The sequence below is a fragment of the Pseudomonas taiwanensis DSM 21245 genome (assembly GCF_000425785.1).
In the GTDB taxonomy this organism is placed as follows: Bacteria; Pseudomonadota; Gammaproteobacteria; order Pseudomonadales; family Pseudomonadaceae; genus Aquipseudomonas; species Aquipseudomonas taiwanensis.
Genome location: NZ_AUEC01000037.1, coordinates 1 through 49,662 on the forward strand (window position 1 = coordinate 1; position 49,662 = coordinate 49,662).

The 49,662-nt window shown below is 59.1% G+C and carries 75 protein-coding genes and 1 pseudogene (1 of these 76 only partly in view); 53 read left to right on the top strand and 23 right to left on the bottom strand.

The features are described from left to right. The coding region (locus H620_RS0116330) for a phiTE_072 family protein (protein ID WP_027907156.1) at positions 1 to 253 on the bottom strand (253 nt) is incomplete at its 3' end. Between the two features lie 79 nt (positions 254 to 332). On the opposite strand from H620_RS0116330, the gene H620_RS25815 reads away from it, so the two are divergent. Beyond that, positions 333 to 593: a hypothetical protein gene (locus tag H620_RS25815; RefSeq protein ID WP_049818797.1), complete on the top strand. Its 261-nt coding sequence runs from the start codon at positions 333 to 335 to the stop codon at positions 591 to 593. 3 nt (positions 594 to 596) lie between these two features. Here H620_RS25815 and H620_RS0116340 read toward each other — a convergent pair whose 3' ends face one another. The 10 genes from H620_RS0116340 to H620_RS0116390 all read right to left on the bottom strand — a co-directional run bounded on the left by H620_RS0116340 (position 597) and on the right by H620_RS0116390 (position 4,788). Then, entirely contained in the window at positions 597 to 902 is a 306-nt protein-coding gene (locus H620_RS0116340) for a hypothetical protein (RefSeq protein ID WP_027907652.1), read from the bottom strand. 41 nt (positions 903 to 943) lie between these two features. Continuing rightward, positions 944 to 1,138, bottom strand: coding sequence for a hypothetical protein (locus H620_RS25820; protein WP_049818798.1), 195 nt, complete (start codon positions 1,136 to 1,138; stop codon positions 944 to 946). Positions 1,139 to 1,141: 3 nt separating this feature from the next. Beyond that, entirely contained in the window at positions 1,142 to 1,654 is a 513-nt protein-coding gene (locus H620_RS0116350; RefSeq protein ID WP_027907653.1) for a hypothetical protein, read from the bottom strand. A gap of 7 nt (positions 1,655 to 1,661) precedes the next feature. Further along, positions 1,662 to 2,225: a siphovirus Gp157 family protein gene (locus tag H620_RS0116355; protein ID WP_027907654.1), complete on the bottom strand. Its 564-nt coding sequence runs from the start codon at positions 2,223 to 2,225 to the stop codon at positions 1,662 to 1,664. Further along, positions 2,222 to 2,953, bottom strand: coding sequence for a Rad52/Rad22 family DNA repair protein (locus tag H620_RS0116360; protein ID WP_023379878.1), 732 nt, complete (start codon positions 2,951 to 2,953; stop codon positions 2,222 to 2,224). Before H620_RS0116360 ends, H620_RS0116355 begins: the two co-directional genes overlap by 4 nt. A 284-nt stretch (positions 2,954 to 3,237) precedes the next feature. After that, positions 3,238 to 3,453 carry a hypothetical protein gene (locus H620_RS0116370; RefSeq protein WP_027907655.1) on the bottom strand — a complete coding sequence of 72 codons (216 nt, stop codon included), beginning with the start codon at positions 3,451 to 3,453 and terminating at the stop codon, positions 3,238 to 3,240. Continuing rightward, positions 3,450 to 3,653: a hypothetical protein gene (locus tag H620_RS0116375; RefSeq protein WP_027907656.1), complete on the bottom strand. Its 204-nt coding sequence runs from the start codon at positions 3,651 to 3,653 to the stop codon at positions 3,450 to 3,452. The genes H620_RS0116370 and H620_RS0116375 overlap by 4 nt, the downstream gene beginning before the upstream one ends. After that, positions 3,650 to 4,066 carry a hypothetical protein gene (locus H620_RS0116380; RefSeq protein ID WP_027907657.1) on the bottom strand — a complete coding sequence of 139 codons (417 nt, stop codon included), beginning with the start codon at positions 4,064 to 4,066 and terminating at the stop codon, positions 3,650 to 3,652. The genes H620_RS0116375 and H620_RS0116380 overlap by 4 nt, the downstream gene beginning before the upstream one ends. Positions 4,067 to 4,259: 193 nt before the next feature. Next, positions 4,260 to 4,424 carry a hypothetical protein gene (locus H620_RS26960; protein WP_155950787.1) on the bottom strand — a complete coding sequence of 55 codons (165 nt, stop codon included), beginning with the start codon at positions 4,422 to 4,424 and terminating at the stop codon, positions 4,260 to 4,262. 157 nt (positions 4,425 to 4,581) lie between these two features. Beyond that, positions 4,582 to 4,788: a hypothetical protein gene (locus H620_RS0116390; protein WP_027907658.1), complete on the bottom strand. Its 207-nt coding sequence runs from the start codon at positions 4,786 to 4,788 to the stop codon at positions 4,582 to 4,584. 785 nt (positions 4,789 to 5,573) lie between these two features. Here H620_RS0116390 and H620_RS0116395 point away from each other — a divergent pair. Continuing rightward, on the top strand, positions 5,574 to 5,900 hold the full coding sequence (locus H620_RS0116395) for a DUF1654 domain-containing protein (protein ID WP_027907659.1): 327 nt from the start codon (positions 5,574 to 5,576) through the stop codon (positions 5,898 to 5,900). Positions 5,901 to 5,951: 51 nt separating this feature from the next. Here the strand turns inward: H620_RS0116395 and H620_RS0116400 are convergent, their stop codons facing one another. Then, on the bottom strand, positions 5,952 to 6,458 hold the full coding sequence (locus H620_RS0116400; protein WP_027907660.1) for a hypothetical protein: 507 nt from the start codon (positions 6,456 to 6,458) through the stop codon (positions 5,952 to 5,954). Between the two features lie 166 nt (positions 6,459 to 6,624). On the opposite strand from H620_RS0116400, the gene H620_RS0116405 reads away from it, so the two are divergent. After that, complete coding sequence (locus tag H620_RS0116405; RefSeq protein WP_027907661.1) at positions 6,625 to 7,113, top strand: SHOCT domain-containing protein; 489 nt, start codon at positions 6,625 to 6,627, stop codon at positions 7,111 to 7,113. Between the two features lie 60 nt (positions 7,114 to 7,173). On the opposite strand, the gene H620_RS26560 is transcribed toward H620_RS0116405, so the two are convergent. The 4 genes from H620_RS26560 to H620_RS0116420 all read right to left on the bottom strand — a co-directional run bounded on the left by H620_RS26560 (position 7,174) and on the right by H620_RS0116420 (position 9,968). Continuing rightward, on the bottom strand, positions 7,174 to 7,650 hold the full coding sequence (locus tag H620_RS26560; protein ID WP_081669706.1) for a DUF4411 family protein: 477 nt from the start codon (positions 7,648 to 7,650) through the stop codon (positions 7,174 to 7,176). Next, on the bottom strand, positions 7,637 to 8,782 hold the full coding sequence (locus H620_RS0116410; protein ID WP_027907662.1) for a helix-turn-helix domain-containing protein: 1,146 nt from the start codon (positions 8,780 to 8,782) through the stop codon (positions 7,637 to 7,639). Before H620_RS0116410 ends, H620_RS26560 begins: the two co-directional genes overlap by 14 nt. Before the next feature lie 155 nt (positions 8,783 to 8,937). Continuing rightward, the gene (locus H620_RS0116415; protein WP_027907663.1) at positions 8,938 to 9,159 is read right to left on the bottom strand and encodes a hypothetical protein; all 222 of its coding nucleotides are present in this window, start codon (positions 9,157 to 9,159) and stop codon (positions 8,938 to 8,940) included. 2 nt (positions 9,160 to 9,161) lie between these two features. Further along, a complete protein-coding gene (locus tag H620_RS0116420; protein WP_027907664.1) occupies positions 9,162 to 9,968 on the bottom strand; it encodes an XRE family transcriptional regulator in 807 nt (268 codons plus the stop codon). A gap of 103 nt (positions 9,969 to 10,071) precedes the next feature. Here H620_RS0116420 and H620_RS0116425 point away from each other — a divergent pair, with 103 nt between their 5' ends. The 13 genes from H620_RS0116425 to H620_RS0116485 all read left to right on the top strand — a co-directional run bounded on the left by H620_RS0116425 (position 10,072) and on the right by H620_RS0116485 (position 16,819). Continuing rightward, positions 10,072 to 10,287: a helix-turn-helix transcriptional regulator gene (locus H620_RS0116425; RefSeq protein WP_009397152.1), complete on the top strand. Its 216-nt coding sequence runs from the start codon at positions 10,072 to 10,074 to the stop codon at positions 10,285 to 10,287. 30 nt (positions 10,288 to 10,317) lie between these two features. Then, positions 10,318 to 10,506, top strand: coding sequence for a hypothetical protein (locus tag H620_RS0116430; RefSeq protein WP_027907665.1), 189 nt, complete (start codon positions 10,318 to 10,320; stop codon positions 10,504 to 10,506). A gap of 19 nt (positions 10,507 to 10,525) precedes the next feature. Further along, entirely contained in the window at positions 10,526 to 10,705 is a 180-nt protein-coding gene (locus tag H620_RS0116435; protein WP_027907666.1) for a ribbon-helix-helix domain-containing protein, read from the top strand. A 167-nt stretch (positions 10,706 to 10,872) separates the two neighbouring features. Continuing rightward, positions 10,873 to 11,601, top strand: a complete 729-nt coding sequence (locus H620_RS0116440) for a Rha family transcriptional regulator (protein ID WP_081669707.1) — start codon at positions 10,873 to 10,875, stop codon at positions 11,599 to 11,601. After that, on the top strand, positions 11,601 to 12,380 hold the full coding sequence (locus tag H620_RS0116445) for a hypothetical protein (RefSeq protein ID WP_027907668.1): 780 nt from the start codon (positions 11,601 to 11,603) through the stop codon (positions 12,378 to 12,380). The genes H620_RS0116440 and H620_RS0116445 overlap by 1 nt, the downstream gene beginning before the upstream one ends. Then, positions 12,377 to 13,138, top strand: a complete 762-nt coding sequence (locus H620_RS0116450; protein WP_027907669.1) for a replication protein P — start codon at positions 12,377 to 12,379, stop codon at positions 13,136 to 13,138. Before H620_RS0116445 ends, H620_RS0116450 begins: the two co-directional genes overlap by 4 nt. 132 nt (positions 13,139 to 13,270) lie before the next feature. Next, a complete protein-coding gene (locus tag H620_RS0116455; RefSeq protein WP_027907670.1) occupies positions 13,271 to 13,669 on the top strand; it encodes a recombination protein NinB in 399 nt (132 codons plus the stop codon). 202 nt (positions 13,670 to 13,871) lie between these two features. Further along, positions 13,872 to 14,477: a recombination protein NinG gene (locus H620_RS0116460; RefSeq protein ID WP_027907671.1), complete on the top strand. Its 606-nt coding sequence runs from the start codon at positions 13,872 to 13,874 to the stop codon at positions 14,475 to 14,477. Then, positions 14,474 to 14,605: a hypothetical protein gene (locus H620_RS27600; protein ID WP_280513043.1), complete on the top strand. Its 132-nt coding sequence runs from the start codon at positions 14,474 to 14,476 to the stop codon at positions 14,603 to 14,605. Before H620_RS0116460 ends, H620_RS27600 begins: the two co-directional genes overlap by 4 nt. Beyond that, positions 14,596 to 15,186, top strand: a complete 591-nt coding sequence (locus H620_RS0116470; RefSeq protein ID WP_027907672.1) for a hypothetical protein — start codon at positions 14,596 to 14,598, stop codon at positions 15,184 to 15,186. Before H620_RS27600 ends, H620_RS0116470 begins: the two co-directional genes overlap by 10 nt. Positions 15,187 to 15,668: 482 nt before the next feature. After that, the gene (locus H620_RS0116475) at positions 15,669 to 16,103 is read left to right on the top strand and encodes a hypothetical protein (RefSeq protein WP_027907673.1); all 435 of its coding nucleotides are present in this window, start codon (positions 15,669 to 15,671) and stop codon (positions 16,101 to 16,103) included. Positions 16,104 to 16,238: 135 nt separating this feature from the next. After that, entirely contained in the window at positions 16,239 to 16,550 is a 312-nt protein-coding gene (locus tag H620_RS0116480; protein ID WP_027907674.1) for a hypothetical protein, read from the top strand. Beyond that, the gene (locus H620_RS0116485) at positions 16,550 to 16,819 is read left to right on the top strand and encodes a hypothetical protein (protein WP_027907675.1); all 270 of its coding nucleotides are present in this window, start codon (positions 16,550 to 16,552) and stop codon (positions 16,817 to 16,819) included. Before H620_RS0116480 ends, H620_RS0116485 begins: the two co-directional genes overlap by 1 nt. Before the next feature lie 37 nt (positions 16,820 to 16,856). On the opposite strand, the gene H620_RS27470 is transcribed toward H620_RS0116485, so the two are convergent. Further along, positions 16,857 to 17,093 carry a hypothetical protein gene (locus H620_RS27470; protein WP_027907676.1) on the bottom strand — a complete coding sequence of 79 codons (237 nt, stop codon included), beginning with the start codon at positions 17,091 to 17,093 and terminating at the stop codon, positions 16,857 to 16,859. A 59-nt stretch (positions 17,094 to 17,152) separates the two neighbouring features. Between H620_RS27470 and H620_RS0116495 the strand changes: the two genes are divergently transcribed. From H620_RS0116495 to H620_RS27605, 22 genes are all read left to right on the top strand, one after another. Beyond that, positions 17,153 to 17,368, top strand: a complete 216-nt coding sequence (locus tag H620_RS0116495) for a hypothetical protein (protein ID WP_027907677.1) — start codon at positions 17,153 to 17,155, stop codon at positions 17,366 to 17,368. A 20-nt stretch (positions 17,369 to 17,388) separates the two neighbouring features. Then, positions 17,389 to 18,000, top strand: coding sequence for a putative metallopeptidase (locus tag H620_RS0116500; protein ID WP_027907678.1), 612 nt, complete (start codon positions 17,389 to 17,391; stop codon positions 17,998 to 18,000). A gap of 31 nt (positions 18,001 to 18,031) precedes the next feature. Continuing rightward, complete coding sequence (locus H620_RS0116505) at positions 18,032 to 18,508, top strand: DUF2280 domain-containing protein (protein WP_027907679.1); 477 nt, start codon at positions 18,032 to 18,034, stop codon at positions 18,506 to 18,508. Beyond that, complete coding sequence (locus H620_RS0116510; protein WP_027907680.1) at positions 18,483 to 19,811, top strand: phage terminase large subunit family protein; 1,329 nt, start codon at positions 18,483 to 18,485, stop codon at positions 19,809 to 19,811. The genes H620_RS0116505 and H620_RS0116510 overlap by 26 nt, the downstream gene beginning before the upstream one ends. Next, positions 19,811 to 21,262, top strand: coding sequence for a DUF4055 domain-containing protein (locus H620_RS0116515; protein WP_027907681.1), 1,452 nt, complete (start codon positions 19,811 to 19,813; stop codon positions 21,260 to 21,262). The genes H620_RS0116510 and H620_RS0116515 overlap by 1 nt, the downstream gene beginning before the upstream one ends. After that, positions 21,189 to 22,283: a minor capsid protein gene (locus tag H620_RS0116520; protein ID WP_049818803.1), complete on the top strand. Its 1,095-nt coding sequence runs from the start codon at positions 21,189 to 21,191 to the stop codon at positions 22,281 to 22,283. Before H620_RS0116515 ends, H620_RS0116520 begins: the two co-directional genes overlap by 74 nt. 48 nt (positions 22,284 to 22,331) lie before the next feature. Next, the gene (locus H620_RS0116525; RefSeq protein WP_027907683.1) at positions 22,332 to 22,991 is read left to right on the top strand and encodes a hypothetical protein; all 660 of its coding nucleotides are present in this window, start codon (positions 22,332 to 22,334) and stop codon (positions 22,989 to 22,991) included. Between the two features lie 69 nt (positions 22,992 to 23,060). Continuing rightward, positions 23,061 to 23,834: a hypothetical protein gene (locus tag H620_RS0116530; protein WP_027907684.1), complete on the top strand. Its 774-nt coding sequence runs from the start codon at positions 23,061 to 23,063 to the stop codon at positions 23,832 to 23,834. 3 nt (positions 23,835 to 23,837) lie between these two features. Next, positions 23,838 to 24,815 carry a major capsid protein gene (locus H620_RS0116535; protein ID WP_027907685.1) on the top strand — a complete coding sequence of 326 codons (978 nt, stop codon included), beginning with the start codon at positions 23,838 to 23,840 and terminating at the stop codon, positions 24,813 to 24,815. Between the two features lie 46 nt (positions 24,816 to 24,861). Beyond that, on the top strand, positions 24,862 to 25,299 hold the full coding sequence (locus H620_RS0116540) for a hypothetical protein (protein WP_027907686.1): 438 nt from the start codon (positions 24,862 to 24,864) through the stop codon (positions 25,297 to 25,299). 3 nt (positions 25,300 to 25,302) lie between these two features. Then, positions 25,303 to 25,680 carry a hypothetical protein gene (locus H620_RS0116545; RefSeq protein ID WP_027907687.1) on the top strand — a complete coding sequence of 126 codons (378 nt, stop codon included), beginning with the start codon at positions 25,303 to 25,305 and terminating at the stop codon, positions 25,678 to 25,680. 3 nt (positions 25,681 to 25,683) lie between these two features. Then, positions 25,684 to 26,076: a hypothetical protein gene (locus H620_RS0116550; protein WP_027907688.1), complete on the top strand. Its 393-nt coding sequence runs from the start codon at positions 25,684 to 25,686 to the stop codon at positions 26,074 to 26,076. A 1-nt stretch (position 26,077) separates the two neighbouring features. Next, positions 26,078 to 26,752 carry a hypothetical protein gene (locus H620_RS0116555; protein ID WP_027907689.1) on the top strand — a complete coding sequence of 225 codons (675 nt, stop codon included), beginning with the start codon at positions 26,078 to 26,080 and terminating at the stop codon, positions 26,750 to 26,752. Further along, positions 26,749 to 27,177: a phage tail terminator-like protein gene (locus H620_RS0116560; RefSeq protein ID WP_027907690.1), complete on the top strand. Its 429-nt coding sequence runs from the start codon at positions 26,749 to 26,751 to the stop codon at positions 27,175 to 27,177. The genes H620_RS0116555 and H620_RS0116560 overlap by 4 nt, the downstream gene beginning before the upstream one ends. Positions 27,178 to 27,216: 39 nt before the next feature. After that, on the top strand, positions 27,217 to 27,876 hold the full coding sequence (locus H620_RS0116565) for a phage tail protein (RefSeq protein ID WP_027907691.1): 660 nt from the start codon (positions 27,217 to 27,219) through the stop codon (positions 27,874 to 27,876). Positions 27,877 to 27,885: 9 nt separating this feature from the next. Further along, positions 27,886 to 28,269, top strand: a complete 384-nt coding sequence (locus H620_RS0116570; RefSeq protein ID WP_027907692.1) for a phage tail assembly chaperone — start codon at positions 27,886 to 27,888, stop codon at positions 28,267 to 28,269. A 62-nt stretch (positions 28,270 to 28,331) separates the two neighbouring features. After that, positions 28,332 to 28,583: a DUF1799 domain-containing protein gene (locus H620_RS0116575; protein ID WP_049818804.1), complete on the top strand. Its 252-nt coding sequence runs from the start codon at positions 28,332 to 28,334 to the stop codon at positions 28,581 to 28,583. Positions 28,584 to 28,586: 3 nt separating this feature from the next. Then, a complete protein-coding gene (locus tag H620_RS0116580; RefSeq protein ID WP_027907693.1) occupies positions 28,587 to 32,006 on the top strand; it encodes a phage tail tape measure protein in 3,420 nt (1,139 codons plus the stop codon). After that, on the top strand, positions 32,006 to 32,344 hold the full coding sequence (locus tag H620_RS0116585) for a phage tail protein (protein WP_027907694.1): 339 nt from the start codon (positions 32,006 to 32,008) through the stop codon (positions 32,342 to 32,344). The genes H620_RS0116580 and H620_RS0116585 overlap by 1 nt, the downstream gene beginning before the upstream one ends. A gap of 9 nt (positions 32,345 to 32,353) precedes the next feature. Further along, entirely contained in the window at positions 32,354 to 33,103 is a 750-nt protein-coding gene (locus H620_RS0116590) for a phage minor tail protein L (protein ID WP_027907695.1), read from the top strand. Positions 33,104 to 33,105: 2 nt separating this feature from the next. After that, on the top strand, positions 33,106 to 33,861 hold the full coding sequence (locus H620_RS0116595; RefSeq protein WP_027907696.1) for a C40 family peptidase: 756 nt from the start codon (positions 33,106 to 33,108) through the stop codon (positions 33,859 to 33,861). A 25-nt stretch (positions 33,862 to 33,886) separates the two neighbouring features. Further along, complete coding sequence (locus H620_RS27605; protein ID WP_280513044.1) at positions 33,887 to 34,012, top strand: hypothetical protein; 126 nt, start codon at positions 33,887 to 33,889, stop codon at positions 34,010 to 34,012. Here the strand turns inward: H620_RS27605 and H620_RS0116605 are convergent, their stop codons facing one another. Together H620_RS0116605 and H620_RS0116610 are read right to left on the bottom strand one after the other, a co-directional pair. After that, the gene (locus tag H620_RS0116605; protein ID WP_027907697.1) at positions 34,013 to 34,261 is read right to left on the bottom strand and encodes a hypothetical protein; all 249 of its coding nucleotides are present in this window, start codon (positions 34,259 to 34,261) and stop codon (positions 34,013 to 34,015) included. Positions 34,262 to 34,413: 152 nt separating this feature from the next. Beyond that, positions 34,414 to 35,067 carry a BRCT domain-containing protein gene (locus H620_RS0116610; RefSeq protein WP_027907698.1) on the bottom strand — a complete coding sequence of 218 codons (654 nt, stop codon included), beginning with the start codon at positions 35,065 to 35,067 and terminating at the stop codon, positions 34,414 to 34,416. 205 nt (positions 35,068 to 35,272) lie between these two features. Between H620_RS0116610 and H620_RS0116615 the strand changes: the two genes are divergently transcribed. Beyond that, positions 35,273 to 35,455 (top strand): hypothetical protein, encoded by a 183-nt coding sequence (locus H620_RS0116615; RefSeq protein WP_027907699.1) that lies wholly within the window; start codon positions 35,273 to 35,275, stop codon positions 35,453 to 35,455. Positions 35,456 to 35,514: 59 nt separating this feature from the next. On the opposite strand, the gene H620_RS0116620 is transcribed toward H620_RS0116615, so the two are convergent. Further along, positions 35,515 to 35,721 carry a hypothetical protein gene (locus H620_RS0116620; protein WP_027907700.1) on the bottom strand — a complete coding sequence of 69 codons (207 nt, stop codon included), beginning with the start codon at positions 35,719 to 35,721 and terminating at the stop codon, positions 35,515 to 35,517. Positions 35,722 to 35,853: 132 nt separating this feature from the next. Here H620_RS0116620 and H620_RS0116625 point away from each other — a divergent pair, with 132 nt between their 5' ends. The 10 genes from H620_RS0116625 (at position 35,854) to H620_RS26575 (ending at position 44,494) form a co-directional block, all read left to right on the top strand. Next, a complete protein-coding gene (locus tag H620_RS0116625) occupies positions 35,854 to 36,201 on the top strand; it encodes a hypothetical protein (RefSeq protein ID WP_027907701.1) in 348 nt (115 codons plus the stop codon). Between the two features lie 57 nt (positions 36,202 to 36,258). After that, the gene (locus tag H620_RS0116630) at positions 36,259 to 36,837 is read left to right on the top strand and encodes a tail assembly protein (protein ID WP_027907702.1); all 579 of its coding nucleotides are present in this window, start codon (positions 36,259 to 36,261) and stop codon (positions 36,835 to 36,837) included. A gap of 308 nt (positions 36,838 to 37,145) precedes the next feature. Continuing rightward, positions 37,146 to 37,352 carry a membrane protein insertion efficiency factor YidD gene (gene yidD / locus H620_RS26570; protein ID WP_081669709.1) on the top strand — a complete coding sequence of 69 codons (207 nt, stop codon included), beginning with the start codon at positions 37,146 to 37,148 and terminating at the stop codon, positions 37,350 to 37,352. A gap of 41 nt (positions 37,353 to 37,393) precedes the next feature. After that, entirely contained in the window at positions 37,394 to 40,861 is a 3,468-nt protein-coding gene (locus tag H620_RS25825) for a TipJ family phage tail tip protein (RefSeq protein ID WP_049818800.1), read from the top strand. Then, positions 40,858 to 41,172, top strand: coding sequence for a hypothetical protein (locus H620_RS0116650; RefSeq protein WP_023381820.1), 315 nt, complete (start codon positions 40,858 to 40,860; stop codon positions 41,170 to 41,172). The genes H620_RS25825 and H620_RS0116650 overlap by 4 nt, the downstream gene beginning before the upstream one ends. Then, positions 41,173 to 42,048, top strand: coding sequence for a hypothetical protein (locus tag H620_RS0116655; RefSeq protein ID WP_027907704.1), 876 nt, complete (start codon positions 41,173 to 41,175; stop codon positions 42,046 to 42,048). Between the two features lie 15 nt (positions 42,049 to 42,063). After that, positions 42,064 to 42,858 carry a hypothetical protein gene (locus H620_RS0116660; RefSeq protein WP_027907705.1) on the top strand — a complete coding sequence of 265 codons (795 nt, stop codon included), beginning with the start codon at positions 42,064 to 42,066 and terminating at the stop codon, positions 42,856 to 42,858. Then, positions 42,858 to 43,451 (top strand): tail fiber assembly protein, encoded by a 594-nt coding sequence (locus H620_RS0116670; protein WP_244880963.1) that lies wholly within the window; start codon positions 42,858 to 42,860, stop codon positions 43,449 to 43,451. Before H620_RS0116660 ends, H620_RS0116670 begins: the two co-directional genes overlap by 1 nt. A 57-nt stretch (positions 43,452 to 43,508) precedes the next feature. Further along, the gene (locus tag H620_RS0116675; RefSeq protein ID WP_027907706.1) at positions 43,509 to 43,955 is read left to right on the top strand and encodes a structural protein P5; all 447 of its coding nucleotides are present in this window, start codon (positions 43,509 to 43,511) and stop codon (positions 43,953 to 43,955) included. Then, positions 43,952 to 44,494, top strand: coding sequence for a DUF2514 domain-containing protein (locus H620_RS26575; protein ID WP_081669710.1), 543 nt, complete (start codon positions 43,952 to 43,954; stop codon positions 44,492 to 44,494). Before H620_RS0116675 ends, H620_RS26575 begins: the two co-directional genes overlap by 4 nt. Before the next feature lie 93 nt (positions 44,495 to 44,587). Here H620_RS26575 and H620_RS26580 read toward each other — a convergent pair whose 3' ends face one another. After that, positions 44,588 to 45,358, bottom strand: coding sequence for a fimbrial protein (locus H620_RS26580; RefSeq protein WP_162144456.1), 771 nt, complete (start codon positions 45,356 to 45,358; stop codon positions 44,588 to 44,590). A gap of 757 nt (positions 45,359 to 46,115) precedes the next feature. Between H620_RS26580 and H620_RS26585 the strand changes: the two are divergent. Beyond that, positions 46,116 to 46,268 (top strand): annotated as a pseudogene (locus H620_RS26585) (DUF2514 family protein); the annotation flags it as partial. Between the two features lie 63 nt (positions 46,269 to 46,331). Here H620_RS26585 and H620_RS26965 read toward each other — a convergent pair. Beyond that, positions 46,332 to 47,219, bottom strand: coding sequence for a fimbrial protein (locus H620_RS26965; protein ID WP_155950788.1), 888 nt, complete (start codon positions 47,217 to 47,219; stop codon positions 46,332 to 46,334). A 389-nt stretch (positions 47,220 to 47,608) separates the two neighbouring features. Here H620_RS26965 and H620_RS0116690 point away from each other — a divergent pair, with 389 nt between their 5' ends. From H620_RS0116690 to H620_RS0116700, 3 genes are all read left to right on the top strand, one after another. Continuing rightward, a complete protein-coding gene (locus H620_RS0116690) occupies positions 47,609 to 47,833 on the top strand; it encodes a hypothetical protein (RefSeq protein ID WP_027907707.1) in 225 nt (74 codons plus the stop codon). 79 nt (positions 47,834 to 47,912) lie between these two features. Continuing rightward, positions 47,913 to 48,221, top strand: coding sequence for a hypothetical protein (locus H620_RS0116695; protein WP_027907708.1), 309 nt, complete (start codon positions 47,913 to 47,915; stop codon positions 48,219 to 48,221). Next, entirely contained in the window at positions 48,211 to 48,417 is a 207-nt protein-coding gene (locus H620_RS0116700) for a hypothetical protein (protein WP_027907709.1), read from the top strand. Before H620_RS0116695 ends, H620_RS0116700 begins: the two co-directional genes overlap by 11 nt. Positions 48,418 to 48,723: 306 nt before the next feature. Here H620_RS0116700 and H620_RS0116705 read toward each other — a convergent pair whose 3' ends face one another. Next, positions 48,724 to 49,662 carry the 3' portion of a tyrosine-type recombinase/integrase gene (locus tag H620_RS0116705; protein ID WP_027907710.1) on the bottom strand. Its footprint extends 168 nt past the window's final position, so 939 of the gene's 1,107 nt are visible here — the last part of the coding sequence; its start codon lies off the right edge, out of view; the stop codon is at positions 48,724 to 48,726.

Below are 49,662 nucleotides of genomic sequence, written 5' to 3' on the forward strand. Positions count from 1 at the left end.
CACTGAACCGGCGAGAGCTCAGCGACCGGTCGAAGTAGCCGATGATGTAGGCGTCGTGCAGCTTGCAGAAGAACTGGCCGATGGTCAGGCCATCCCACATGCCGCCCCAGTAGGCGTGCCAGGTCTTGTCGTAGCAGCTGACGGTGATCTTTCCCTTGCAGGGTGCGAAGTCTTCGAGGTAGACGCTGATCGGGTCCAGGCCTTCGGCGCCGGTGATCAGCAGCTTGGTGACTGTCGAGGTCTCGACTTGCATTGCGGTACTCCATGCATGCGCCGCCCTCCGTGGCCGGATGCGGCATGGTGGCAATTTGGTTTTGGATGGGGTATTACGGATGACCGGTATAGTGCCGATTGATTTGGAGGTCAGTTTGAGCGAGTACAAAACCACGGTTGGCGAGCTTCGGCGACAGCTTGCTTGCTATCCTGATGACGACGAAGTCATATTCGAGGGCGGGTTAACGCTGGGGCGGGTTAAGCGCCGCGGCCCTGACCTGGTGAGTATCGAATTCGCTGAGGTTCAGGCTTATTTAGATGCTGAATACAAGGCTGAAAATCCAGACGTCATGGTGGTGTTCCTCAAGCCTGAAGACTGATCACTAATCGCAAATTCTGAGGACCTCGCGCGCCCGGAAAATCTCAAGCTTCCGCGCCACAGCTGGTGACACCGTGATTTCGTGGCGCGGAGGTGTCAGCAGCGGAAGAGCACCGCCCGGGCCCAGCCCATGCAGGTGATGAATCATCAGCGTCATCGCCTCGCCCTGTTCCTCGATCCCGGCCCACTCCATCAGTTCCAGCAGGGCCTGTTTAGTCCCTGGTCGAACCTTCAAGCGCAGGTCTTCTTCCTGCAGCTTGGCAGCCTTGGCGCGGCGCTTCTCGTCGCGGGCCTGCTGAGACATCGCCATACGGCACCTCCTTCAATCCGCTGGGCGGTAGGTTGAACTGATCACGCCGCCTTGTTCTTTGCAGCGCGTTTCGGATTTTTCTGTTCAATCTCAAGATCCATGTCGTTCCAGCCGGCCAAGAACCAGGCCCCATGGAACGTGTGATAGGCGAATGGGTTGGCCATCTTGCCGCCACCGTTTCGGCGGCATTCCCGGCCAAGGTAGTAGACGCTGGGGTGCTCGCCGTGCTCGTTCATGGCCTACCCCTGGCGCCGCTGAACTGGAAAATCAATGCCGAACTCATCGAGGATCCGCACAAGCCGACAGTTGCCGATACCCAGCTCAGACGTGGTCCGGCATCTGGACTTGCCAGCATCACGCATGGCAATGATCTTGTCGGCCAGGTCGCGATCCTCCTGGCTCGGTTCGGCATTTACCTTCGCCGGTCTGGCTGACTTAGTCGGGTTGAAGAATCTGAATCCTCCCCGCGCCGCTACGCCCCATAGAGCGGTCTTGGTTTCGCCCAGGAGCTCTGCGACCTCACCACAGGTCATGGTCTTGGCGAACTCTTCGATCTTGGCTGTACGGGCCTTGGCGCGGCTTTTGCGCTCGCCGCCGCGCTCCTGCTTGATTGGCTTGGCCGGCTTTGGCTTTGGTTCGGGATGCTTGCGCTGCCGAAATGGCACGTATTCGAAGCCCTCCAGCACGACCAGCTGGCCGCCAGATGCGAAGAAGGCAGCCTTCGCTGCCTCCAGGTCGATTGATTGGTCCATGGGCGCCTCACTTGATGCGGATCGAGCTCTCGCCGCGCTCAAGATGCGCCCAGCCTGGCTCGGGGATGAGTTCGTGCTCGCAGTCTTCGCCTGCGGCCATGCGCTTGCGGACAGCTTCGTTGTGCTCGCGGTCGGCCTTGAGCTTGGCGGCGATGGCGTTCTTGTCCGGTGCGATTTTGGTCACCACCGACGTCAGCTCATCGGGTACCGCCTGCTCGTTATCGACGATCACCTTTTCCTTTCCGGCTACCAGGCTGATGGTGAACAGCGGGCGCTTGATCGACTTGATGTTTGCGGCATCCATGTTCCGGCGCAGGTAGTCGGTGATGGCTGTCACGCTGTTGGCCTTGATGCGCTTGAGCTCGCTCAGGCGGTTGATCTCGGCGTCGATCGCGCCAATGTCGCCCTCGATGTTGCGGCGCAGCATCACGATGCTGTCGGCCTTAACCTCGAATTCGCCCTGGATACCGGCCATGGTGTCCTGAATGGCCTGCTTGAGACCTTCGTCGTCGGTGTCACACATGGCAGCCAATTCGGCCATCTGACCGGTGAGTGCGTAGAGCTGGGTCATGCTGCGGCCTCCTGCGGTTTGCCGGCTTCGAGGTTCTTCAATTCAAGGGAGATACGGGCGGCGCCTTTCTCATCCTTGCGGCCGATGAGCTTGCGCACGGCATGGTCGTGGATCTTCTTGCGCTCATGCGGCGTCACCGCCCTCTGCATGGTCTCGATCGTGTCCTTGATGAAGTCCAGGCGCTGTTGCTGTTGGCGTTCGATCTCGGCCTGACGGTCCTCGGCCTGTTCAATCGCCTGCTCAGCCTGTAGTTGCTGGACGTAGTTCACGTCATCGAACATGCCCAGGAACACGTCCGCGCTGAAGCCCAGCATGGACAGGGCTTTCTTGATGGCGTCGGTCAGCGACTTCTTCGGCGCCTCGCCATCAGTGGTCATGCCGTACTTGGTCTTGTACTGGTACCGGGTGCACCCGTACTGCTCGACCTCGCCGCGCTGGCCGTCCTGCATGAACCAGAGCTGGATCTTGACGGTGTGGCCGATCTCCCGGCCCAAGCAGATTCGCTTGTCGCCTTCACCGGAAAACACCTCGTGGCCGTCGTCGAATCGCTCTTCGAGGACCTTCCAACCCCAGCCGATGCCAACCGGTCCGAACACTTCGGTCGCCTTCATGACCATCGCGGTGCCGTTCAAGCTTGTGATCTTCTGGCCGCCGACCTCGGCGTTCTTGGTGTAGCGGGTATCGGTGGTCTGCACCTGCTCCCAGATGCGCATGTTGGTAGTGGACATTGGAAAACCTCGCGCCAAGCCGGCGCCGTCAGTTGAAAGGGGAAATGCCAGGTCACCCAGGCACGGGGTACGTTCCAGGCACTGGCTGCGGTGGATGGTTGCGCGCTCTCGCCGCTTACGCTCCCGAAGGGGTACGGTTATCCCGAAGGCCCGCCGTGCTCGGGTGCGTGTGATTCAGGAAGTGATGCAGCCGGCCCAGGCGCTCGCAAGCATCCAGGCGGTGCAGATGAGTAGCGTGGTGAAGCTGCCGCGCCAGAATGCCCAGCGGCGGGCTTGCTGGCGGGTCACGATCGGACCTCATAGGCCAGCGTGCACATGCCGCAGAGGTAGGCCCGGCCCGACCAAGCTGCCGGGTTCTCGATGTGGGCCAGGCGCGCCTGGTTCATGGCGTCCTCCATGGTCAGGCCCTTGAACACCATCAGGATGCGGTCATCTGGCACGGCCTGGGCAACCTCGGCCACCTGGTCGTCGATGATCGACGGGAAGATCGGCGTAGTCATGCAGCCTCCTTGCGCCGAACGGCAATATGCCGAATGCGCTCGCAGTAGTGTTTGAACTCGTTTGAGTCGATGACGAGGATGGAGAAGTAGGCGACGACCATCGTCTCGGCCTTCGCATCCTCCACCGGGCCTGAGCCCGGCAGAAGCATCGTCTCAATCGCGGCCTCAATGGCGCTGGTAGCGATGCTGTGAAGGCTCATAGCCTTGCCTCGTCGGCGTCGTAGCTCAGGCCCTGGTCGACGTACTGCTCAAGCATTGCCTCGGCGATCTCGTACAGCTTGCCGTTTGCGTGATTGCTCTGGCCGACGATGTCCTCGACCATGCTTTTCACCGGGCCGCCGGTCAGGGCCTGTAGAAGAAGCTGGGCAAGGGCGGTGATGTCGTCCTGCTCTGCTTCCTGCAGCGACCGAAGGTGCTCGGCGACCTTGGCCACGAACTGCTCTTGGCGCACGCCCACCGGGCCGCCAAAACGCTGCGGGATCAGAACATCGCAGCCGCCGACCAGCTCCTCGGCCTTGCTCTCGATCCAGTTCTGCGCCGCCTCCTGATACGCAGAGTCGTCATCCGGCTCAGCATGGTCATACCGCCATTGTGCTGCTCGAAGTGCGCCCATGGCGTCCTCCTAGTTGGTTGTGCGGCCGCATTGGCCAGACGTCAGGCGCGGGTGACCAAACCCACCGTGAAAGGTGGCCTGGCGCCTGCCAATGCGGTCGTATGTGAAGGGAAGGGGTGCAGGCGGGAGGCGCTTCCCTCCATGCGTCGAGTCTGGCCAGCTGATGCCCTCGGACTCGCCTGCAAAAAGGGTGTTACTGGTCAGCCTTGAGGTGGGCGATTGCCACCCGGTAGGCCGCTGCGTTGTCACGCTCAAGCTTGGCTTGCTCGTGATTGCCCTCGGCCTCGTTGATCGGCGCGTTGGTTTCGCAAACCTGAGCGCTGACCTCCAGCTGGGCGATAGCTGCTGCGTGCTTCATGGGGTTCTCCTGATGATGCGGGGTGCATCGGACTGGGCTCGTGAAGGCTGGGCAATCGACCGGTTATCCGCGTCGAGGTGGCCACCCCGCTGTTTGCTTACAGCTCATCCGAGCCCAGTCCGATGAACCCTGCGATGGGGAGCAGGGCATCGGGCAGTTAACGACAGGCTGTCGTGGCGCTCTCAGCCTTGGCCGTGGCGCTTGCTTGCTGCTCGACCAGTTTGCCTATCAGCACTTTTCGATCCTCAAGCGAAAGGCTCCATGCTGCGTAGTAGATGCCTTCGTCGATGGTGCCGTCGTACTCCATGGTGGAGTTCGGATCCCAGAGCTTGTACTTGATGCGGTTGGTTGGCCGCTTCGCCATCGTCTTGCCCTCCAGGGCGGTTGATTTCCCAGATGCCACTCATGGAATGGCACCTGGTGAAATCCCGGCCTCGCTACTGGCGACAGGCCGGGGTATTGCGTCAGCGGTGGTCGCTCGAGCTCAGCCGCCGACGGCCCTGCTCTCAGTTCGGTTGGCCTTGAGCTTCCCTATCACCTCGCGTCGATCGGCCTCGGCGGGGTGGTCGCTGGGTAAGGTGTTCGCTACACGACTGCCGACTGCAGCTCTGCGGCCCGCTGGGTGGGGCAGTCCGTCGTGGGGTGCCGGTCCGTGTTCCGGCTGGTCTATCTACTTCATGGGCAGGTTCCTCCTCTTGGTTAATCGCTGCTCGCGCTGTGCCAGGCACCGACGCCCGTTCTAAGGGCATCCCGGCAGGGAGCGTTTGCAGCGCAACCCTCCATCCGCTTTCCGTGGCCCGGCCAATGTTCCTGCCGCGCTGACGTTCCGCCTGATTTCGAGCTGGCCAGTTCCAGAGCTGGCATGGGGATCGAATTTGTTGCTCGCGCTGTGCCGTTGCCGGGATCGATCCGCGAGGTTCCCATCAATGTGAAAGAGCGGCGGCCTGTGAGGGCCTCTGCAGTCCCTCGTGAGTGACTGCTGTGTTGAGGCAAATATCACGCAATGTGTTTTTTATGTCAACACGTAATGTGATTTATTTTTTCGAGGCCGTGTTGAAATTCTTCCAAGCGAAGCGTGTTCACCTTTCACAAGGCGTGATGTATGCTTCGCTTAATACTGGATGGATGTACAGTTAACGGAGGAAGGAAATGGCCAAGCAGAAGAAGTCGGCGCCGCAAGCGCGTCAGGAAATGACCGGGCTGGAACGCCTGGGGCTGCGGGTCTCATCGATGATCAACCACCCGATCGCGCAGGCTCAGCGCTGGGTGACTATCCATCGCCTGGACACGGACGGTGACATGGAGTGGGAGGAGGTGATGGGCCTGCTGGCCGAGACGCCGGAACTGGACCTGGCGTTCAATGACGACGACAGCGTGACGGTTCGGTGGGAGCCGCAGAGCGCAGACGATCGAGACGACCTGGTCGCGGAAAGGGATTGGGAGGAGGAGAAGGCGGAGGAAGAGGCGCCTTTCTGACGAGCACAAAAAAGCCCGCGCTATGCGGGCCTATATGAGACTTGAGGACGGTTACTTTGAGAACTTCACCTCAGTCGCCAAGGCCTGCTTGGCAGCCTGGTAGTCCGCCTTCGCTCGGTGATCAGGCATACGGTAGGGACTCATCGAGGATAGGTATGCGGACCATTTAGCGTACAGGTCCTTGCTCAGCTCAAGTTGCTTGGCAGGCACCTTGGCGCCTTTCAGTCTGGCCACGGCCTCATTGCCCTGGGCGTGAGCGAACTTAACGCACTCCATGAAGGAACCGGTGTACTCAGCCTGCAGGTCTCTTAAGCCGTATCGGACGGCATCCCACCCAAGCATTGCCTCCAGGTCGCACTGAAACGCAGGCATGTCGAGCTGGCTGGCGAAGTTGGTGGCCTCGGGCGAATCCTTGTCGTAGGTGTACGGTCGCGGCTTGAAGACGTGCGGCTCCTTCTTGGCTGGAGCCGTGGCGTATCCAGAGGATGGCGACTGAACAGGTGCGCAGCCGGCGAGAACGGAGGCAGAAATCAGAAAGGCGGCTAGGGTGATGCGCATGACTCTCTCCTTGAGTAAAGCCGCCATCCTACCACTCTGGCCCTGAGGCATCACGCGGGCATCAAAGCTATCCGGCTTTGCCTCGCAATTAGGTCGGCAGCGACGGACTGTAGGGCTATAGGCATTTGTATGGCATATTGCCGTCTAAAATTGCAGGGATCGAGCCATGAAATCACCAAGCTTGTTATTCATATGCGCAGCGCTTGCTGGCTGTGCGTCATCCAGCATGGTTCCCATAGATATTATCAGTGAGCCATCTGGGGCACAGATTGACGTGAACGGGGTAACGGTCGGGACTACTCCTGTCCGCGTGCAGCTCGCGTGCACCAAAAAATGGGTAGGCGTGATGAATGCTCCGGACGGATGGGCGTACGACAATGCTGTCTATGAGGTGAAAGCTATTCCCATGGCCGGGGCAGGGGCTGTTCAGTCTAAACGCATCAATTCCTGCGAAATTAAATCCCAACCTGGTCGCATGAGATTTGACCTTGCAATAGAAAACTACGCTCCAACGCAGCGCGTTGAGGTCAGCACAAAGACAACCTCAAGTGGTCTTGATGAAACCCTCCGCTCACTGAAATCGTTGAGGGATCAAGGTCTTTTGACGGAGAAGGAGTATCGCGACAAGGTTGATATCGCGATAGGCGGTCGGTAGCGGTCTCGTAGGCAACAAAAAGCCCGCTCAGTGGCGGGCTTGTCATGCTCTATGTAATCATCAAAACTTGGCGCCTGATTGCTTAATATAGGCCAGGAAGTCGATGACAGTTGTCGGTGGTTTTTTCAAAGAACATACCGCAGGGATTTTGTATTTCGAAAGGGCTTTAGGCAAGCTTATCTGTACAGCCTCATTTGAAACAAGAGGTAGGCCGTTGATCTCTGCAGTTGCGATGATTATTAAATCATTTTCGCCAACACCGACTCCATAGCGGTCACCTTCTATGCCAAGAAGCGATTTTAGCTTGGCGGCGCATTTGAGAATTGCTGTGTTGGGGTGCAAAATGCTCAGATTGGCATCCTTTAGCCACTTGCCGCAGTCAGGAGACTTTGATGATGTCTCTTCAAAGGCTACCAATGGCATCGCAATGACACCCGATGATATTTGGGCGGCCACCCACTCCCACAATCTTGGGAAATGTTTTTCCGGATAATTGTCCCAAGCATAAATCATAGAAGAAGCATCAAACGCCCACATAGAATCCCTTAAGGCTATCTATATCCCTGATCTTAATTCCATCTAGGTAACTGCTGGCCTTGGCTAGGCTAATGTTCTTAGCGTTTAGTGAGTCAAGAACAACTCGTACAAACCTATCGCCAAAAATGTGCTTCGGTTCGCGATGCCTGTACATCCTGGTGCCGCCAACGTCCTGTTCTGGGATGCGCAAGGCAGCCCTATAGCGTCGGTAGTCTTCGTATTCGCTTGCGCGCAAAAGCCCCTCGTCCAGAAGCCGGCGAAGAATGACCTCGCCACTCACGCCCCATGCTTTTCTTTGCGGTTCCAGCCAGTAGTCGTATTCATCAGCAGACTCTGGCTTGTCTTGCATTTTGATTTTAGTTAGAAATTCATCTGGAACCAAAATCAACCCAGCAAATTCATTAGCCTCTCGCTCTTGCCCGCTCGAATGATGCAGATCACAATTGTCGTCAATTGAGCTTATCTTGTGGATAAGTACATGACTTAGCTCGTGCATGAGCGTAAATGTCTGCAAGGTCTCATAATATTGTTTTTTTACAAATATCAGCGGGCATTCAGCGTCGTACAAAGAAAATCCCAGAACCGGATTATCTTTAGCTATTTGCCATTGCCCGTGATAACCATTGCTTCGAAAAACTAATATGCCTTTCGACTCAATCGCTGATCGGTATTGGTCGAAAGTGCATTGATTTTTTAGACCAAGCCAGTTTCGAACCACAATTGAAGCTTGCTTGAGGTCGCCGGGGAGGGCCGGGGAAGAGTATTTCGGGGCGTATTCGCTATCAACATCTTCGAGCAAGTCTAGATAGATATCGCGTTGACGCTCGGCTCGCTCAATTAGTCGGCGAAGTTTATTGCCTATCTCAGGCTTCTGATTCGCAATACTGCGGAAGGCAGGCGTATGCACAGCATCAGGGTTGGCGTCTCCTTCCTCCATGAAGAAAAGGACTCCACGCCCAAAGTAATCAGCGATCCGCTTAAGCTGGGCATAGGTAAGCCCCCTTTCTCCAGCAGACGCTTTAGATAGGGTTGCCTCTGCCACGCCCGTTTCAGCGGCCAGCTCATGTAGCGTTATGCCGTTGTCATCGCAGCACCACGCGATACGTCCATGATTGAATTCGATGCGATCCATCTACCCACCAACCAGTTCAGGTCCCATGCCTTTCAGTCTATCGGACAGCTTGTAGCTATCATAATTTAGCCGACGGCTGCCATCCGTCATCGAATCTGAGATGCTCCATGACAATCTTCGGTCACTCCGACAGCTAGTGCCTTGGCCAAGCATGCCTAAACGCAGCGCTCAATCCTTCCCGCCTTCACCTCGTCCGCATACCCCACCAATCGATCTGCAAGTTCATGCAGTTCGCCAACGCGCTTCATCGCCTCAAGAAACTGAGCTTCCTCGCCACCTTGGGCTTTGTGGAAGATTTCCAGAGCGGCGTTTTCCAGTGCAAAGGCCGCATCTTTCAGGTCTCGGCGCAGCTGCCGGTTGGGTTTGGTTAGGGGCATGGCTATACCAGATGTGCGTTCCAGACTAGCAGCACCCTGGCCTGGATGTAGGTCATGTCCCGGCGGATCAGCCGATCCTTATGCCGCGGATTGTCCGAAATCATCTCGTAGTGCTCCTCATCAGCCACCTGCAGCCGCTTGATGTACAGCAGATCATCCCAGACGAAGAGGTATATCCCGTCGCCCACGAACTCGCGGACGTTGATGTTCACGATCAGCGGGTCGCGGTGCTTGATGGTGGGCTCCATCGACTGGCCCCAGCCGGTGACCACCTTCAGGTGGAAGTGCTCTTCGAATTCAACGCCCAGCTCACGGAGATGGCTCGGGCTGACGCGGATGTCCTTGAGCAGCTCTGGAAAGTCGTGCGCGCTCTGACCGCCGCCCATCGATGCCCGGACATCGTAGTGGGCAATCCACACCTCATCACCTACAAGGCCTGGGCGGGAGAAGTCAGCCTCAATCACGTTTGACGGTTGCGGCTCCTCAGCTGCTGCGAGAAGCCGACGGCGCGCCTCTTCGGAAAAGCCTTTTCCGCTCTTTGCGAGCATCTGCTTCACAAGATCGGCCATGCTCCGCTCAGGCGCGGCAGTTGGATCAGGCGCCGGCGAATTCAGGAGCAGCTCGGACTGGTCCACGCCCAAGGCTGCTGCCATCGAGGCGATATCCGCCAAGGTAGGCTCGCGAGTGCCGACCTCATAGTTACCAACCCGGGATTGCGATTTCCAGCCGCAGGCCTCAGCAAGTTGGGCCTGGGACATCCCTTTGGCTTTTCTCAGGCGCTTGATGCGCTGGCTCAATGATTCGTTCATGCGCGGAATTTCATCACGAAACGAAATACCCGGCTTTCACTTATTGTGATTGCAATTAACACGATACGTGTTTATCCTTCGGTCATCAATGGAGGAAGACCGTATGAACCAAGTCCGAACGATCCGCGAAAGGGCTGGCGTTACCCAGGCAGCGCTGCGCCGTCAGCTCGGCTGGAATCAGTCCCGCCTGGCGAATTACGAATCAGGCCTCAGGAATCCAGGCCTTCAAGAGGCGCGCCAAATCGTGGAAGCGCTGAACGTCCTGGGCGCCAGTTGCGCCCTTGATGATGCGTTCCCGCCGGCACAAGTCGCCGCCTAACCAATTCCAACTGCAAGGAGCTACTCCCGCATGTACGCCAACCGCAATCACCTGCATGACCGCGAGATCAAGGTCCGGGTCGATGAGGACACGTTCGAACTGATTCAGGCGCTGGCCAAGTTTCACCGCACCCAGCGCGCCGTGCTCTGTCGTGAGTTGCTCGAAGCTCAATTGGCCGCCCTGGCTTCGGAGAATACCGGCGATCAGCACGTGGCCTGAAGGCCCTTAGGAGGGGCCCATGCCTATCGAACAGATCGGCTTGGACCAGGAATTGACGCATCAGCTTGAGCAGGAAGCGAAAAGACGGGGCGTCAGCCCTGAAGAACTCGCGGCAGAGCTGATCCGAAAAGAGCTGGCAAGCCGAACGAAGCCTCGCAACCCAAGAGGCAATGTGAAGCCGTTTCACGTCAGGTTCTGACCAGGCCCTGATAAGCCCGAATTGCGGGCACAAAAAAGCCGGGATTGCGGCCCGGCCTTTTCAACTGCATATGACTGGAGTCGATTATGCATATCCAACCACCAGATGTACAGGGCCTCCAGAGGCCCGCGCCACAAAATGCAGCCAGCGGTTTCGTGGCGCGCACAATGTCGTCCAAGGAGATTGCCAGCTTGACTGGCAAACGCCATGACAACGTCAAGCGCGATATTGTCGCCATGCTGAAAGACCTCAAGGTCGATCCCCTCAATTTTGAGGACATCTATCTCGACGGGAGAAACCGAGAGCAGGTGCAGTACCTGCTCGACCGTGAGCACACCGATTGCCTGCTGACCGGCTACAGCCCGGCCCTGCGCATGAAGGTGATCCGCCGCTGGCGTGAGCTGGAGGGCCAGTCCGAAGCCCGCCAGGCCGTGACGGCCAATGGCACCAAGGTGATTGGTGAAATCGCCATCATGGAGTGCTTCACGCGCCTGCTAAAGCCGGCTCCATCGAGCCAATTGGCCATGCTGACTAAGATCGCCGAGAACAACGGTCTTGACCCGCAGTTTCTGCCGAGCTACGCCATCGACTCGCCACCGGATGCCACAGCCTGCAGCTCGATGCCGACCATGGCTGTGACGGCCCTACTCAAACGCCATGGCGTGAACAAGTCGGCCCCCGCCTTTAACCGTGCCCTGGCTGGGCTTGGCTTCCTCCAGGCTCGAACCCGGCAGAACAGCAAGCGCGAACCTGTGTGCTTCTGGTCCGTGACTGATAAGGGCCTGCGCTACGGCAAGAACATCACTAGCCCTCAGTGCCCCCGAGAAACGCAGCCGCACTGGTACATCGATCGTTTCGAAGAACTCGTCGACCTGGTCGGCGTGGGAGCCAAGTAATGGCCGGAGACTGGATCAAAATGCGCGTAGATCTTCAGACTCATCCGAAAGTTTTCCGCATGGTGTCCGCATTGCGTGCGGACAGGTTGCGGGTGATCGGCGGACTGCATGTCGCCTGGAGCATCTTTGACACCCATTCTGCTGATGGTGTGCTGCACGGCTACACCACGGACGCTATGGATGCGGTGATCGGCTGGCCAGGCTTCACCCAGGCCATGGTTGATGTCGAATGGGCGGACATCGATGAGCATGGAAGCCTTGTCATGCCTCGCTTTGACGAGCACAACGGGGCCAGCGCAAAACGCCGTGCAAACGACAGTGAGCGAAAGCGTGAATCGCGGAAAGCGAATTCTGTCCGCAATCCGTCCGCAAGTGATGCGGACAAAATGCGGACCAGAGAAGAGAAGAGAAGAGAAGAGAAAGAACAAGATCAAAAGCCTTCGTCATCGAGCGATGACGGCGACCTGTTCGCTCGGTTTTGGAAGCTTTACCCGCGGAAGGTGGGTAAGGCCAATGCCGAGAAGGCCTGGTCGAAGCTGAAGGTCGACGCCTTCCTTTTCGAACGCATGGCCAGCGCGCTGGCTGCCTGGGCGGTTTCGCCGGACTGGACCAAGGACGGCGGCCAGTTCGTCCCGCATCCGGCCACCTGGCTGAACGGCAAACGCTGGGATGACGAGCTGCCGGCGCCCGGAAATGTCCACCTATTCCCGTCCCGCCGCCAGAGCAATGGACCAGATTTCAACGACACGACATGGGCTGATGACCTGGGGGCGCTATGAGCACGCCGAACGCTCCCGCGAGTGTCACGCATATCATGGCCACGGCCCGCAACCTGCCAGCCGAGGCGCATGCTCCGGCCAAGCAGTTGGACCCAGGCACCACCGAAGTGGTCAACGCCCTGTTCAAGGAACTGCAGGCCATATTCCCGGCATGGAAGCAGGCCTGGCCGGACGATGACGCGCTGAAGGCTGCCAAGCGCAGCTGGATCAAGTCCTTCGTCGCGGCTGGCATCAACACGCTCGAGCAGATCCGCTTCGGCATCCAGAAGTGCCGGGTGCTGGGAACCGACTTCGCCCCGAGCAGCGGCAAGTTCATCAAGCTGTGCCAGCCGACCCCGGAAGAGATGGGCATTCCGACGCTTGCGCGGGCCCTGGCAGAGGCGCTTGAGAACTTCCACCCCAGCAGGGCAGGTTCCCGTGTTTGGTCGCATGCAGCGGTGCGCTACGCGGCCCTGCAATGCGAAGCGCAGAACCTGGGATCAATGGAGGTGGAGCGGGCTGAGAAGGTTTTCGCTCGGGCCTACGACATCACGATCCGCATGCTGGTCGCCGGCGAGCCACTGGGCGACATCGCCACCGGCATCGGTCACGACAGCCAGAAGAGCCTGGTCGAGCTGGCTGACGAGTACGCGAATCAGCGCCAGGTCCGCCTGCTGGAGATTCAGCAGATCCCATCGAGCGCCGCCGCATGCCGTGCACACCTGCTAGCCAAGTTGAACATCAAGCGCGCCGGTCAGCCGGCCGGGGAGGGGGTTTGATCACGAAGGTGTCGGCAAAGGAAAGTGGTTGGCCTCTCACTCGCACATACACACTTCCGCAAGGTTTCCGGGAGCTTGAGGCCGGTGCGCCAAATTCTATTAATCTGGATTTCTTCGATCAAGAGGATAGGCATGGCTGAGTTCGCCATTCGAAGTTCTCAGGACCTCAACCGCGTCTATGGCGCCCTGCATGCCATAGATCTGACCAAGCCCAAGGTCATCGTCATCAAGGACGAAAAGCGTCCAGACGTCTGCAATCGGAAGATGTGGGCCATGCTCCGCGACATCTCCCAGCAGGTGGAGTGGTACGGCCGCAAGCTGACCGACGAGGACTGGAAGCACATCTTCAGCGCGGCGGTACAGAAGCAGGACGCAGTGCCGGGTATCGACGGCGGTTTCGTCGTCCTGGGCGTCTCTACCCGCAAGCAGTCGCAGAAGTGGTTCAGCGACCTGTTCGAAGTGATGCATGCCTTCGGCGCCGAGCACGGCGTGCGCTGGACTGAGCCGGATCGGTGGGGAGGGCAGTATTGATGGATCTCAAGAAATGCGAATGCCATCGCTGTATTCAGGAGCACAAGATCGGCATGGAAGGCCCGTGCGGATGGGTCCCGCTCTCCTCGACAAAGATGATTCTCTGCCCGGTGTGCGGCTGCAAGCGCTGCCCCCATGCGAGCGATCACGACCTGGCGTGCACCGGAAGTAATGAGCCAGGCCAGCCTGGGAGCGTGTACCAATGACCGCCCTGAAAACACCGAAACCGAAGAAGTGCAAGGCACCAGGTTGCGGCAAATCCTTCAAGCCGACCATGACCACGCAGAAGGTGTGCAGCATCGCCTGTGCCAAGGCCATGGCCAAGGACCCGAAGCTGCAGAAGATCGCGGCCAAGGCCATCACCAAGCAGGCCCGCCAGGACCTGCAGGAGCGCCGGGAGAAGCTGAAGACCCGTCGCGAGCATATGGCCGAGGCCCAAACCGCGTTCAACGCCTACATCCGCGAGCGCGACGCCGGCCTGCCGTGCATCAGCTGCGACTCGCTGCCTAGCGACCACGACCTCATCACCGGCAGCCGCTGGGATGCCGGCCATTACCGGTCTGTGGGCGCCTGCCCGGAGCTGCGGTTCGAGCCGCTGAACGTCCACCGGCAGTGCGTGAAGTGCAACCGGAACCTTTCGGGCAACGCGGTCGAGTACCGCATCCGGTTGGTTAAGCGCATCGGCGCCGACCAGGTTGATTGGCTCGAAGGGCCTCATAAGCCCCAGCGCCTAACCATCGAAGACCTGCAGGCCATCAAGGCCCTGTACCGCCAGAAACTCCGCGACCTCAAGAGGGCAGCAGCATGAACTGGACACCAACCGACAGCGCCCAGCTGCTGATCCTGGGCATGGTCATTTTTGGCGGGTATGCGCTCGCGCGCGCCACTGTCATCACAGCCAAGCGCAAGCGCAAGGAGGGCGGCCCATGCAACTAAACAGCGCGCGTCAGGCCTGGCATGACTGCCTTTACACGGCGTGGGATAGCCAAGGCGCATTCATCGAACAGCTAGGCCTATTGGGCACCATGGTCCAGACCACGGAGAAGCAGCGGAAGGCGAGCCATGCTGTGCACCAGGCCCTGGCCGGTGGGGTGCAATCGGCGATCAGCAAGCTGCCTGGGCGGATCAAGGCCTTCGGTAACTTCATGTACTCGCCTCGGCTGGATGCCGACACGCAAGAGGATGTAGAGGAGGCCGTGTTTGTCATGGTGCAGCAGCGTTCTCCGCGCATGACCGCTGCCAAGCGGGAGAAGCTGGAGTATGTGGTGAAGGGTGTCATGGCCCGGTACCGGTACATGCATCAGGGCGGCCAGTCTGCCAATGACGATCCACTGGCGTCGCCGGAGGGATTCCGGGCTTGGCTGGATGCCCACTACGGTGTCCGACTCGAGTCCTCGAACTGGGAGCGCGACTGGGGCGGTTTCGTCAGCCTGGCTTTCGAATGCTGCGAGGATTTGGACAAGCAGGCCTTAAGCCCGGTAGCAGCTGCAATTTACGAAATGCGAAGGGCCGCTTGAGGCCCTATTGCGTTCCCGTGCGGCTGATGGCATGATCTCGCCATCCTGATAATTTTGCCTTTGGCAAAAACCAAGATGAACCCGGCCTTGCGCCGGGTTTTTTGTTGCCCGATGGGGGAGCTGGGACCCACTGCCAATGTGGCCTGAAAGGGATAACTGGACGCGGATAAGCCGGTAGTGCCGCGATGCAGAAAACGCCGGCAGCCCAAGAACCCGCACCTCACATGCTTCGCGGGTTGCTTGAGGATGATTCGACGAGGCCGATGCAGCAGGGTGTCGGCGACGATGAGGCCTATGGCTGACAGGAGGGGGAAGACCCTCACAGATTTCGTTATGTGCTGCTCCGCACGCTTGCCCGGTCCTTCAGTAGGGCCTAAAAAAGCTGCTCAAAAAAGCGCGATAGCATTTTGCCTTGTCCGATTAAAGTTTTTGCCATCCCTTACGACACACTGGAGATGGATTGACAATTTTCGGAGTCTAGGATGGGTTTTTTCGACAAGGTCAAGGAGCTTGCGCTCAAGGCAAAATGCGGAGTCGGTATTCACGGAGGTGAGTACACCAAGGCGAGCGGTGGCCCGGGTTGCTTGTACGAAAAAACATGCCCCGATTGTTTCGATCACCTGACCAAGCATAAGCATGAATACGGTGATTTTTCGTACAAAAACCACCACACATGCACGATGATTCGCCATTGTGTCCACTGCGCGCACGAAGACGATAAGGTGAAGCATGAAGGCTTTGCCGAGATGGGGATGGACGACTTCTGCAAAATTAAGGAGAAGTGCATCAGATGTGGTTTCACGCAAGTGAAGAAGGAGAGCCACACTTGGACTGAGGTGTCGAGAACTGATACCCACAAAAGAATGGAATGCTTCCGCTGCAAAGCAAGTGAGACGCGGCCACTATCCCGTCACTAAAGCTTTGCAACTAGTCATCTCAAAGCCCAGGCACTGACCTGGGCTTTTTCGTTCCGCCCAATTTTGAGCGCTGTTTTCCACGCGAGCCTGCGCCTGATTAGGGCCTCAAGCGGGTCTTTTTTCTAGGAACCAAACATGGCCGAACCAGCAAGCACGACTGCCGGCGTCCTGCTGGTGAAGTACGGCGTGATCATTGGCGGCTTCGCAGGAGCGATCCTCTCGCTGACCTTCCTGCGCGGCCTCACCCGGGGCCAGGCGGTCGCCGCCTTCTTCACCGGCTTCGCATCGGCAGTCTTCTGCACCCCGCTCGCCATCAGCTACTTCAGCCTTGGCACAAGCGGAGAAACCCAATACGGCGTGGCCTTTCTGATAGGCCTTCTGGCAATGAACATCATCCCGGCGCTGAAGTCGCTCGTGGGATCGTTCGGAGCCAAAGGAGCTACCTGATGAGCTCGACCCTGATTTCAGTCCTGATCGGCGCCAATGCCTTCCTGAGCGTGCTGGTGGTGATCGCTGCGTGCGACTACCTGCGCCGCATCCGCCCAATGGATCACCCGCTAATGGCCGTCGCGTTCTACCTGGTGGCCATCGGCGCCTTCGGCTCGTTCGTCCTGGCCATGAACGGTCATGTGCCCACAGTGTACGGCGTGATCCTCAAGCTCGGGATCGTCCTGTACGCGGTCGCTCGACGTGGCCATGTGTTTCAGCCGGGGTAGGGCGCCACAAATTCGGGATGCGCCGTTTCGTAGCGTTTCACTCTGAGCGCAGCAGGGGGAATAGCTCGTCCGGATTGCGTGAGTCGGCGTTCATCTTGTCACACGCAGCTGCGGCGTCAGATCTGTTTGTGAAGCCAAATTTCAGCCTGGCCTTTTCCTGGTTGTCATAGATATCAAATCCGCCCGAAGTTGTGGCGGAGTAGAACCGGTTACCGATTTGGAAGGACTCGCCTTCTATTGGCACAGCCGGAACGATAACGAATCTTAGTTGCATATTTTGTGCCTCCCCAGGCAGATAACTAAGTATTAGTCCCGCAGAGGGAAACCATCAACATGACTCATCGAGACGATTCGATGACGGGTCGTGTCACTCGGATCCGCCACGAGCTACCGGTCAGTAACGAGATCAAGGCTGCTGTATCCGGCCTAGATGCTGCGCTGGCGGCTGCAATTGACGTCGCAAAGACTGCCGGGCTTCCGCAAGGATTGATCGTCGGCCTGCTGCATGGCCATGCCCACGCCGAGACGCACAAGATGGTGTGCAAGTGAGTGGAGAAACGGCCAGGCCCATGCCGCCACCTGCATTGCTTGAGCTGACCGATCTATCGATGCTCGGTACCAGGCTTAAGCCAGCGCCTGAGGTCGGCGAGTGGGTACAGGCTGCGATCCTCAGTGACACAGGCGATCTGCACAATCCCGACCATGCCCACTTGATCGACGCACCGCTGCGCTTTCTGTGGGCGTCCGCCTGCTTCGAGAGGCAAGGTCGAACCGTGGTAGGTCAGGCCGAACAGCTGATGTTCCGCGCTGGCGGATGGCAGAAGGCTCGGCAAGAGCAGCAAATGATCGACTGGTTCGGCGAGGTGCCGGGCTTCGTTATCACCCTGGCTGCCGATTACTGCTCCCAGTGCTCCGACACCGAGTTCTGCGCTCTGGTCGAGCACGAGCTTTACCACATAGCCCAGAAGCTCGATCAGTACGGCGCGCCCAAGTTCACCCAGGACGGGCTGCCCTGCCTGACGCTGCGTGGCCACGATGTGGAGGAGTTCGTCGGAGTGGTTCGCCGCTACGGCGCCGGGCATGACGTACAGCAGCTGATCGACGCTGCAAGCCGGCCGCCTGAGGTGGCCAAGATCAACATTTCGAGGGCCTGCGGAACCTGTCTACTGAAGTCGGCCTGATTTTTGGACAGGTTTGGACGGATGAACGCCTATGGCAGCCCTATCAAGTGAGGTGAAGGTCTTCGTGATCCAGGCCTTGGCCTGCTTCGATACGCCTTCTCAGGTGGCCGAGTCGGTCCAAAAGGAATTCGGATTGACCATCACCCGGCAGCAAATCGAGTCGCACGATCCCACGAAGGTTTCTGGGAAGGGGTTAGCTGCCAAGTGGAAGCAGCTGTTCGAAGACACTCGCAAGCGCTTCCGCGAAGACATCACTGAAATTCCGATCGCCAACAAGGCCTACCGTTTGCGCGGCCTCAATAGGATGGCTGACAAAGCCGAAGGAATGCGGAACCTGGCTCTGACGGCGCAACTGTACGAGCAGGCGGCCAAGGAATGCGGCGACATGTACGTCAACCGCAAGCTCGAATCTGAAAAGCCCCTGGGCTCCCAGGCGGACCAGCAGCACGCCATTGCTGAGTACAAGCTGGAGCCAGACGAGAATGTCCCCGCTACCCCGTACCTATGACCCGCCGGTGAAGCTGACGCCGAAGCAGGCGAACATCTACGTGTGGGGCTTTCAGCCTGAAGCGCGCTTCCGTGATGCGGTGTGCGGGCGTCGATTCGGCAAGACCTTCCTCGGCAAGGCAGAGATGCGCCGCGCGGCCCGGCTGGCTGCGGAGTGGGGCGTGAGCGTCGAGGACGAGATCTGGTATGGCGCGCCGACGTTCAAGCAGGCCAAGCGGGTCTTCTGGCGCCGGCTGAAGCAGGCCATCCCAGAAGCCTGGCGCGCAGCTCGACCGAACGAGACCGAGTGCTCGATTACCCTGAAGTCCGGCCACATCATGCGTGTGGTCGGCTTGGACAATTATGACAACTTGCGGGGCTCCGGCCTGTTCTTCGTCCTGGTGGACGAATGGGCGGACTGCCCGTGGGCAGCCTGGGAAGAAGTGCTCAGGCCAATGCTCTCGACTTGCCAGTACACGATTCCTCAGACCGGGGAGTCGAGGAAGGGCGGGCATGCGCTGCGGATCGGGACCCCGAAGGGCTTCAACCACTGCTACGACACCTACCGTGACGGGCAGCCAGGCGGCGAACCCGATCACAAGAGCTGGCAGTACACATCGCTGCAGGGCGGCAACGTCCCGGCCGACGAACTCGATGCTGCCCGCCGCAAGATGGACCCGCGCACATTCCGCCAGGAATACGAGGCCGGGTTCGAGAACTATGCAGGTGTCGTCTACTACACCTTCGACCGCGCCGAGTGCCGAACCAGTGAACGCATCAAGCCCGGCGAGGCGCTGCACATCGGCATGGACTTCAACGTTATGAAGATGGCCGCCGTAGTGTACGTGGTCCGGGACGGCATGCCGCTGGCGCTGGATGAGTTCCATTCGGTGCGGGATACGCCCGAGATGATCGAGAAGATCAAGGTTCGCTTTTCCGGTCACAGCATCTCCGTGTATCCAGACGCCAGCGGCCAGAACACCAGCAGCAAGAACGCCAGTGAATCTGACCTTTCCCTGCTCAAGAAGGCCGGCTTCACCGTGGTGGTCGACTCGCAGAACCCCGGCGTCAAGGATCGCATCAATGCGGTCAACGCCATGTTCCTTAACACCTACGGTGAGCGGCGCCTGAAGGTGAACATCGACCAGTGCCCGCAGCTTACCCAGTGCCTGGAGCGGCAGACCTACACCGACAAGGGTGAACCGGACAAGGACCCCAAGAAAGGACACGACCACATGAATGACGCCGCCGGTTACTTCATAGCCAAGCGGTTCCCGATCAAGACTCAGTCCGCCGGCACCCGCCGCATCGGAGGTTTGGCGTAATGCCTGTTCAATCCACCAACCCAGACTACGACGCTCACATAGAAGAGTGGCGGATGATGGACGACGCCCTGGAGGGTGAGGGCGCCATTAAGCGCAGCCCGCGCAACCTACCCAAGCCCAGCGGCATGGTCGAGGCTGAGAAGCTGGACGGCCAGGGCAATGCGTACCTCTACCGTAACTACACCGACCGGGCCCAGTACGAACACTGGGTGCGCGATTCGCTGCGCTCGATGATGGGGCTGGTCTCGCGGCTGATCCCCGAGGTTAAGCTGCCCTCGGGTCTGAAGGGCCTGGAGGACAACGCCACGGCAGATGGTTTCGGCCTGACCCAGCTGTTCCTTCGGATCGTGCGCCAGGCCATTTCCCACGGCCGGGTGCCTCTGGTGGTCAACATCGATGACCAGGGCCAGCCGTACTTCGCCACCTACGCAGTGCGCAACGCCATCAACTGGGACACTGCCGACCAAGGCGGGCGGCAGGACCTGGTGCTAGCGGTTTTCCGCGAGTTCAGGCGCAAGGAGCAGGACCGCTACGGCCACGAATGCGAGACGGTCTACCGTGAGTTCTACATGGACGGCGCGGTTTGTCGCACTGGCGTGCGCAACGAGGCCGGCGAGCTGATCGAGGACGATCGCCCGTTGGGTACCGTCGACGGCAGCAACAACCTAGTGCGCGGCCTGGGCTACATCCCGGTGATCTACTGCGGCTCCACCGACAACTCGCCCGACGTGGATGAGATCCCGCTGCTGACCATGGCCCGCGCCGCGCTGAAGTCGTACCAGCTCAGTGCCGACTACTTCACCGCGCTGCACCAGACCAGCCACCCGCAGCCGTGGGTGTCCGGCCTGGATGAAAGCGTCGAGCTCAGCGTCACCGGCCCATCGGCGGCATGGGACCTGGGTCCGAGTGGGGCGTGCGGCTATCTGGAGTTTCAGGGCGCTGGCATTCAGGCCGTCCGCACGGCGATGGAAGACCAGAAGAACGCCGCCCTTGAGGCGGGCGCCAAGGTTATGGATGTCTCCGGCACGGAGTCGGGCGAGGCCCGAAAGACACGCCAGAACGACCAGCACGCCACGCTACATAGTATCGTCATCACCGCCGCGGCCGGCATCGAGCAGGCCCTGCGATACGCAGCGGAGTGGACGGGCTACAACCCGGACGAAGTCGCGTTCAAGGTCAAGCCGGAATTTGTGATGCCAGTGGTGGACGCACAGGTGCTGGCTGAGCTGCAGAAGAGTGTCATGGCCGGCACCATCAGTGCCGAGACGTATTGGCAGTATCTGACCACTGGAAAGCTGCCCGAGCACCCCTATGACGAAGAGGCCGAACTGATCGGCGACGACCGCGGCGCAGCTGGAATTGACCTGGACCATGAAGATGGCGACGAAACCGGAGCAAACGGCCGACGAGAAGCTGCTGGAGCAGGTCAGCCGCCACTCGGTGCTTCTTGAGCGGCTCAAGGCTGGCGAGGTCAAGAAGTTTGAGACCGTCCTGCGGCGGGCAGATGCCCATGTCCGCGACCAGCTCACCCGCAAGGAACTGACCACCTACAGTCGCAGCCGGCTCGAGGAGTTTCTTGGCCGGGTGGGTGGCAAGTTGCTGGAAATCTACAAGGCCTTTAGCGACCGGATGCAGTCCGACCTGGTGGATATCGCGCAGTACGAAGCTGCATTCGAAGGCCGCAGCCTGGCGAAGGCGCTGCTGATCGATGCGGCTATGCCAGCCGACTCCCTGATCCGGGCGGCGATCAATACGCAGCCTCTGCAGGTGGCCGGGGTGGATGGTGGCAAGCTGCTCAAGCCCTTCCTGAACGGATGGACCCGCACTGAAGCGGACAGGGTCACCAACGCCATCCGGATGGGTGTCGTGCAGGGCCAGACCAACGCCGAGATCACCCTGGCGGTGCGCGGTACCGCGGCGCAGAATTTCACGGACGGCATACTGGCGGTCACGAACCGGAGCGCCCGGGCTGTAGTCCAGACCGCAGTCCAGCATGTGGCCACCACAGCGCGCATGGAAACACTCAAGGCGAACTCCGATGTCGTGCCCGGGTACCGGATCGTCGCCACCCTAGACCGGAAGACCAGCGTGCAGTGCAGGAGCATGGACGGCCGTGAGTTCGAGATGGGCAAGGGGCCGGTGCCCCCATTCCACATCCACTGCCGGACCACCATCACGCCAATCACCAGGGTGTCGGCGCTATTTGGGCAAGGCGCCACGAGGGCAGCAGTGGGCGCTGCTGGCGGCGGGCAGGTCTCGGCAAGCCTCAGCTACTACCAGTGGCTGAAAACGCAGCCAGCGGCCTTCCAGGACGCTGCGCTGGGGCCGGTGCGCGGCAAGCTGTTCCGAGATGGTGGGCTGACTGCCGAGCGCTTCGCTGCCATGCAGCTGGACAAGAACTTCAAGCCGCTGACACTGGACTCGCTCAAGGAGCTGGAGCCTCTGGCGTTTGCGCGGGCTGGTTTGGATTGATCGACTGCGCAGCTACGGTATCGTGTCTATCCACTTAAGGAGATGCGCATGCTGACAGCTACTAATCCTAGGGAATATTTAACTGAGAGTTTCATCGGTACGGATGAGGGTTGTGGAATTTTCATCCCTGCAAACCGCATGCTTTACCAGTTCGTGCGTGATAATCCCAGCAATACCGATCCGGCTCAGATCGCATCCAAAGCGCTCATTATCGGCCGAAGCTTGGCTGCCTCTGCCGAGCGTCGGGCTGTGAAGGATGGCCCTATCCCATCTGGCTCGTTCTACCACGCGCTTGCAGATACCATTTCTAAATCCATGGTTGAGGAACTGCTTCAGCTTTTGCCGGAGGACAGTGCTATTTCGCGATCTTCAATCACTGAGGTGGTGAAGGTGCATGCCCGACTTTGTGAGGCGGTTACAAGCCTCACCGGCCGAGACTGCAGCAGCTTCGCTTCCAAGTATCTGCACTTCCATCGACCCAACCATTTTCCGATGATGGATTCTAGGGCGCGAGAAGCTCTCAAGTGGGTAGCGCAAGAGGAAGAATGGGTGTTCGCTTTTACCACTGCCGGTTCTGCAAAAAACTACCGTCAATATGTGAGCATTTATCTGGACGCTAAGGATCTATTTGAAGGAGAGCTTCGGAAACCCTTAAGCCTTCGCCAGATGGATAACATCCTTCTCAACAGATACGACAACTGGATCTAAACCAAACCCGCCAAGGCGGGTTTTTTTATGCCCGCAAGGTGGGCCCATCAATCCCCAGGGGATAGCCACATGCCTTTTGACTTCGACCCGGCCGCCCACGGCCTCACCCTCGACGACAGCCAAACTGCCGCGCTGACAGCAGCGCTGGGCGGCGAGGTACAGAAATTCCTGGATGGCGAGGTCGCGGGCCTCAAGTCCAAAAACACTGAGCTGATTGGCTACAACAAGACCATCAAGGCCGAGCTGGACAAACTTAAAGGTCAGTTCGACGGCCTGGACATCGAGGCGGTCAAGGGCCTGCTGGCAAAGGCCGGCCAGGACGAAGAGACCAAGCTGATCGCCGAGGGCAAGCTGGACGAAGTGATCAGCCGCCGCACCGAGCGCCTGCGCACCGATCTGGACAAGCAGGTCAAGGCCGCCAACGAGCGTGCGGACAAAGCCGAAGCCTTCGCCGCCAAGTACAGCGACAAGGTGCTGGCTGACTCCATCCGCGCGGCCGCCATCAAGGCCGGTGCGCTGCCTGAGGCTGCCGAGGACATCATCCTTCGAGCCCGAGGCACCTTCAAACTGAGCGAAGACGGCGAGCCCATTGCCACCGACCTTGACGGCGAAGTCGTGTACGGGAAGGACGGCAAGACCCCGCTGTCTCCCCTCGAATGGGCGGAATCGCTTCGCGAAACCGCATCACACCTGTGGCCAAGGGCCCAGGGAGCCGGGCAGACCGGCGACAACGGTGGCAAGGCCACGAAGAAGTGGGGTGAGTACACCGAGACCGAACGCGCAGCGATGGCTCGTGACAACCCCGAAGCATTCAAAAAACTCCAAGCCACCCGAGGAACCTAACTCATGCCAACCACCCGACTGTCGGACATCTTCGTTTCCGACTACTACGGCACGCTGGAGCCGGTGAACTCTCCAGAGAAGACCGCCGTCTTCGAGTCGGGCATCATCACCCGCTCGGCCACCCTGGACGATATCGCCAAGAATGGCCAAGGCACCTCCGAGATCAGCTACTGGCAGGATCTCGACGCCGACGAGGCGCCGAACATCTCCAACGATGATCCTGACGACCAAGGCGCTGTCGGCAAAGCTGAGCAGGGAAGCATGCGTGCCCGCACCCTGTACCTCAACAAAGGTTACGGTGTCTCCGACCTGGCTGCCGAACTGGCCAACTCCGAGCCGATGCAGCACATCCGCAACCGCTTCGGCACCTACTGGACCCGCCAGTGGCAGCGTTATCTGATGGGCGCCGGCCGCGGCATCATCGCAGCCAACATCGCCCAGAACGGCGGCGACATGGTCAAGGACTCGGGCGCCTCGATCAGCGCTAATGCCTTCCAAGACGCCGCCTTCACCGCCGGCGACGCCGCCGACATGTTCGCCGCCATCGGCGTGCACTCTGTCGTCATGAACCAGATGGTGAAGCAGGACATGATCGAGTATCTGCGCGACTCGCAGGGCAAGATCATCCTGGCGACCTACCTGGGCAAGCCGGTGTTCATGGACGACGCCCTGACTTACGCGCCGGGCCAGTACCTGTCGCTGTTCTTCGGTCAGGGTGCTTTCGGCTACGGCGAAGGCGATCCGACCAAGCCGGTCGAACTGGAGCGCAAACCCAGCGGCGGCAACGGCGGTGGCGCCGAGGTCCTGTGGGAGCGCAAGACCTTCATCCTGCAGCCGGCCGGATTCAGCTGGCAGGGCAGCGAGAACCGCAACCTCAGCCCGACCGCGGCCCAGTACGCTGCAGCAGCAAACTGGAAGCGCGTCTTCGACCGCAAGCAGGTTCCGTTCGCCGCGGTCATCAGCGGCACCGCCACCCCTTGACGCATGATGCGGGGCGCCGGCCTGGCGCCCTGCGCAGGAGATCAGCATGAAAGTCATCTACACCAACACCCCGGGCACCGAGCGCGGCACCTGTTATCGCCGCCTGGACCAGTTCTTTGGCGTGATCGACGGCGCTACCTCAGTGTCCGTTCAGGGCGATGCTCCGCACATCGGCGAGGCGTACCAGCGCCAGGGCATCAGCGTCACCGAGATCGAGGAAGGGCTGCGCTTGGACGGCCCCACCGTCGCCCAATGGATGGCAGAGGGCTACAAGGCGTCGGCTTACCCACCGAACGGCTATGCCCCGGTCAGCAGCCAGGCCGAGATCGACAAGGCGATCGAGGAGGAGGAGGGCGGCGACGAGACCGACCCTCACAAGATGAAGGTGCCGGAGCTCAAGGAGTGGCTGACGGCGCAAGGCATCACCTTTGATCCGGCCCTCAACAAGCCCGAGCTGCAGGCCCTCATCCCTTCGAAGGAATAAGCCATGACCGACTTCATCACCGTCGCTGATGTTGACCAGGCGCTCGGGCAGGGCTGGGCAGGTGACGATGATGCGGTCATCGCCGTTGCCATGGCCAACGCCTGGCTCACGGCCAAGATCAAACGGGCGGTGCCAGATCCGGTGCCGGACGCCATCGTCAGTGCTGGCGCGCAGGTGGCCAAGCTGGCCGCAGCCGGCAAGCTCTACAAGGATACCCAGCGCGAGGTGCAGAGCAAGACCGTATCGGCCCAGGCCGGCACCTCGACCAGCAAGACTTACGTCGCGGGGTCTGTCGATCGCTCGGCGGGTGAAAACTTCGCCCTCGACCTCATCGATCCCTGGATCCGTCGATCCGGCACCGTAATGCTCAAGAGGATCTGACCCATGGGCATGCGCGAAGAACTCCAGGCCGAGCTGGCGGAAGCGTTCGACGATCCAGATGGCCTGGCCGATGCGGTGAAGCCCGTTGCAGGGAGTCGCACTGTCAAAGGTGGATATGACCCCGAGATCGGAGGCACCGTCCCTGCCTCGACCATCCATTACACCGGGCGCGGCGTGTTCGGCAGCTATCTGGCCAAGGAGATCGACGGGACCCGCATCCAGACCGAGGATGTGAAGCTGTTGGTACTCCAGAGCGAACTATTCGAGGGGCAGACCGGCGCTGTCACCGAGGCCCTGGCAGCGCCCAAGATCGGCGACCAGGTGAGCGGATACCGCGCCCTCAACGTGTCTGAGGACCCTGTCCAGGCCACTTGGACTATCCAGCTGAGGAAGTGATATGGCGCGCGGTTCTCACATGGCCCAGCGGTACGGTGGTCAGCAAGGCGGCTTCGCCGAGGCTATCCGGGCATTCGCCGAGCAGGCGGAGCAAGTCCTGGACGCCACCTTCCGCGAGATTGTGATCGAGATCGGCAGAAGCGTGATCCGTATGTCGCCGGTCGGCAACCCGGAGCTGTGGGCGGCCAACGTGGCCCACCGGGCCAAGGCCAACAAGGCTGCCGACGACTACGACTTCAAGGTCGCGGTACGCAACACCCTGATCAATCTGATTCAAGACAACTTCACCAAGGCCGGTAATCTGCGCAAAGGCGTGAAGTACGCCAAACCCCTCACCAAGACCGAGCGCGAGCAGAATTTCGCCACCAATGGTCTGGTAGCAGGTCAGGGCTACGTCGGCGGACGGTTCCGCGGCAACTGGCAGCTCTCAATCGATTCGCCGGCGACTGAGGAGCTCGACCGAGTAGACCCGTCGGGTAGCGAGGCTATTACCGCGCTCATCACCCAAGTGCAGGCCCTGACGATCGGCCAGACCGCGTACATCGTGAACAACCTGCCGTACGCCATTCCGCTCGAGTACGGCCATTCGTCGCAGGCCCCGGCCGGCATGGTCAGGGTGACCCTGGCCAATTTCCAACGCATCGTCGACGAAGCCATCAGGAACAACCGCGTATGAGCCAAGCACGTGCCAGACAGGCCATCGAGATCAAGCTGATGGCTTGGGCCTCGGCGCGCCCAATCCGGGTCGCGAACTTCGAGCAGGCCTTTGAGGCTCAACCAGGTGAAACCTACCTGCAGGCTTTCCAACTGCCGGCTGGCACCACCTGCCGCTACCTGGGCGGCGAGGCCTACGAGTACGCCGGGGCCTACCAGGTCAGCATCGTATGCCCGGCGGGCGAGCCACTGTCTACCGCTGAGACTCTAGTCGGTGAGTTGTCGAGCCTGTTCCGGGTGGACTCGGCGCTCAGCCGCAACGGCTTTGAAGGCATGGTCACCGAGCCAGTTGACCAGGGCCCAACCATCACCGAGTCGGCGACCTACACGGTGTCGGCCAGCTTCACCTACCGCGGTGTCGCGGACCAACCGCCCGCTGGGGCATAACCAACCGCCGCCAGGCGGGCAACAACGAGGAAACACTTCATGGCCGCAAAATTCCCGCTGCCGAACGGCTCTGTGCTGGAAATCGCCAGCGTTTTTGGCGCCGCCGTCGCCTTTACCGCCCTGACCAACGCCGCGCCACCGGTGGCCACCTCTATCGGTCACGATATCGTGAATGGCGAAGTACTGCTGGTCAGCTCCGGTTGGGCGCTCATCGCTGACCGCGCCGTAAGTGCCGCAAACGTGGCCGCCGACAGCTTCGCCTTGAAAGGCCTCAACACCACCAACGTGGACAAATACACCCCTGGGGCCGGCGTAGGCTCGGTGCTCCCTGTGACCGGCTGGGCGCAGATCTCCAAGGTGACTGCGTTCACCTCGGCCGGTGGTGAGCAGCAATACCTCACCGTGGGGTATCTGGAAGATGACGATGACCGCCAGTTCCCGACCAACCGCAACCCGATCACGCTGTCTATCACGGTAGAGGACCAGCCGTCCGCCGCGTATGTCGCGCTGGTTGAAAACTACGGTGACAACAAGGAACTCGTGGTCGTGCGTCTCAAGCTGCCGGGTGGCGACCAGATCCTATACCCAGGTTACGTGAGTATCACAACCAGCCCGACCATGGACCGAAATAGCCTGATGACGCGCACCATCAGCATCGCGCTGTCGGGCCGTCCCATTCGCATCCTGGCCGGCGCGTAAGGAGCCCTCATGGCGAAGATCAAGATCGCGCAGAATCCCACGTTTGTTGCCGTGGTGCAGGTTCCGCGCATTGGCGCCGAGCCGGCGCCGGTCGAATTCCAGTTCCGCTACATGGACCGTGTGGCCCTGTCGGCAATGTTCGACCGCTGGAACAAGGCGCGTGATGCCTGGGCGGAGAAGGCACAGAAGGACGGGGCGACGTGGGAGGAGGTCACCACGGGTGAAATCGCCCTGCAAGCTGAGCAGCTGGGTGAGATCGTCACAGGCTGGGACCTGGAGGACGATTTCAGTTCCGAGGCTATCGCCGACCTGGTGCGCACTTGCACCGGGGCACCGAAGGCGGTAATCGACGCTTACCAGGCTGCCTACAGCCCGGCCCGACTGGGAAACTGAGGGCGGCGGCCCGGGCTTGCTATGAGCGCGGCCCGTCCGCTGAGCAACTGGCGGCGCTGGGGCTGACCCTTGATGACATCGCGGAGGAGGTAGTGGAGGTCTTGCCGGATGCCTGGCCTGCCTTCCGCCTGTTCGATGCGCTGGGCACACAGTGGCGGGTGGCTTCGGGCGGCCCGTCCGGCTTGGACTACACCGCTATTCCTGCAACCGCCTCAATGCTCGGCATCAAGCGCCGCGACCTCACCGACATTTTTCCCGATCTCCGCGTCATGGAGGTTGAGGCCTTGGCCGTCATGGCCGAATCGATGGAGTAGATCATGACCACCATTGCCTCTCTCGGTCTTCAGATCGACTCCGGTGATGCCGTCGAGGCCAAGGACAACCTCGATAAGCTGACGGACGCCGGCAAGCGCAGCGAGGAGTCGGCTGGACGAACCGGGCGTGCCTGGGAGACTGCCTTGGGCAGCCTGCAGGGTGACACCCGGCAGATTGTGCAGGAGCTGCAGGCGCTCAATGTCAAGCAGACAGAGTTGGCGCAGCAGATGGCCACCGTGGGGCGCGCCGTTACCAGCGCTTCCACGGCGTTCAGCAGCGCCGCGGCGAACATGGGGGCGTTTCGGACCGAGGCCGCGCAGGCTGGCAAGGTGCAGGAGGCGCTCACCAGCGCCACGGATGCCGGAGCCCAGGCCGGCCGGCGCGCTGCCGAGTCCGCCGACGAACAGCAGGCCAGGATTCTGGCCGTAGCCAAGGCCTCGTTGGAGGCCAGCCAGTACGTTCAAACGCTCAACCGGGCGACCGAGCACAGCGCCGAGGTCACCGCCCAGGCGAACGCCGTTCTGTCCGACAGTGCCAGCCGCCAGGCAGCCATCAATAGCCGGGCCCAGGCCCTAATCGCTACCGAGGAGCGCCAGGCGGAGGCCGCGAAAAAGGCCGCCGGAGCGTATCGTGAAGAAGGTCACGCGCTGGAAGAGCTGCTGGGCAAGATCGACCCGACCGTCGCAGCAATGGGCCGGCTGGACCAGATGGAGCAGAAGCTGAAGGGCTTCCGCACCAGTGGCGCGCTCGATGCGGAGACCTTCGGCGAGTACCAGACGAAGATCGACCAGGCGCGCACCGCCTTGGGCGGCGCCGATGCCGCGCTGAACAAGACCGGCATGTCGGCCAAGGCCACGGCTGCAGCATTACGCGGCGTGCCGGCGCAGTTCACCGACATCGTGGTGTCCCTGCAGGGCGGCCAGGCGCCGCTCCAGGTATTACTGCAGCAGGGCGGGCAGCTAAAGGACATGTTCGGGGGCGTGGGCCCGGCCGTGAAGGCCCTGGGCGGCTACGTCATGGGCCTGGTGAACCCGTTCACTGTCGCCGCAGCTGCCGTTGGCGTGCTGGGCTATGCCTACTACAAGGGCAGTGAAGAGGCAGTAGGCTTCCAGAAGGCCTTGATCACCACCGGCAACGCGGCAGGCACTACTGCTGACCGGTCGTCTGGGATGGCTGCTCAGGTATCGGCCACGGTGGGGACCACCGGCGCCGCTGCTGAGGTGCTGACTCAGCTGGCCGGTAGCGGAAAGGTTGCCGCCGGAAGCTTTGTCGAGATCACCGAGGCTGCGCTTGAATGGCGGGATGCTACAGGCCGCGCAGTGGAGGAGACCGTCGCAGAGTTTGTAAAGATCGGCAAGGACCCGGTCGCAGCGGCCAAGGAGCTGAATGAGCAATACAACTTCCTCACTGCTTCCACCTACTCGCAGATCGTTGCGCTTAAGGAGCAGGGCGACACCATCGGTGCAGCGAAGCTTCTCACCGATACGTACGCCGACACCATCAAGGAGCGTTCAGGGCAAATCACGGAAAATCTTGGGCTGATTGAGAAGGCCTGGAAGGGAATCAAGGCCGCAGCTGCTGGAGCGCTCGACGCAACGTACAACGTTGGCAGAGAAGTGACTCTGGCACAGCAAATCGAGGCGCTCGAGCGCAAACTGGCGGATCCTCAATCCTATAGCGCCATTCCGATAATCGGGGAAGACAATCCGAATCTGATGGAGCGCGGCACCACCCGCGAGGAGGATGAAAACCGGCTACGTACCTTGCAGCTCTTCCGTAAGGAGCAGGAAGGCATTGCAAAGTCGAAAGCGGACGAGGCGCGCAGCCAGCAGGCCGCAATCGTCGCAACAGACAAAGTAGACGCCCTGGAAAAGGCCGCTTGGACGAACGCTGAGAAGCGCGCAGAAAAACTGAAGGAATACCGGAAATCGCTCGAGGCAATCCGGCTAAAGAACCCCGATGATGAGCGGCTGAAGCCGGAGCGAATTGCACGGGTCGAAGCCGACATTGCCAAGCAGTTCAAGGATTCTGCCGGGCGGACCACGTCAGTCGACCTCTCCGGGTTCAACGACCAGAAGAACGCGCTGAATGCCATCCTGACCGAGTACAAGAACCACCAGAAGGAGCTGGACGCAGCGCAGAAGGCCGGTCTGATCTCGCAAGAGTCGTACGCAGCCCAGCGGGCCGTAATCATCGAGCAGCAGAAGGCCGAGGTCACGAACGCCTACGAGGCCGAGATCACGGCATTGGAGGAGGCCAAGGGGCGCAGCAGTACCAGCGCCCAGCAGCGAATCCAGCTTGACCAGAAAATCGCGGATGCCCGCGCTGCCATGGTCAAGGCGCAGAAGGACGCCGACACCGAGCTCTCGGTGCTGGCAACCAATGAGCAGGGCCGGCTGGCCAAGCAGGCCAGGGCGGTGCAGACCTATACCGATGCCCTTGACCAGCAGGTCTTGGCGCTGAGGCTGCAGGGGCAACGTTCAGCAGACGGCCTTGGTCTCGGTGATCGGCAGCGCGGCCTACAGGACCAGCAGAACGGTATTACCGACCGGATAAACCAGCAGCGTCTGGACTTGGCCAACCAGTATGGCGATGGCTCTCGCGGTATGAGTCTCGATGAGTACAACCAGAAGCTGGCAGCGCTGAGCAAGACCGAGAAGGACCTGCAGGAAACCACGATCGCCAACTACGACCAGATGACGGCCGCACAGGGCGACTGGCGCAAGGGGGCATCGTCGGCCTTCCAGAATTACCTAGACCAAGCACGGGATGTCGCCGGGCAGACGAAGTCCCTGTTCACCAACGCCTTCAGCTCGATGGAGGATGCGATCGTAAACTTCGCCATGACCGGCAAGTTATCGTTCACCGACTTCACCAAGTCGATCCTTGCTGACATGGTCCGGATCGAAACGCAACGCGCTGCCTCGGGTCTCCTGGGCAGCCTGGTTAGCTGGGGTAGCACGGCTGTTTCTGCGTGGTTCGGCAGCGGAACCACGTCCGCGGGATCGACACAGGCCGGCTACGCCCCCGAGATCATGGATAGCTTCGTCTCCGGTCAGCGCGCGGCCGGCGGTCCGGTAGCTGCGAATTCGCTCTATCAGGTCAACGAGCTGGGGCCTGAGCTGCTCAATCAAGGGGGCAAGACCTACTTGATGATGGGTGACCAGGGCGGCTCGATCACTCCACTAGGCGCTGGACCCACTCCATCCCTCGCCGCGGCGAGCAGATCGGGCACGATGATCAGCGTGTCGGCTCCGGTCAGCGTAGCCATTGCGGATCGTAGCGGCGAAGGCATGGAGCTCGATCAAACGCTCCTCCAGCAGAATATGCAGAAACAGATGCAGCTCGCTGCCGAGAAGGCTGTTTCAGACTCTTGGCGCCCCGGCGGCGTGAGCTACCGAAACACTAAAGGAGGGCGCTGATGGCAATCGAGACGTTCAGCTGGCCGACGCAGCGCGGCGAAATGCCGGACATCACTTACCGTGTCCGCGAGTCCAAGTTTGGCGGCGGGTACCGGCAGGTGGTGGGCGACGGCCCCAACAACAAGGAAGACAGCTATCCGATCACCGTAACCGGCACGAAGGCCCAGGTCCGCAAGATCATGGAGTTCTTCGATCGGCACGGCGGCGCGAAGGCCTTTCTGTGGTCCACTCCGCTCGGTGATTTGGGCCTGTTTACCTGCACCGATCCTAAGCCCACGCCCGTGGGTGGCGGTCGGTTCAAGGTCTCCGCAACCTTTGAGCGGGCATTCCACCCATAAGGACGTCGCATGTCACTGATCAAGGACATCCAGACCCTGGAGCCTGGCAGCGAGGTACTGCTGTTTGAGCTGGATGGCTCGGACTTCGGTGCCGATATTCTGCGGTTCCACGGGCATGCAATACCGCACATCTCCGAGGAACTGGCAGTTGCCGGCGCAAATGCCGATCAACTGCCGGCCAAGTCTATCTGGTGGCAGGGCAACGAGTATGGCGCCTGGCCCATGCAGATCGAGGGCATCGAAGCGAACTCGGACGGTACCGCCGTGCGCCCCACGCTGACCGTGGGCAACGTCAACGGCCGGATCACAGCCCTGTGCCTGGCCTTCGACGATCTGCTCGAGTTCAAGCTGACAATGCGTCATACCATGGCGCAGTACCTCGATGCGGTGAACTTTCCGGCAGGCAACCCGGATGCCGACCCAACCGAGGAAGCCATCGAGGTCTGGTACATCGACCAGAAGGTGTCGGAGAACGGCACCACGGTCGCTTGGGAGCTGGCTAGTCCTGGGGATGTTGGCGGCGAGTCCATTGGGCGGCAGATGACCCAGCTTTGTCACTGGGCAATGACAGCCGGCTACCGAGGTCCGAACTGTGGTTACACCGGCCCCTACTACGACCTCGACGGCAACCCGACGGATGACCCGGCCAAGGACCAGTGCAATGGCTGTTTGGACTCTGGCTGCACTGTCCGCCACGGCCAGGGCAACCAATTGCCTTTCGGAGGCTTCCCGGCTGTTTCACTGATTGCTCGGAGTTGACCATGCGCAAACACATCCTCGCCGCCGTGCAAGCGCACGCAGCGGCTGAGTATCCGCGCGAGTGCTGCGGTCTGCTCATCGCCGTGGGACGCGCCCAGCGGTACATCCCGTGCGACAACACCGCTACCGATCCTACAGAGGAGTTCCGGATCTCACCGGAGCAGTACGCGGCTGCAGAAGACCAGGGTGAGGTGATCGGCATCGTGCACTCGCATCCAGATGCCACCAGCAGGCCTTCGTCCCGCGATCTGGCGATGTGCGAGGCCACGGCGCTGCCCTGGTACATCCTGTCGTGGCCGGAGGGTGACCTGCGCACCGTTACGCCCACCGGTCACGCACCGCTGCTCGGGCGGCCGTTCGTGCACGGCGCTTGGGACTGCTGGCAGGTCTGCGCGGACTGGTACCAGCGTGAGTGGGGCCTGGCTTTCCCGTCCTACACCCGAGAAGAGGGCTGGTGGGAGCAGGCGGACGGCCCCAGTCTCTACGAGCAGGCCTATGAGGCGGCGGGCTTCTACCAGGTCAGCCAGCCGCAACGCGGCGACATGATCGTCATGGCCGTGGGCCGCACAGCTCACCCGAACCACGCTGGCATTTACCTGGGCGCCGTCGCTCAGCTGCCGGGGGAAGCGGCGGAAATCTTCGGACCAGGCCCATTCATGCTGCATCACCTGCTTGGCAGGCCATCGGAAATCATCGTATTCGGCGGGCCATGGCTCGACCGGATGCGCCTTGTGTTGCGTCACCGGGACGCGAAGTGAAGCGGCAAGGCCGCAGGAGCAGAAAATGCAAAAGAACAAAGATCCAAAGGCTACCGAAACCCTGTTTATTCTTGGTGATGATGGCCGGCTCTACATCAGTGGCGCACTGATTTACCAATCGGCCATCACCAAAGCTCAAATCAAGACTTGATTACTTCTGCATCTTAGCCAGCTCTTCCGAAGAAACGACAATCGGCAGTGACTGGCCTGGGAATGCCTTCTCAAAGATCTGCAGCGCATATTGATCGCCATAACCCTGCTGCTGGCAGGCAAGTACTGCAGCGCCGAGCCGAGCAAGCGTATGTTCCGGAGCGATGGCGGCCTGTGAGTGAGCCAGGGCCAAGACTACGGTGGTGAGTTGGTTGATGACGTCTTCGACGGATACTTCTTGTGCAGACAATTTGACCTCCTAGGTCGTCATGCCCCAGTCCATGGGCTTTCCGGCAATGGACCGGGGCGGTTCATTGGAGGTGCGACACTACTATGGCGCAGTGATGGCGCGTTACTGGTTTTCCATCCACGCTGGATGGTCGGTCAGGCTTGCCTAGCGGTTTAGCCAAAGACGGCGTTTTGCCAGTGGTCCTCTGAAACAATAGCTATTGGTGCCCCGGCTTCACGAAGCTCTACAGCCTTGAGGATCTTTGTTCCATACGATGCATGGCGCCACTGTTCGTTACCTATGCTGCCAACGATCAGGTAATCCACCTTCTTGCTGATAGCTCCGCCCAGAATGCCACCCCGATCAGCAACTAGCTGCTGGCAATCCTTTCGCGGGCCGAAGGCCATGATCCCAGTAAAAACGAAGTTTTTGCCTTCAAAGCAGAGCGAGGGCGGAGGAGCGCAGAAGGGTAAATCGGTGGGGCGCGAAACAACAACTGAGGCGGAAGTCGCGGACGAGGCCAGTTGGGAGGAAACCCCTCCGAGCCCTCTCAGAATATCCAGCAGGTCGGCGGACTCGTCTGCATCCAACTTACCGTCAGCCAGCATGTAGCTCAGTCGACGGTAGAGTAGGTTGATCACCGGGTCATCCAAATGAGCAAGGTTATGCTCTATCCAATCCTTAAGAAAAAAGGCCTCTTCCTGGGTCACCACATTGTCAGCAACGAGCCCGGCAGCCAAGCCTGCCAGGGCGTCTGCACTGCGTCTGTCGATTCTTTCGGCGTTGAAGTAGCGACTTGCTGTGAACTCGTTATGAAGATCTGTCATCAAAAAGGCCTCCTTGCTCGCTTGGTGGAAGGCACAACGCTACTACGCCCCGCTCCAAGCCGCGTACTGGCTTTCCGTCCAGGGTGGATGGGTAGACAGAAGTGATGATGGCAAATTGACGCACTTGCAGGTGAGCATTACATTCAACGCCCAATCAGGGTCAAAGGTTTTCTGCCTTGGCCAAACCAGCAAAGGAAAAGCGTAAGTGGCCAAATTCATGTGGGTCGTGACCATCATCATGTCTGTGATCGGCGCGATCATAGGCTTTACAGGGATGCATACTGCAACCAGTGCTCCGCAGGAAGCTGCCGCTGCGGCAATGGGCCTAGCATGGGCCGTAATCCCATATTGCATCGCCAAGGCGTTCACTGAGCTGCGATCTCTCTGATGTCGAAGCAGCGAACAGAGGCCCAGCCCCCGCGCTGGGTTTTTGCATTATCAACGGATTCATTTTCCATCGTCCGTCGCAACGGCAAGGTCACTAGCGAGGAATGCACCCAACGTGCTGCAAAGGAGTAGATGCCAAGCTCGCTTCTTTTCGTTTTCCTCGACGCGCTGGATAGCTTTTTCCCGCTCGTGCGCATGCATCTGCTGAACGGCCTCTGCCCAGTGCTTAGCTACGTCTCGCGAAACCTGGTGATCGTCCTCGCTCATCTCTGCGTCCCTCGTACGGAAGCCTGAGAGAAGTGAGAAAGGATAGTCCAGATGACTAACTCAGTCGGCCTCGTCTAGCGATGAACACTGCCTGGCTGTGATAGATTCCCGACATTAACAAGGAGGGATCACATGCGATTTTTGATCGGCGCGGTGGGGCTGGTGTTGCTGGTGGGGTGCACAACACCTGAGGATTTGCTCAAGAACAGTCCTACGATCCAGGCGGAAACGTCAAAAACGCCCAAGGCATATGCGTTGTGCGTCTTGCCTGGTTGGCAAGAGCAACAAGCTGGCGCAACAATGAATGAAACGCTGACGGGCTACCGATTGATTTCTTCAGCAGAGTCGATCGGACAGACCAACGAGTTGCTGGAGATTACTCAAAGCCCGCGCGGTAGCGAGGTAAGGCTTTATCAGCGGATGCCTGGTATGAGCATAGGCAGATCAAAAATCACTTCGTCCGTGAAAAACTGCCTCTGAATCTGATTTCAAGCAAAGAGCCGCCACCTGGCGGCTTTTTTTCGTCTGGAGAAATGTATGACTCAGGAGATGACCGTTATCGAGTTTTCAGGCGCCATGCGTAAAGCCCTAGGGCGTCAGCATCGACGGCTTCTGGAGACTAGCAGCGTCCGAGAGTTGCTGAAGGCGCTAACGATCACGCTACCAGGCTTCAAAGAGGAGGTTGATCGCCTAGCTCGTCTGGGAATGAACTTTGCAATTTACCGAAATGGTAAGAATGTTGGTGAAGCCGAGTTCGGTCGTGGCGGAGCCAAGGTGGTCAAGATTGTTCCTGTCGTTGCTGGGAGTAAGCGTGGCGGGGTGTTGCAGACAGTAATCGGTGCGATATTGATAGCTGCCTCGTTCATTCCAGTCCCTGGATTCCAAGCCCTTCTGCCCGTGGGGGTGGCAATGGTAGCCGGTGGCGTCATCCAGATGCTCAGCCCACAGGCCAAGGGCTTATCGCAGAGTGCCGCCCCCGAGAACCTGCCGTCATATGCCTTCGGCAGTGCCAAGAACACCACTGCCAGCGGCAACCCTGTCCCGATATGCATCGGCAAAAGGAGGTGGGGTGGTGCGATCATCTCAGCGTCGATCTATGCAGAGGATAAATCGTAGGTAGCGCCACTGGGGAAGAGGCTGATAGCATTTTGACTTCATCCATCAGCAATCACTAAGGCAGCCCCAGTGTACGTATACAAAATGGTCCAGGTACCCCCGAACGTTGAAGTCCAAGCTAAACAGCATAAAGGCAACGAGGCCGCCTCTTATCTGCAGTCTGTTGTTAACAAGCATGCTGAAGAGGGTTGGGAATTTTACAGGGTCGATACCATTGGGGTGGCGGTGAAGCCCGGTTGCTTTGATGCTCTCTTCGGGAAAAAAACTGAGGTTTCAAATTACTATGTGATCTCTTTCCGCCGCCCTGCATGATCACCACCGCCTCCATATTGCTGATACGGCTCTATCAGCGTGTTGCTCCCCAACGCTTAAGGTCGGCATGTCGCTACGAGCCGTCATGCTCCAACTACGCGCTAACGGCCATTAGAAAATATGGTGCCTGGCAGGGTTGGAAGTTAGCGATTCGGCGAATTTACCGATGTAAACCACCCTACGGGGGAAGAGACTTTCCCTGAACCACCCGCTTCGGCGGGTTTTTTATTGCCTGGAGGAAAGCATGGGCGCAGCAGCTCACCTGGATATTGCCGGCGCCAAGGGCGGAGAAAGCAAGCCGAAGACCCCTGTCGAGGCGCCGGACAGCCTTCAGTCGACGAACATCGCGAAGATCCTGCTCGCCGTAGGCGAAGGTGAATTCGATGGCACCCCGACAGCCCGTGATATTTACCTCGATAACACCCCGATTGTGGACGCCAGCGGCACCGTCAACTTTCCGGGCGTGAAGTGGGAGTGGCGCCCCGGAAGCATTGATCAGAGCTACATCCAGGGCATCCCAGCCGTAGAGAACGAAACCACGGTTGGCGTTGAGCTGCGCAGCGACAGCCCATGGGCGCGAGCCTTGAGCAATATTCAACTGTCCGCCGTGCGCCTGCGCTTCAGTTGGCCGCGCCTGGCCAAACAGGATAGCGAGGGCAACACGAACGGCTACCGGATCGAATATGCGATCGACATCGCCACCGATGGCGGCGCTTACGTTGAGTCGCATCGAGGCGCGGTGAGTGGGAAAACCACCAGTGGCTACCAGCGTTCCGTGCGAGTGGACCTGCCTGAGGCAACCACCGGCTGGATGATGCGCGTCCGTCGCATCACTCCGAACGCGAACAGCGGAACCATCGCCGACACGATGAACATCGCTGGCTACACGGAGATCATCGACGAGAAGCTGCGCTATCCGAATACTGCTCTGCTCTACATCGAGTTTGATGCTCAGCAGTTCCAGAACATCCCGACGGTGACCGTCGACTGCCGGGCTAAGCGCTGGCCAGTGCCTTCGAACTACGATCCAGATACCCGCACCTATACCGGTGTGTGGGACGGCACTTTCAAGCAGGCCTGGACCAACAACCCGGCATTCGTGACCTATGGCCTGTGCGTTGAAGACCGTTTCGGCCTGGGTAAGCGCATCAAGTCGTGGATGGTCGACAAGTGGGAGATGTACAGGATCGCCCAATACTGCGACCAGTTAGTGTCGGATGGGCGCGGCGGCCTGGAGCCGCGATTCCTGTGTGACATGAACCTGCAGGGCCGTGCAGAGGCTTGGACACTGCTGCGCGACCTGTCGGCGATCTATCGCGGCATGGTGTATTGGGCCCACGGCTCGCTGTTCATGCAGGCGGACATGCCGCGTGCGCAGGACATCGACTATGTCTTCACTCGCTCGAATGTCATCGACGGTAATTTTGACTATGGTGGCGCCGAGCGCAACACCCACTACAGCCGCGCCCTGGTCAGCTACGACAACCCGGCCAACAACTACGACACCGACGTTATCCCTGTCACCGACTTGGCGCTGCAGCGCCGGTACCGCGACCGACCCATCGAGATCTCGGCCATCGGTTGCACCCGTGCATCCGAAGCCCAGCGTCGCGGCAAGTGGGCACTGCTGAGCAACAGCCAGGACCGCACCGTCACCTTCAAGACGGGCATGGAGGGTCGTATCCCGCTTCCTGGCTACGTCATCCCGGTGGCAGATGAGCTGGTAGCGGGGCGGCCGAATGGCGGCCGGATCTCGGCAGCAGCGGGACGGGTCGTGACTCTGGACCGTGACACGCCGATCAAGGCTGGCGACCGGTTGATCCTGAACCTGCCGAACGGGACCGCCCAGGCCCGGACGGTCCAGTCGGTCAGTGGCCGTGCCGTCACGGTGACCGTGGCCTACAGCGTTCAGCCTGAGCCGGAGCTGCAATGGGCCATCGATTACGACGACCTGGCGGTGCAACTCTTCCGCGTGCTGAAGACAGTGCGCACCCAGGAAGGGGAGTACGAAATCACGGCGTTGGAGTTCAACCCCAGCAAGTTTGCTGCGATCGATACCGGTGCCAAGCTGGAAGAGCGACCGATCAGCGTCATTCCGGTGACCACTGTGCAACCGCCGGCCAGCGTCACGCTGACCTCGGCTTACGCAGTGGATCAGGGCATTGCCGTCAGCACCATGACCATCAGCTGGCCCGCAGTGCAGGGTGCGGTGGCCTATGACGTCGAATGGCGCAAGGATGACGGCAACTGGGTCCGCCTGCAGCGCACCGGCACCACCTCGGTTGATGTGGTTGGCATTTACGCTGGCGCCTACTTGGCCAGGGTTCGAGCCGTCAGCTCGTTCGACATCACGTCGATTTGGCGAGACTCCAGCTTGACCGAACTGAAGGGCAAGGAAGGCCTACCGCCCTCGGTAACATTCCTCACAGCCACCTCTCTGCTTTTCAGCATCTCGCTCAAATGGGGCATTCCACCAGGTGCCGAGGACACCCAGCGCACGGAACTCTGGTACAGCCAGACGAACGACCTGGGGGCAGCGACCAAGCTGGCGGACCTGGCTTACCCGCAAACTGAGTACGTCATGCAGGGCTTGGCTGCTGGTGTATCGTTCTTCTTCTGGGCGCGCCTGGTGGATAGAACCGGAAATATTGGCCCGTGGTACCCGTTGGGTAGTGGCGTGCTTGGTCAGTCTGGGTCGGATGCAGGCCCCATCCTCGACCTGATCAGCGGCGAAATTGACGAGTCCATGCTTGGCCAAGAGCTCAAGGACAAGATCGAAGGTCTTCAAGATCAGATTGATGCCCTTGACGGGTTGAAGGCTTACGACAAGGGCTTGGCCTATACGAAGGACCAGATGGTGGTCGAGGATGGCCACATCTATCAGGCTAAGATTGCTGTCCCTGCCAACGCTTCGGGAGCAAACGCACCGCCAAACGTGACCTATTGGATAGACGTCGGTCAGTCGGTTACCACGGCCAATGGCCTCGCTCAGCAGGTCAGCACCAACACGACCAAAATCGCCGAGGTCGATGGCAAAGTCACTGTGGCTGCCGAAAGCCAGCAAGTGCTCAGGGCGTCTTATCGCGACGACAGTGTCGAAGGCGACCTTGCCGCGGCGATCAACCAGTGGAACTCGACCGCTGCCTTTGCTGCTGAGGTGAAAGCAACGGCTACGCGGGAAGAGGCGATTGTCCGGAAGACCGAGACACTCGAAGCGTCGATCGGCCAGACGAATGCTGCTGTGCAGACCGTCAGCCAGGCCCAAGCCACGGCGGATGGCAAGGCCAGCACGATGTGGGCGGTCAAGATGCAGCTCAACGCTCAGGGCCAGTATGTGGCGGCAGGCATTGGTCTTGGCATCGAGAACGGGCCGGCCGGGTTGCAGAGTCAGTTCCTGGTGTCGGCTGACCGTTTCGCTGTAGTCAACGGTATCAACGGCACGCTCTCGTCGCCGTTCGCCGTGCAGGGTGGACAGGTGTTCATGAACGAGGCATTCATCGCCGACGGCACGATCACCAACGCCAAGATCGGCAGCTACATCAGCTCAACCAACTATGTGGCGGGCCAGCAGGGCTGGATCCTTAACAAGTCCGGCACCTTTGAAATCAACGGGACAGTCGCAGGGCAGGGGCGCTTGCTCCTGAATAACCAGCGCCTGCGGATATTCCATGCCAACGGCAACCTGGCGATTGACCTCGGAGTGAACGTATGAGCACTGGCCTGAAGGTCTATGACCCTAGCGGCTTGGTGCTTCTCGACATGACGAGCTCGATCAGCCAGATGATGGGGTATGTCGACACGGGAGCGGCCAATGGGTCGCTCTCGATCCCATTGCCTCCAGCCGGCAAGGAGCTGTTCTACGCCATCACCGAGCTGTCGGCGCAGAACAAGTATCTGGGAAAGCGCCCAGGGGTGACCCTGACCGTTGGAGCCTCCAGCGCGACCTTAGCCTGGCAGTACTCCTACGCCGGCGGCTGGGGGTTCTATTCGCTGAACTGCCGCATTCATTACGGATATCACTAAATGTCAGCAGGTTTGAAGGTCTTCAAGGAGGACGGCAGCCTTCTGTTCGACACGGAGAAAATCACGTATGGCCTGCTGAAAAGCGGGTACATGACGCTGCTGGTCAATTGGCCACGTCTGGACTACAGGTCGGCAAACCTGCCGCCCAATGAAAGCAGCAGCTATGCCGAGTCGTCCATCACCGACGCCATCCATGGGTTCAGCGTTACAGGCGCAGTGGCGCCGATTGTCTTTATCGTCGGCTCGGGTATCTCCTGCGGGTCTTCTCGCTCGGGCGACACCACGACCTTCTACTACATCGGCGCGAGTCCTTCGACGAAGTATTACTACTTCGACACGATGCGGGACACGCTGAGTGGAGCTGGCCTGAAGTGCTACGACGAAGCGGGCACGCTGACCTTCAACTCGTTGCAGTACCCGCTCAATATCGTGGCCACGGTCTCGGCTCCAGCCCCACCCACGCCAACGGTCGTCAATGGGACGGCCAATTACGGCGTACCTTTTGCTGGCGCGACGAAGCTCGCAACGCGCTTCATCAACTCCGGTCCTTATTACTGCGTGGCTCGCGTGTTCATCTCGGTTGGCTCGGGGGAGTTCGCAGCAGCTACGACATTCTCCAGATCGTTCGGCCAGGGGCGCATGGATGGAATGTCGGCGCCCGGCAGCCCGTTTCCCGCACACAGCTACCAGCAAGCCCATATGGACGGGGCATATGGGGCTTCTGGCGGCATCTACTTCATGTCGTGCGATGCCGCCAGGACCACGATGTATTGGGGCGCGCCAGTCACTTACAACAGCTACTACGGCATTCCGACGGATAGGTATCCAGAAGCCCTGGTTATTAAAACGGACAACTTACCGTTCCCTTTCAATTAATTGTTGGAGCAATCCATGCCCTGGTACAGAACTGGCACCGTGGTGATCGCGGCTGGCCAAAACACGGTGACCGGTACCGGCACCAGCTTTTCTGCAAACGCCCGTGTGGGTGATGCTTTCTTAGGCCCTGATGGGAATTGGTACGAAGTTACGAACATTGCCAGCGCCACGGTGCTGAGCATTCTGCCAGCCTATAAAGGCTCGACGGTCAGTGGTGGTGCGTACGCTGTGGTACCGGTGCAGGGGTACGACAAAAGTCTCCGGGACGCCATTAACGCGATTGTCCAGCAATGGGGGGCAACGTTGGCGGGCCTGGGTGCCGTCTCGACCGAGAACGTGTTGCCGGTATCCAAGGGTGGTACAGGCGGAACGACCCAGGCAGATGCCCGCACAGGTCTGGGTCTGAAAAAGGCTGCTGTGGCTGACATTGTAGGAACTGTCAGTCAGAGCGGCGGCGCGCCTACTGGCTCGATCATCGAACGTGGCAGCAATGCGAACGGTGAGTACGTGAAGTTCGCTGACGGCACAATGGAGTGCTGGATGAGCATCAGTGTCACCGACCAAGCGATCGACACTGTGTACGCGGGTGGTGTGTACCAAGGTACCCGCACATGGTCGTTCCCAGCATCCTTCTCAGGCGTACCGGTTGTGACGCCGGGGGCATTCCGCTGGGGTTCTGCCGCAAACTGGTCCTCTCTTGCAGGAACGCCAAGCGGGTCCACGGCTACCTTGCGGGGTTTCGACATGGTGGCAAGGGCCGCCGGTACTGCAGTTCAAATTTCCGCTCATGCCATCGGGAGGTGGTTCTGATGATTATCAAGCTTTCCCCGGTTCGCTCTGACGCCCAGCTCTCGGTTTTTAAGGCCGGCGATACTCTGGAAGTGAACGGCGTAGCGCTGGATTTCTCGCGACTGAGTGATGGGGCAACCCTGCCTGCCGAAGCCGTGGGGTGTGAATTTGTGGCCGGCCCGGTCGAGCGCATAAATGGCGATTTGGTGCTGACACTCATGTTGCCGCACTCCGCCGATGCGCCCCAGGCCGCGCGCTTTCCGGTTGACCTCTACCCAGCCGACGGCCAAGTGCAGCTTCCGGGCCTGGAGCTGGGCGAGCGTCTCGCTTCGACTGATGGCGTAATCGATTGGTCGCAAGCGATCACAGCCGAGGCCAAGGCCCAGGCTGCCGCCGATCAACTGCTCGCCACGGTAACTGCCGATCTCGCCCAGCGCCGCGCCGTCGCTGACGCCGTCATCGCTCCTCTGCAAGACGCTGTCGAGCTCGAGGAGGCAACTGAGGCGGAGGTCGCGTTACTGAGGGAGTGGAAGCGGTACCGCCTGACCTTGATTAGGCTGCCCGAGCAGGAAGGCTACCCCACCAGCATCGACTGGCCCGCTCCGCCGGCCTGATTCACCTAGACCCCACCGCCCGCCATCTGGCGGTATTTTTTTGCCTGGAGAAAACCCATGATCATTCCCCGCGGCGTCCGGAACAACAACCCCGGCAATATCGACTTCAACCCGCGTAACGCCTGGCAGGGCCAGCTGGGCTTAGAGGTCGGCGTGCCCAAGCCTCGCTTTGCTTGCTTCGACACGCCAGAGAACGGCATCCGAGCCTTGGGCAAGCTGCTCATCAACTACCGGGGCAAGGACGGCATGCCTGGTGTGGGCGGGAAGGGCATCGATACCGTACTGGAAACCATCAACCGCTGGGCGCCTGCCAACGAAAACGACACCAAGGCCTATGCCGCGGCTGTGGCCAAACGTCTTGGTGTAGGCATCGTCGACCCGATCAACATCAAGAACCTGGCCACGCTGCGCGGGATGGTCGTCAGCATCATCATTCACGAGAACGGCGCCAACCCATACGACGCTGCGGTGATTGATGAAGGCGTGCTGAGGGCGCTGGTGTGAAGACCCTTGTGATCAGACTGGGACTGCTTGCGCTGGTGCTGGCGTCCTACTGGGGTGCCTATCAGCACGGGCGATCGGTAGAGCGGGCCGAATCCGGCTTGGTATCAGCACAACGAGATAGCGGCGACCGGCTGGCCGAGGTGCTAGGCGAACGCGGCGCCCGCGCGGAAGAACAGCGACGCGCCACGGCGCAAGAGGAGGCGAAAGCCCATGCTCAGAAAGAACGAACAACTGCTGATGCTGGTGCTGTTAGCGCCGATGCTGCTGGCCAGCGGATGCGCGGCGAAGCAGCCAATCTCGCTGCCACCGTCAGTTGCCTCGGCACGGATACCGTCGCTGTCGCCCGAGGCCAGGCAGCCACCCGCGCCGCCATGGTGCTCTCCGACCTGCTCGCACGGGCTGATGCTCGAGCGGGAGAGCTGGCGAAAGCTTATGACCGTGCCCGAGTAGCTGGCCAGCAATGTGAGGCGGAGTATGATGCCCTGATCAAGAAACCGAGCAGGGCGGTGAAAAGCACCGTTGAGAAGCATCTCCACTGAGATGTTGTCCAATAACCCATGCATGATGAGTAACCCTCGCGGCATGGAGACGTGATGGATGCTATGGGCTATTTGTCGTTTGCCTTGAAGATATTATAAATAAGAAACCTGTATCGTTAGAGATGAATTGGCTTTTCCAATCCCAACCTCTCTTTCAGTCTGGTAGTATGAAGCGGTGAAACTGTAGGAAGCACTGGCACCTATCGGTGGTAATAATTCATTGTCAGTGGCGAAGTTTACCGGCTGTCCGTCCTTGCGAATTTGAATACCAAGACCTGTGACGCTGCCAGGGTCCAGCATCATGATGCCATTTTTCTGATCCAGCCAGCCGGGACCTGGGATCATATCATATTTAACTTTATCGATTCTTCCAGAGCAGTTTCTCAGTTCTACGGTGAACTCTACGGGTCTGCTGGTGGAGCTGACCCCAGCGAAATCGGATAAAATGTACTCCCCCATGTTCACATCTGTAGTGGATAGTTCGCAACTTCCAGCTTCAACTACCAATTCCGAGTCTAGGGATGCTGTAAAAATTGTAAGTTGGCCAGCTATATAAGTGGCAAATTGTCCGGCAGGAATGGATGTGGATTTCTTAATGGGACCAGTTTTGTATATTTTAAGAGTGAATGGAGGCGGAAAGAAGTAATCAACGGTAGTGCTAGGCTCATACGGATAAGTCAGCACCTTATTTAATTTATAGCCAAAGCCAGTATTGCCGAAGGGGATTATGCCATTGGCTGGTAGGTCGCCATTGGCACTTTTCAACCCTATACTATCCAGGCTGGAGTTGCATGTAAATATTGCAGTTGGCGCGGGCGCAGAAATGCTTGCTACCTCTGTTCCTATAGCAGCATTTTCAGGCACCGATATTGGATCTTTTGTTCGGAAAGTGATGGTTTGGTTTGATCCGCTGAGGAGGGTGCAAGATGACCACGCCGAATTGGCGATGAACAGAAGTGCGAGTAGTGCTCGGGATAGCAGGGCTTTTAATTTCGTCGGCAAGATGGCTTGGTGGTAAATGTCAAAAAAACCTGGGCGCTCTGGTTCTATTTTCGTATACATACTATTTATTAAGGTTTGTCAGCTAAATTCTGGAGGGGCGGTGGATGGCCAATCTATTATTTCTAGATTTTGTTGGTTATATGCTAAGTGCATGGCTGGTAAAATTACACCGCAAACCTGGGCTAGTGGAATCAGACAATTCTGATACGTCTGCGCTTTGAGCTTTTGTATACAGCATGGTGCAGTTCATGCATTGCCGTGCTCGCATTGAGTGTTTTTAGGGTTGACTCAATTTTGGGAGTAGGAGGCGTACGGGTAGGGTTAATGGGTATGTATGGCTATGATCAAGGGAGATGACGATGAAGCGCACGATTGCCGGAATTTCAAAAGCTGGTGAGCAGCTGATTCAGCAGGCCATTGATGCCATGCGGAAGTACCGCGAGGCTCAGGATTACGGGGCACCACCCGTAGAGGTGGAGCGCCTTCGCCTGCGGGCGGAGTCCCTGCTTGAGGCTGTTTCCGACTACCAATCGCGAGTGATTGCCAGGGCGCGTGGTAAGAATCTGCCCCCCTTTGCATTAGGCGCTGTCTGCGGTGCATCGGAGATTTACCGGATTCAGCCGCCGCCCGCGCCACCATTGTGCTCTCCGACCTGCTCGCACGGGCTGATGAACGAGCGGGAGAGCTGGCGAAAGCGTATGACCGAGCCCTAATAGCAGGGCAGCTCTGCGAGGCGTCCTATAATGCGTTGACGCTTTACCATAATAAGTAGTTTTGCTCGGAGCTCATAAATAACTCATTATGAAAGTGGCACTTGAGTTTGCTGTGCCGGGTGTTAGAGTTGTATGGGGCGTCGGTAATACGCCGCTTTCAATGGGATTTGAACGCTGCCTCCAGAGTTACTGGTATAGTCTGTAAATGTCATGACTTGGTCAAGCTTGATAGGTTGGTCATTTCCATCAAATAACTGAATGCCGATGCCGCGAGCAGTCGAGTCGGGGGTTAATTCGACAATTCCTGCGTCGGCGTCAATTATAGGGGTGTTGGCTTTTAGTGTATATTTTATTGTGTTGATTTCTTTTGGGCAGTTGAATAGATTGATATTGTATGAGACAAGGTTTGGTGTGGTTGAATCTACGCTGCTCACGGTGTTTGTTGTCCCCATATTTACTTGCACGTCTGGGCTAGAACAAGAGGCTGCTTGCTGTGTAAGTGTTAGATTTACATTGATTTTTATTATGTCTAATTGATCTCTTCTGTATGTGCCCAAGGTTCCATTTAGAACTTTGGTGGTGTCGGTTATCTCTCCTGTTTTTGTTAAAGAGATGTTCCAGGATCCACCAGTTATTAGGTCTCCGGTCGTTGTGGTAATTCTCTCATTGTAGCTTTTTTCACCAACTGACCAAGAAAGGCCTGTGCCGGGTATTTCAAATAAAACCCCTTTTGTGGCGTGATTACTAAGGGGTGGGTTTGCGATGATTCCAACGTTACTTGGTCCTGTACAATGATAGCTTCCCTCGTTTTTTCCGGAGCCCAAAAAACTCTCATATACCATTGTTCCGTTGGGTGTGTCTCTAGGTATATTGAGGTTTATTTTGCTGGTCGAAAAATTCATGATTAACGGCTTAAAACCGGGATTGGCTGTGCATATCGCAGCTTCTGAAGGTGCGCTGGCAATAAATGCGGCAGCTAGGATGATATGGCGCGATTCATACGAGGGCATGGTTAGTTGGGGCTCTTTACGAAGTTCCAATTGAACTCGGGGTGCTCGTGCCTAAGTTGATTGTGAATTTTGTTGAAGTAACTGCTTGTAAAATATTCTTTGGGTGTTGCGCTTTTCTCGCAATGAATGGGAGTACACGCCGTAACTGACATCAAAGCTCCTATGAATAAAGCAGCGAGTGATTTATGTTGCGCGCGTGCGTGCTTTCTGGTCGGCTTCAAATTATGCATGATGGTTGGTAGGTAAAGTTAATCGGCGCTACATGCTATGAGGGCGAGCGCCAATTATGAGATCAGACGATTCTGATAAGTCCGCGCAGCGTGACTGACCGATTGCCCATTCTGCTAAGCTCTGAAGCTCGGTGATTAACGTCTGAGCGGAGCGGTAGCATGGACAAGCGCAGCTTCATTGGGATGGTTGAGGCCGGCGAGCCGCTGATTCAGCAGGCCATTGATGCCATGCGGAAGTACCACAAGGCTCAGGATTACGGGGCGCCACGCGAAGAGGTGGAGCGCCTTCGCCTGCTGGCGGAGTCCCTGTTTGAGGCTGTTTCCGACTACCAATCGCGAGTGATTGCGAAAGCTCGCGGCAAGGATCTACCGCCTTTGCATTAAGCCGCTGATCGACATTTGCCCGAAAACGCACCGATGTATACGATGCTGTATCTATATACAGTATTGGTGTCGGTGAGCTATGTACTTCCTCGTTGTTCGTCGCCGAGTACGCGGCGTGGCAATCCCTGCGGACCAGCTTCGCAAGGTCAAACCCCTGAAAGCTGACATCCACATCGGTGAGCATCATTCCGAGGTGCTTGGCCGGGTGGCTACCCAGGCATGGGTTTTCAACCCGACGCCGAGCGGCGACATCATCCCGCGCCTGCTCGATGCCAAGGTCAACGGCATGGCCCAGCTCGGAATGAACATCAATGGCGTCGAGGAACTCGACGGTGTGGTCTACGCGCAGTCTTGGTGGTGCCGGGCGGAGGGGGCGTATGGCAACTAGCCTCCCTCCGGCCTGGCTGACCGAGCTGAACGACCAGGCCGCCCTTGTGGCTGATCCTGATTGGCGCGCAGCAGTACTTAATGAGATGGCCTATGCCGCACGCCGGCGGCGAGAGGTCGATGACTGCGACCTGGTCGACATGCTGGAGATCGTTGAGTCGGCCAGGCTGTGGGCTCTGGATGGCTCCGATCTGTGAGGAGTTATATAAAGGAAGGGAAATGGTCGGCAGAACACCGCGGGCGGGCTGGCCAGGGCCAGTGACTTTTGAAGTGACATCGTTGGGATGCGTCCGTACCCGTGAAGCCTCGTTGCAGCGAAAGCAGGGCCGGAAATCCTGTGTTTTCATGCCGTTACGCAGGCTCGGCATGCATGGGGTGCAAGGGGTCGAGTGTTCGAATCACTCCGTCCCGACCAAAAATCCCTAAAAAATCCAGTCACTTAACGGTGACTGGATTTTTTTATGCGCGGCTCTGCGCAAAACTTGCGCAAAATGGGCGCAAAACTATCCGGCGATTTTACCAATATCCAGGTCGGCTTCGACTTCGGACCACACCACATCTTCGTGTCCTTTCTGGTAATTCCTGGTCATGCCTTCAGTTGTATGTCCGGCGATTTTCTGACCATCTTTCCCAGCCCGTTTGTATAGGTGAAGGGAGAGGGCGCGCACTTCATGAAACCCTGGCATCTCCTCCTCTTTGAGGTCTTGATAACAGCCGGCGGCATCCCTTGCATCCTTGAAGGCACGGGTGAGAAATCTCTCATCGACCTTCGTCCAGTGATCCTTCCCTTCACGTTTCTTCTTCCGCTCAGGGCGTCGGTGCACCAAGTACGGAGACAGAATGTCGTCCCGGCAACGGCTCAGCACTTCGCCCAATTGGTCGGTGACTTTGATCTTCAGCCAGCCAGCGTCCGAAGCCTTCTCCGTTTTGCTCTGCACCACATACAGATAACCATCACGCACGTCTTCGAACTTCATATCGAGGATGTCGCCACGTCGTTGCGCAGTAATGAGCGCAAGATCGATGGCATTTTTCAGCCAGCGCGGGGACTTATCGCGAATTGCTTTCAGACCTTCTAGCGTGTGCCGCTTGCGTTGCTTCTTCTCGATCTTTGGAATCGTGTTGGCTGCAGGGTTGTCCGGGCACAGACCTTTGGCAGCGGCATGGTTGAATAGATCGATCAGAATTGCTCGCGCTTGGTTGCTTGCCCGTGGGGTTAGCGGCTCAAGGAATTCTGCAATCATCCTGATGGTGATCTGGTCTATTGGTCGCTCGGCGAACTCTGCCCGGATTTGCTTGAACCTGACGGCGTATAAATCAAGCGTTGCTTTTGCTAGCTCGCGAGGCGGGAGTACGTCTCGCTCATAGGTGACCAGGAACTCGCCCAATGTCACCGAGCTTTCGCCGAGAACCTCGGCTACCAAGTCACCACCACGCAGGAA

Excerpts from the sequence above, each read along its gene's own strand:
- H620_RS0116525 (WP_027907683.1), top strand. The coding sequence starts at position 22,332 with ATGCTGACAGCTACTAATCCTAGGGAATATTTAACTGAGAGTTTCATC.
- H620_RS0116550 (WP_027907688.1), top strand. The coding sequence starts at position 25,684 with ATGGGCATGCGCGAAGAACTCCAGGCCGAGCTGGCGGAAGCGTTCGAC.
- H620_RS0116590 (WP_027907695.1), top strand. The coding sequence starts at position 32,354 with ATGTCACTGATCAAGGACATCCAGACCCTGGAGCCTGGCAGCGAGGTA.
- H620_RS0116355 (WP_027907654.1), bottom strand. The coding sequence starts at position 2,225 with ATGACCCAGCTCTACGCACTCACCGGTCAGATGGCCGAATTGGCTGCC.
- H620_RS27605 (WP_280513044.1), top strand. The coding sequence starts at position 33,887 with ATGCAAAAGAACAAAGATCCAAAGGCTACCGAAACCCTGTTTATTCTT.
- H620_RS0116340 (WP_027907652.1), bottom strand. The coding sequence starts at position 902 with ATGGCGATGTCTCAGCAGGCCCGCGACGAGAAGCGCCGCGCCAAGGCT.
- H620_RS0116440 (WP_081669707.1), top strand. The coding sequence starts at position 10,873 with ATGTCGTCCAAGGAGATTGCCAGCTTGACTGGCAAACGCCATGACAAC.
- H620_RS0116655 (WP_027907704.1), top strand. The coding sequence starts at position 41,173 with ATGTCAGCAGGTTTGAAGGTCTTCAAGGAGGACGGCAGCCTTCTGTTC.
- H620_RS0116475 (WP_027907673.1), top strand. The coding sequence starts at position 15,669 with ATGGGTTTTTTCGACAAGGTCAAGGAGCTTGCGCTCAAGGCAAAATGC.
- H620_RS0116380 (WP_027907657.1), bottom strand. The coding sequence starts at position 4,066 with ATGGGCGCACTTCGAGCAGCACAATGGCGGTATGACCATGCTGAGCCG.
- H620_RS0116450 (WP_027907669.1), top strand. The coding sequence starts at position 12,377 with ATGAGCACGCCGAACGCTCCCGCGAGTGTCACGCATATCATGGCCACG.
- H620_RS0116510 (WP_027907680.1), top strand. The coding sequence starts at position 18,483 with ATGTCCCCGCTACCCCGTACCTATGACCCGCCGGTGAAGCTGACGCCG.
- yidD (WP_081669709.1), top strand. The coding sequence starts at position 37,146 with ATGATCACCACCGCCTCCATATTGCTGATACGGCTCTATCAGCGTGTT.
- H620_RS0116610 (WP_027907698.1), bottom strand. The coding sequence starts at position 35,067 with ATGACAGATCTTCATAACGAGTTCACAGCAAGTCGCTACTTCAACGCC.
- H620_RS0116445 (WP_027907668.1), top strand. The coding sequence starts at position 11,601 with ATGGCCGGAGACTGGATCAAAATGCGCGTAGATCTTCAGACTCATCCG.
- H620_RS0116495 (WP_027907677.1), top strand. The coding sequence starts at position 17,153 with ATGACTCATCGAGACGATTCGATGACGGGTCGTGTCACTCGGATCCGC.
- H620_RS0116505 (WP_027907679.1), top strand. The coding sequence starts at position 18,032 with ATGGCAGCCCTATCAAGTGAGGTGAAGGTCTTCGTGATCCAGGCCTTG.
- H620_RS0116485 (WP_027907675.1), top strand. The coding sequence starts at position 16,550 with ATGAGCTCGACCCTGATTTCAGTCCTGATCGGCGCCAATGCCTTCCTG.
- H620_RS0116565 (WP_027907691.1), top strand. The coding sequence starts at position 27,217 with ATGGCCGCAAAATTCCCGCTGCCGAACGGCTCTGTGCTGGAAATCGCC.
- H620_RS0116375 (WP_027907656.1), bottom strand. The coding sequence starts at position 3,653 with ATGAGCCTTCACAGCATCGCTACCAGCGCCATTGAGGCCGCGATTGAG.
- H620_RS0116470 (WP_027907672.1), top strand. The coding sequence starts at position 14,596 with ATGCAACTAAACAGCGCGCGTCAGGCCTGGCATGACTGCCTTTACACG.
- H620_RS0116460 (WP_027907671.1), top strand. The coding sequence starts at position 13,872 with ATGACCGCCCTGAAAACACCGAAACCGAAGAAGTGCAAGGCACCAGGT.
- H620_RS26960 (WP_155950787.1), bottom strand. The coding sequence starts at position 4,424 with ATGAAGCACGCAGCAGCTATCGCCCAGCTGGAGGTCAGCGCTCAGGTT.
- H620_RS0116675 (WP_027907706.1), top strand. The coding sequence starts at position 43,509 with ATGATCATTCCCCGCGGCGTCCGGAACAACAACCCCGGCAATATCGAC.
- H620_RS0116455 (WP_027907670.1), top strand. The coding sequence starts at position 13,271 with ATGGCTGAGTTCGCCATTCGAAGTTCTCAGGACCTCAACCGCGTCTAT.
- H620_RS25820 (WP_049818798.1), bottom strand. The coding sequence starts at position 1,138 with ATGAACGAGCACGGCGAGCACCCCAGCGTCTACTACCTTGGCCGGGAA.
- H620_RS0116415 (WP_027907663.1), bottom strand. The coding sequence starts at position 9,159 with ATGCCCCTAACCAAACCCAACCGGCAGCTGCGCCGAGACCTGAAAGAT.
- H620_RS26560 (WP_081669706.1), bottom strand. The coding sequence starts at position 7,650 with ATGTGGGCGTTTGATGCTTCTTCTATGATTTATGCTTGGGACAATTAT.
- H620_RS0116520 (WP_049818803.1), top strand. The coding sequence starts at position 21,189 with ATGGCGACGAAACCGGAGCAAACGGCCGACGAGAAGCTGCTGGAGCAG.
- H620_RS0116395 (WP_027907659.1), top strand. The coding sequence starts at position 5,574 with ATGGCCAAGCAGAAGAAGTCGGCGCCGCAAGCGCGTCAGGAAATGACC.
- H620_RS0116480 (WP_027907674.1), top strand. The coding sequence starts at position 16,239 with ATGGCCGAACCAGCAAGCACGACTGCCGGCGTCCTGCTGGTGAAGTAC.
- H620_RS0116400 (WP_027907660.1), bottom strand. The coding sequence starts at position 6,458 with ATGCGCATCACCCTAGCCGCCTTTCTGATTTCTGCCTCCGTTCTCGCC.
- H620_RS0116595 (WP_027907696.1), top strand. The coding sequence starts at position 33,106 with ATGCGCAAACACATCCTCGCCGCCGTGCAAGCGCACGCAGCGGCTGAG.
- H620_RS0116350 (WP_027907653.1), bottom strand. The coding sequence starts at position 1,654 with ATGGACCAATCAATCGACCTGGAGGCAGCGAAGGCTGCCTTCTTCGCA.
- H620_RS27470 (WP_027907676.1), bottom strand. The coding sequence starts at position 17,093 with ATGCAACTAAGATTCGTTATCGTTCCGGCTGTGCCAATAGAAGGCGAG.
- H620_RS0116555 (WP_027907689.1), top strand. The coding sequence starts at position 26,078 with ATGGCGCGCGGTTCTCACATGGCCCAGCGGTACGGTGGTCAGCAAGGC.
- H620_RS0116660 (WP_027907705.1), top strand. The coding sequence starts at position 42,064 with ATGCCCTGGTACAGAACTGGCACCGTGGTGATCGCGGCTGGCCAAAAC.
- H620_RS25815 (WP_049818797.1), top strand. The coding sequence starts at position 333 with ATGACCGGTATAGTGCCGATTGATTTGGAGGTCAGTTTGAGCGAGTAC.
- H620_RS26965 (WP_155950788.1), bottom strand. The coding sequence starts at position 47,219 with ATGCCCTCGTATGAATCGCGCCATATCATCCTAGCTGCCGCATTTATT.
- H620_RS0116435 (WP_027907666.1), top strand. The coding sequence starts at position 10,526 with ATGCCTATCGAACAGATCGGCTTGGACCAGGAATTGACGCATCAGCTT.
- H620_RS0116585 (WP_027907694.1), top strand. The coding sequence starts at position 32,006 with ATGGCAATCGAGACGTTCAGCTGGCCGACGCAGCGCGGCGAAATGCCG.
- H620_RS0116425 (WP_009397152.1), top strand. The coding sequence starts at position 10,072 with ATGAACCAAGTCCGAACGATCCGCGAAAGGGCTGGCGTTACCCAGGCA.
- H620_RS0116700 (WP_027907709.1), top strand. The coding sequence starts at position 48,211 with ATGGCAACTAGCCTCCCTCCGGCCTGGCTGACCGAGCTGAACGACCAG.
- H620_RS0116410 (WP_027907662.1), bottom strand. The coding sequence starts at position 8,782 with ATGGATCGCATCGAATTCAATCATGGACGTATCGCGTGGTGCTGCGAT.
- H620_RS0116650 (WP_023381820.1), top strand. The coding sequence starts at position 40,858 with ATGAGCACTGGCCTGAAGGTCTATGACCCTAGCGGCTTGGTGCTTCTC.
- H620_RS0116500 (WP_027907678.1), top strand. The coding sequence starts at position 17,389 with ATGCCGCCACCTGCATTGCTTGAGCTGACCGATCTATCGATGCTCGGT.
- H620_RS0116670 (WP_244880963.1), top strand. The coding sequence starts at position 42,858 with ATGATTATCAAGCTTTCCCCGGTTCGCTCTGACGCCCAGCTCTCGGTT.
- H620_RS27600 (WP_280513043.1), top strand. The coding sequence starts at position 14,474 with ATGAACTGGACACCAACCGACAGCGCCCAGCTGCTGATCCTGGGCATG.
- H620_RS0116405 (WP_027907661.1), top strand. The coding sequence starts at position 6,625 with ATGAAATCACCAAGCTTGTTATTCATATGCGCAGCGCTTGCTGGCTGT.
- H620_RS0116625 (WP_027907701.1), top strand. The coding sequence starts at position 35,854 with ATGCGATTTTTGATCGGCGCGGTGGGGCTGGTGTTGCTGGTGGGGTGC.
- H620_RS0116540 (WP_027907686.1), top strand. The coding sequence starts at position 24,862 with ATGAAAGTCATCTACACCAACACCCCGGGCACCGAGCGCGGCACCTGT.
- H620_RS0116515 (WP_027907681.1), top strand. The coding sequence starts at position 19,811 with ATGCCTGTTCAATCCACCAACCCAGACTACGACGCTCACATAGAAGAG.
- H620_RS0116580 (WP_027907693.1), top strand. The coding sequence starts at position 28,587 with ATGACCACCATTGCCTCTCTCGGTCTTCAGATCGACTCCGGTGATGCC.
- H620_RS0116560 (WP_027907690.1), top strand. The coding sequence starts at position 26,749 with ATGAGCCAAGCACGTGCCAGACAGGCCATCGAGATCAAGCTGATGGCT.
- H620_RS0116570 (WP_027907692.1), top strand. The coding sequence starts at position 27,886 with ATGGCGAAGATCAAGATCGCGCAGAATCCCACGTTTGTTGCCGTGGTG.
- H620_RS0116430 (WP_027907665.1), top strand. The coding sequence starts at position 10,318 with ATGTACGCCAACCGCAATCACCTGCATGACCGCGAGATCAAGGTCCGG.
- H620_RS0116630 (WP_027907702.1), top strand. The coding sequence starts at position 36,259 with ATGACTCAGGAGATGACCGTTATCGAGTTTTCAGGCGCCATGCGTAAA.
- H620_RS25825 (WP_049818800.1), top strand. The coding sequence starts at position 37,394 with ATGGGCGCAGCAGCTCACCTGGATATTGCCGGCGCCAAGGGCGGAGAA.
- H620_RS0116530 (WP_027907684.1), top strand. The coding sequence starts at position 23,061 with ATGCCTTTTGACTTCGACCCGGCCGCCCACGGCCTCACCCTCGACGAC.
- H620_RS0116690 (WP_027907707.1), top strand. The coding sequence starts at position 47,609 with ATGGACAAGCGCAGCTTCATTGGGATGGTTGAGGCCGGCGAGCCGCTG.
- H620_RS0116695 (WP_027907708.1), top strand. The coding sequence starts at position 47,913 with ATGTACTTCCTCGTTGTTCGTCGCCGAGTACGCGGCGTGGCAATCCCT.
- H620_RS0116535 (WP_027907685.1), top strand. The coding sequence starts at position 23,838 with ATGCCAACCACCCGACTGTCGGACATCTTCGTTTCCGACTACTACGGC.
- H620_RS0116620 (WP_027907700.1), bottom strand. The coding sequence starts at position 35,721 with ATGAGCGAGGACGATCACCAGGTTTCGCGAGACGTAGCTAAGCACTGG.
- H620_RS0116370 (WP_027907655.1), bottom strand. The coding sequence starts at position 3,453 with ATGACTACGCCGATCTTCCCGTCGATCATCGACGACCAGGTGGCCGAG.
- H620_RS0116420 (WP_027907664.1), bottom strand. The coding sequence starts at position 9,968 with ATGAACGAATCATTGAGCCAGCGCATCAAGCGCCTGAGAAAAGCCAAA.
- H620_RS0116390 (WP_027907658.1), bottom strand. The coding sequence starts at position 4,788 with ATGGCGAAGCGGCCAACCAACCGCATCAAGTACAAGCTCTGGGATCCG.
- H620_RS0116545 (WP_027907687.1), top strand. The coding sequence starts at position 25,303 with ATGACCGACTTCATCACCGTCGCTGATGTTGACCAGGCGCTCGGGCAG.
- H620_RS0116360 (WP_023379878.1), bottom strand. The coding sequence starts at position 2,953 with ATGTCCACTACCAACATGCGCATCTGGGAGCAGGTGCAGACCACCGAT.